50 protein-coding genes, 1 pseudogene and 2 riboswitches (1 of these 53 running past the window's edge) are annotated in these 57,671 nt (G+C 45.3%); of the genes and pseudogenes, 18 read left to right on the forward strand and 33 right to left on the reverse strand.

The window, feature by feature from the left end; translation table 11 throughout:
- The first annotated feature begins 82 nt into the window (after nucleotides 1–82).
- Nucleotides 83–403 carry a dihydrofolate reductase family protein gene (locus QUA03_RS13595; protein ID WP_333212780.1) on the forward strand — a complete coding sequence of 107 codons (321 nt, stop codon included), beginning with the start codon at nucleotides 83–85 and terminating at the stop codon, nucleotides 401–403.
- A 3-nt stretch (nucleotides 404–406) separates the two neighbouring features.
- Here the strand turns inward: QUA03_RS13595 and QUA03_RS13600 are convergent, their stop codons facing one another.
- The 12 genes from QUA03_RS13600 to QUA03_RS13655 form a co-directional block, all read right to left on the reverse strand.
- Nucleotides 407–1,255 (reverse strand): ABC transporter ATP-binding protein, encoded by an 849-nt coding sequence (locus QUA03_RS13600; protein ID WP_333212782.1) that lies wholly within the window; start codon nucleotides 1,253–1,255, stop codon nucleotides 407–409.
- A 128-nt stretch (nucleotides 1,256–1,383) separates the two neighbouring features.
- Entirely contained in the window at nucleotides 1,384–2,250 is an 867-nt protein-coding gene (locus QUA03_RS13605; protein WP_333212784.1) for a methyltransferase domain-containing protein, read from the reverse strand.
- 19 nt (nucleotides 2,251–2,269) lie between these two features.
- Entirely contained in the window at nucleotides 2,270–2,710 is a 441-nt protein-coding gene (locus tag QUA03_RS13610; RefSeq protein ID WP_333212786.1) for a hypothetical protein, read from the reverse strand.
- A gap of 157 nt (nucleotides 2,711–2,867) precedes the next feature.
- A riboswitch (cobalamin riboswitch) is annotated at nucleotides 2,868–3,012 on the reverse strand.
- Nucleotides 3,013–3,050: 38 nt separating this feature from the next.
- On the reverse strand, nucleotides 3,051–3,629 hold the full coding sequence (locus QUA03_RS13615; RefSeq protein ID WP_333212789.1) for a Uma2 family endonuclease: 579 nt from the start codon (nucleotides 3,627–3,629) through the stop codon (nucleotides 3,051–3,053).
- 248 nt (nucleotides 3,630–3,877) lie between these two features.
- Nucleotides 3,878–5,326 (reverse strand): ABC transporter substrate-binding protein, encoded by a 1,449-nt coding sequence (locus tag QUA03_RS13620; protein WP_333212791.1) that lies wholly within the window; start codon nucleotides 5,324–5,326, stop codon nucleotides 3,878–3,880.
- 283 nt (nucleotides 5,327–5,609) lie between these two features.
- A complete protein-coding gene (locus QUA03_RS13625; protein WP_333212793.1) occupies nucleotides 5,610–5,996 on the reverse strand; it encodes a DUF1523 family protein in 387 nt (128 codons plus the stop codon).
- Between the two features lie 105 nt (nucleotides 5,997–6,101).
- Nucleotides 6,102–6,947, reverse strand: coding sequence for a M48 family metalloprotease (locus QUA03_RS13630; protein ID WP_333212795.1), 846 nt, complete (start codon nucleotides 6,945–6,947; stop codon nucleotides 6,102–6,104).
- A gap of 337 nt (nucleotides 6,948–7,284) precedes the next feature.
- Complete coding sequence (locus QUA03_RS13635; protein ID WP_333212797.1) at nucleotides 7,285–9,378, reverse strand: SPFH domain-containing protein; 2,094 nt, start codon at nucleotides 9,376–9,378, stop codon at nucleotides 7,285–7,287.
- Between the two features lie 400 nt (nucleotides 9,379–9,778).
- Nucleotides 9,779–10,849 (reverse strand): DUF2207 domain-containing protein, encoded by a 1,071-nt coding sequence (locus QUA03_RS13640; RefSeq protein WP_333212798.1) that lies wholly within the window; start codon nucleotides 10,847–10,849, stop codon nucleotides 9,779–9,781.
- A gap of 243 nt (nucleotides 10,850–11,092) precedes the next feature.
- Entirely contained in the window at nucleotides 11,093–11,893 is an 801-nt protein-coding gene (gene cbiQ / locus QUA03_RS13645; RefSeq protein WP_333212800.1) for a cobalt ECF transporter T component CbiQ, read from the reverse strand.
- Nucleotides 11,890–12,222, reverse strand: coding sequence for an energy-coupling factor ABC transporter substrate-binding protein (locus tag QUA03_RS13650; protein ID WP_333212802.1), 333 nt, complete (start codon nucleotides 12,220–12,222; stop codon nucleotides 11,890–11,892). The genes cbiQ and QUA03_RS13650 overlap by 4 nt, the downstream gene beginning before the upstream one ends.
- A gap of 6 nt (nucleotides 12,223–12,228) precedes the next feature.
- Nucleotides 12,229–12,945, reverse strand: coding sequence for an energy-coupling factor ABC transporter permease (locus QUA03_RS13655; protein WP_333212870.1), 717 nt, complete (start codon nucleotides 12,943–12,945; stop codon nucleotides 12,229–12,231).
- 61 nt (nucleotides 12,946–13,006) lie between these two features.
- Nucleotides 13,007–13,153: riboswitch (cobalamin riboswitch) on the reverse strand.
- Nucleotides 13,154–13,327: 174 nt separating this feature from the next.
- Between QUA03_RS13655 and QUA03_RS13660 the strand changes: the two genes are divergently transcribed.
- The 3 genes from QUA03_RS13660 to QUA03_RS13670 all read left to right on the forward strand — a co-directional run bounded on the left by QUA03_RS13660 (nucleotide 13,328) and on the right by QUA03_RS13670 (nucleotide 15,912).
- Complete coding sequence (locus QUA03_RS13660) at nucleotides 13,328–14,089, forward strand: Uma2 family endonuclease (protein ID WP_333212804.1); 762 nt, start codon at nucleotides 13,328–13,330, stop codon at nucleotides 14,087–14,089.
- An 89-nt stretch (nucleotides 14,090–14,178) separates the two neighbouring features.
- Entirely contained in the window at nucleotides 14,179–14,328 is a 150-nt protein-coding gene (locus QUA03_RS13665; protein ID WP_333212806.1) for a hypothetical protein, read from the forward strand.
- Nucleotides 14,329–14,331: 3 nt separating this feature from the next.
- Nucleotides 14,332–15,912 (forward strand): FAD-dependent oxidoreductase, encoded by a 1,581-nt coding sequence (locus QUA03_RS13670; RefSeq protein WP_333212808.1) that lies wholly within the window; start codon nucleotides 14,332–14,334, stop codon nucleotides 15,910–15,912.
- A gap of 439 nt (nucleotides 15,913–16,351) precedes the next feature.
- Here the strand turns inward: QUA03_RS13670 and QUA03_RS13675 are convergent, their stop codons facing one another.
- The 3 genes from QUA03_RS13675 to QUA03_RS13685 are packed head-to-tail and all read right to left on the reverse strand — an operon-like array spanning nucleotide 16,352 to nucleotide 19,216.
- Nucleotides 16,352–16,684: a DUF2834 domain-containing protein gene (locus QUA03_RS13675; protein ID WP_333212810.1), complete on the reverse strand. Its 333-nt coding sequence runs from the start codon at nucleotides 16,682–16,684 to the stop codon at nucleotides 16,352–16,354.
- A gap of 57 nt (nucleotides 16,685–16,741) precedes the next feature.
- Nucleotides 16,742–18,874 (reverse strand): pentapeptide repeat-containing protein, encoded by a 2,133-nt coding sequence (locus tag QUA03_RS13680; protein ID WP_333212812.1) that lies wholly within the window; start codon nucleotides 18,872–18,874, stop codon nucleotides 16,742–16,744.
- 15 nt (nucleotides 18,875–18,889) lie between these two features.
- Nucleotides 18,890–19,216 carry a hypothetical protein gene (locus QUA03_RS13685; protein WP_333212814.1) on the reverse strand — a complete coding sequence of 109 codons (327 nt, stop codon included), beginning with the start codon at nucleotides 19,214–19,216 and terminating at the stop codon, nucleotides 18,890–18,892.
- 97 nt (nucleotides 19,217–19,313) lie between these two features.
- Here QUA03_RS13685 and QUA03_RS13690 point away from each other — a divergent pair, with 97 nt between their 5' ends.
- Nucleotides 19,314–19,763 carry a hypothetical protein gene (locus QUA03_RS13690; RefSeq protein ID WP_333085546.1) on the forward strand — a complete coding sequence of 150 codons (450 nt, stop codon included), beginning with the start codon at nucleotides 19,314–19,316 and terminating at the stop codon, nucleotides 19,761–19,763.
- A 102-nt stretch (nucleotides 19,764–19,865) separates the two neighbouring features.
- Here QUA03_RS13690 and QUA03_RS13695 read toward each other — a convergent pair whose 3' ends face one another.
- The 4 genes from QUA03_RS13695 to folK form a co-directional block, all read right to left on the reverse strand.
- Nucleotides 19,866–20,513 (reverse strand): Uma2 family endonuclease, encoded by a 648-nt coding sequence (locus QUA03_RS13695; RefSeq protein ID WP_333212816.1) that lies wholly within the window; start codon nucleotides 20,511–20,513, stop codon nucleotides 19,866–19,868.
- A 114-nt stretch (nucleotides 20,514–20,627) separates the two neighbouring features.
- Nucleotides 20,628–22,079: an FAD-binding domain-containing protein gene (locus QUA03_RS13700; RefSeq protein WP_333212872.1), complete on the reverse strand. Its 1,452-nt coding sequence runs from the start codon at nucleotides 22,077–22,079 to the stop codon at nucleotides 20,628–20,630.
- Between the two features lie 135 nt (nucleotides 22,080–22,214).
- Nucleotides 22,215–22,763 (reverse strand): NUDIX hydrolase, encoded by a 549-nt coding sequence (locus tag QUA03_RS13705; RefSeq protein WP_333136399.1) that lies wholly within the window; start codon nucleotides 22,761–22,763, stop codon nucleotides 22,215–22,217.
- Between the two features lie 163 nt (nucleotides 22,764–22,926).
- Nucleotides 22,927–23,415, reverse strand: coding sequence for a 2-amino-4-hydroxy-6-hydroxymethyldihydropteridine diphosphokinase (gene folK / locus QUA03_RS13710; RefSeq protein WP_333212817.1), 489 nt, complete (start codon nucleotides 23,413–23,415; stop codon nucleotides 22,927–22,929).
- 289 nt (nucleotides 23,416–23,704) lie between these two features.
- Here folK and QUA03_RS13715 point away from each other — a divergent pair, with 289 nt between their 5' ends.
- Together QUA03_RS13715 and QUA03_RS13720 are read left to right on the forward strand one after the other, a co-directional pair.
- Nucleotides 23,705–24,172, forward strand: a complete 468-nt coding sequence (locus QUA03_RS13715) for a hypothetical protein (protein WP_333212818.1) — start codon at nucleotides 23,705–23,707, stop codon at nucleotides 24,170–24,172.
- Nucleotides 24,173–24,347: 175 nt separating this feature from the next.
- A complete protein-coding gene (locus QUA03_RS13720) occupies nucleotides 24,348–26,699 on the forward strand; it encodes a PhoX family phosphatase (protein WP_333212819.1) in 2,352 nt (783 codons plus the stop codon).
- A gap of 363 nt (nucleotides 26,700–27,062) precedes the next feature.
- Here QUA03_RS13720 and larC read toward each other — a convergent pair whose 3' ends face one another.
- A complete protein-coding gene (larC, locus tag QUA03_RS13725) occupies nucleotides 27,063–28,547 on the reverse strand; it encodes a nickel pincer cofactor biosynthesis protein LarC (RefSeq protein ID WP_333212821.1) in 1,485 nt (494 codons plus the stop codon).
- A gap of 75 nt (nucleotides 28,548–28,622) precedes the next feature.
- Between larC and QUA03_RS13730 the strand changes: the two genes are divergently transcribed.
- Entirely contained in the window at nucleotides 28,623–29,288 is a 666-nt protein-coding gene (locus QUA03_RS13730; protein ID WP_333212823.1) for an L-threonylcarbamoyladenylate synthase, read from the forward strand.
- Nucleotides 29,289–29,356: 68 nt separating this feature from the next.
- Here the strand turns inward: QUA03_RS13730 and QUA03_RS13735 are convergent, their stop codons facing one another.
- Nucleotides 29,357–29,641 (reverse strand): DUF427 domain-containing protein, encoded by a 285-nt coding sequence (locus QUA03_RS13735; protein WP_190738299.1) that lies wholly within the window; start codon nucleotides 29,639–29,641, stop codon nucleotides 29,357–29,359.
- 97 nt (nucleotides 29,642–29,738) lie between these two features.
- Here QUA03_RS13735 and recQ point away from each other — a divergent pair, with 97 nt between their 5' ends.
- Nucleotides 29,739–31,934 carry a DNA helicase RecQ gene (recQ, locus tag QUA03_RS13740; protein ID WP_333212825.1) on the forward strand — a complete coding sequence of 732 codons (2,196 nt, stop codon included), beginning with the start codon at nucleotides 29,739–29,741 and terminating at the stop codon, nucleotides 31,932–31,934.
- A gap of 595 nt (nucleotides 31,935–32,529) precedes the next feature.
- Here recQ and QUA03_RS13745 read toward each other — a convergent pair.
- Together QUA03_RS13745 and QUA03_RS13750 are read right to left on the reverse strand one after the other, a co-directional pair.
- Nucleotides 32,530–33,270, reverse strand: coding sequence for a peptidylprolyl isomerase (locus QUA03_RS13745; RefSeq protein ID WP_333212827.1), 741 nt, complete (start codon nucleotides 33,268–33,270; stop codon nucleotides 32,530–32,532).
- 85 nt (nucleotides 33,271–33,355) lie between these two features.
- A complete protein-coding gene (locus tag QUA03_RS13750; RefSeq protein ID WP_333212829.1) occupies nucleotides 33,356–34,498 on the reverse strand; it encodes a hypothetical protein in 1,143 nt (380 codons plus the stop codon).
- Nucleotides 34,499–35,030: 532 nt separating this feature from the next.
- Between QUA03_RS13750 and QUA03_RS13755 the strand changes: the two genes are divergently transcribed.
- Nucleotides 35,031–35,228: a hypothetical protein gene (locus tag QUA03_RS13755; RefSeq protein ID WP_333212830.1), complete on the forward strand. Its 198-nt coding sequence runs from the start codon at nucleotides 35,031–35,033 to the stop codon at nucleotides 35,226–35,228.
- On the opposite strand, the gene QUA03_RS13760 is transcribed toward QUA03_RS13755, so the two are convergent.
- The 6 genes from QUA03_RS13760 to QUA03_RS13785 form a co-directional block, all read right to left on the reverse strand.
- Entirely contained in the window at nucleotides 35,183–35,371 is a 189-nt protein-coding gene (locus tag QUA03_RS13760) for a hypothetical protein (protein WP_333212832.1), read from the reverse strand. The genes QUA03_RS13755 and QUA03_RS13760 overlap by 46 nt on opposite strands.
- A 498-nt stretch (nucleotides 35,372–35,869) precedes the next feature.
- Entirely contained in the window at nucleotides 35,870–36,229 is a 360-nt protein-coding gene (locus QUA03_RS13765; RefSeq protein WP_333212833.1) for a TonB-dependent receptor, read from the reverse strand.
- A 577-nt stretch (nucleotides 36,230–36,806) separates the two neighbouring features.
- The gene (locus QUA03_RS13770) at nucleotides 36,807–37,082 is read right to left on the reverse strand and encodes a hypothetical protein (RefSeq protein ID WP_333212835.1); all 276 of its coding nucleotides are present in this window, start codon (nucleotides 37,080–37,082) and stop codon (nucleotides 36,807–36,809) included.
- 404 nt (nucleotides 37,083–37,486) lie between these two features.
- Nucleotides 37,487–37,951, reverse strand: coding sequence for a HetP family heterocyst commitment protein (locus QUA03_RS13775; RefSeq protein WP_333212837.1), 465 nt, complete (start codon nucleotides 37,949–37,951; stop codon nucleotides 37,487–37,489).
- Between the two features lie 59 nt (nucleotides 37,952–38,010).
- Nucleotides 38,011–39,813, reverse strand: a complete 1,803-nt coding sequence (locus QUA03_RS13780) for an HlyD family efflux transporter periplasmic adaptor subunit (protein ID WP_333212839.1) — start codon at nucleotides 39,811–39,813, stop codon at nucleotides 38,011–38,013.
- Nucleotides 39,814–39,991: 178 nt separating this feature from the next.
- On the reverse strand, nucleotides 39,992–43,135 hold the full coding sequence (locus tag QUA03_RS13785) for a peptidase domain-containing ABC transporter (protein ID WP_333212841.1): 3,144 nt from the start codon (nucleotides 43,133–43,135) through the stop codon (nucleotides 39,992–39,994).
- A gap of 750 nt (nucleotides 43,136–43,885) precedes the next feature.
- Between QUA03_RS13785 and QUA03_RS13790 the strand changes: the two are divergent.
- From QUA03_RS13790 to QUA03_RS13810, 5 genes and pseudogenes are all read left to right on the forward strand, one after another.
- Nucleotides 43,886–44,065: pseudogene (locus tag QUA03_RS13790) on the forward strand (DEAD/DEAH box helicase); the annotation flags it as partial.
- A gap of 210 nt (nucleotides 44,066–44,275) precedes the next feature.
- Nucleotides 44,276–45,238, forward strand: a complete 963-nt coding sequence (locus QUA03_RS13795) for a hypothetical protein (protein ID WP_333212845.1) — start codon at nucleotides 44,276–44,278, stop codon at nucleotides 45,236–45,238.
- A 154-nt stretch (nucleotides 45,239–45,392) separates the two neighbouring features.
- A complete protein-coding gene (locus QUA03_RS13800) occupies nucleotides 45,393–45,638 on the forward strand; it encodes a hypothetical protein (RefSeq protein ID WP_333212847.1) in 246 nt (81 codons plus the stop codon).
- Nucleotides 45,639–45,677: 39 nt separating this feature from the next.
- Nucleotides 45,678–45,980, forward strand: coding sequence for a UPF0175 family protein (locus QUA03_RS13805; protein WP_333212849.1), 303 nt, complete (start codon nucleotides 45,678–45,680; stop codon nucleotides 45,978–45,980).
- Nucleotides 45,973–46,317: a type II toxin-antitoxin system RelE/ParE family toxin gene (locus QUA03_RS13810; RefSeq protein ID WP_333212850.1), complete on the forward strand. Its 345-nt coding sequence runs from the start codon at nucleotides 45,973–45,975 to the stop codon at nucleotides 46,315–46,317. The genes QUA03_RS13805 and QUA03_RS13810 overlap by 8 nt, the downstream gene beginning before the upstream one ends.
- A 172-nt stretch (nucleotides 46,318–46,489) precedes the next feature.
- Here the strand turns inward: QUA03_RS13810 and QUA03_RS13815 are convergent, their stop codons facing one another.
- Nucleotides 46,490–47,767 carry a leucine-rich repeat domain-containing protein gene (locus QUA03_RS13815; protein WP_333212852.1) on the reverse strand — a complete coding sequence of 426 codons (1,278 nt, stop codon included), beginning with the start codon at nucleotides 47,765–47,767 and terminating at the stop codon, nucleotides 46,490–46,492.
- 123 nt (nucleotides 47,768–47,890) lie between these two features.
- On the opposite strand from QUA03_RS13815, the gene QUA03_RS13820 reads away from it, so the two are divergent.
- From QUA03_RS13820 to QUA03_RS13830, 3 genes are all read left to right on the forward strand, one after another.
- Nucleotides 47,891–49,840 (forward strand): long-chain fatty acid--CoA ligase, encoded by a 1,950-nt coding sequence (locus QUA03_RS13820; RefSeq protein ID WP_333212853.1) that lies wholly within the window; start codon nucleotides 47,891–47,893, stop codon nucleotides 49,838–49,840.
- A 151-nt stretch (nucleotides 49,841–49,991) separates the two neighbouring features.
- Nucleotides 49,992–50,432, forward strand: coding sequence for a YlqD family protein (locus QUA03_RS13825; protein WP_242722909.1), 441 nt, complete (start codon nucleotides 49,992–49,994; stop codon nucleotides 50,430–50,432).
- Nucleotides 50,433–50,612: 180 nt separating this feature from the next.
- Nucleotides 50,613–51,902, forward strand: coding sequence for a dihydrolipoamide acetyltransferase family protein (locus QUA03_RS13830; RefSeq protein ID WP_333212855.1), 1,290 nt, complete (start codon nucleotides 50,613–50,615; stop codon nucleotides 51,900–51,902).
- Nucleotides 51,903–52,001: 99 nt separating this feature from the next.
- On the opposite strand, the gene QUA03_RS13835 is transcribed toward QUA03_RS13830, so the two are convergent.
- From QUA03_RS13835 to QUA03_RS13845, 3 genes are all read right to left on the reverse strand, one after another.
- Nucleotides 52,002–52,562 carry a Uma2 family endonuclease gene (locus QUA03_RS13835; protein WP_333212857.1) on the reverse strand — a complete coding sequence of 187 codons (561 nt, stop codon included), beginning with the start codon at nucleotides 52,560–52,562 and terminating at the stop codon, nucleotides 52,002–52,004.
- Nucleotides 52,563–52,674: 112 nt separating this feature from the next.
- Nucleotides 52,675–54,105, reverse strand: a complete 1,431-nt coding sequence (locus tag QUA03_RS13840) for a DUF3370 domain-containing protein (protein WP_445304852.1) — start codon at nucleotides 54,103–54,105, stop codon at nucleotides 52,675–52,677.
- A 262-nt stretch (nucleotides 54,106–54,367) separates the two neighbouring features.
- Nucleotides 54,368–57,671: the 3' portion of an AAA family ATPase gene (locus tag QUA03_RS13845; RefSeq protein WP_333212860.1), read on the reverse strand. 1,988 nt of this gene lie beyond the right edge of the window; the window shows 3,304 of its 5,292 coding nt (coding positions 1,989–5,292); its start codon lies off the right edge, out of view; the stop codon is at nucleotides 54,368–54,370.

Below are 57,671 nucleotides of genomic sequence, written 5' to 3' on the forward strand. Positions count from 1 at the left end.
CTGACCAGTTTTTTTTCAACAATTCTCTAAAAGCCTCTTGACAAAAGACTTACAGTCTTAACTTGTCACCAATGCTCGGACTATGCCTGCGATCGAGGGTGCAGATATTCGATTTGTGCAAGGGGATGTCTTACCTGTCCATCAAGAGATGATCGCGGCGGCAGGAAATAAGAATATTTGGCTTGTAGGAGGTGGCGATCTGGTCGGTCAATTTTACGATCGTGGGTTGCTTGATGAGGTAATTGTGTCAATTGCATCGGTGACACTTGGTAGCGGAGCACCGTTGCTACCGCGCACGATCACAACACCCCCGCTAAGACTTTTATCCGCGAAGGTTCATGGAGAAGCCTTTGCGGAGTTGCGCTATGAAGTTCCTGTGCGGGCGGATGACACAACTGCTTAATCTTTAAAGCAGCCGACGCGCTTGTAAAATCTGTTGTTGCCACTGCTCAAAAGTAAAGACTTTTGAGCTACCATCTCTCTCAACGATCGCCTTTATTTGCTCCATTAGCTCGATCGCCAGCGGTACGCCAAGCTGCAATTGTTCCAACACATCCCGCTGAGCAAAAACGGTTTCCGGTGTTCCTTCTAAAATCAATTTTCCTCGATCCATTACAAACACCCAATCAGCCCAGCGGTAGATGAAATCGAGGTCGTGACTTGCTAAAAGGATAGTAGTTCCAGCGCTGTGAATTTGTTGAAGTAAACCGATCAGTTGTCGGGTGTGACGCGGATCGAGATAGGCGGTAGGTTCATCTAGCAGCAGCAGTTTCGGCTCCAGAACCATGATATCGGCGATGGAAACCCGCTTTTTCTGGCCCAAACTGAGATTGTGAATAGGTTCGCGGGCGAGTTCGCTTAGATCGAATTGCTCGATCGCCTGCTGTACCTGTTGAGCAATTTCGGATTCTCTTAAGCCTAAATTGTACAATCCATAGGAAATATCTTCTTCTACCGTCGAAGCTACTAATTGATGTTCGGGATTTTGAAAGACGAGTCCGATTTGTTGGCGCAGTTGCATCAAAGATTTGCGATCGTAGCGAAAGGGTTCACCTTGCCAGCTAATGATTCCCTGTTGCGGTTGATACAAGCCATTTGCTAACAGAAAAAAGGTGGTTTTGCCACAGCCATTTTGACCGATCAGCCCACACCGTTTGCCAGCGGGGACTTTTAGATTTAAACCCTGAATTGCCACTCGCGAACCGCAGGGATAGGAGTAGGAAGTGCGATCGAATTCGAGAATCCATTCAGACATATTCGTTATTTTTTATTTTTTATAGCCTTGTTCCCAGGCTCTGCCTGGGAATAAATACCCGGAGGCTGTGCCTCCAATTACCGATTACCGATTACCGATTACCGAGACCAATCTCCATTGTATTTGTGTCACCCTTCATCAGATTTTGACAACTGCCAAAGTTGAATTTCATAACAGAGATGCTGCTCAAAAAGTTGACCCGCCTCCAATCCTTCAACCACCAGCTTCTTGAACCAGCGACGAAATATCCAGCGCAGGAATTTGTGGAGGGGTGGAACTGTTATCGCAATTAAATCTGCAACATAGATCATTGTATTCAGTCCATATCTGCGGAAAGTATCGACATACAAATCGATTGTTGGCAAAATATGAGCGGAAATATCCTCAGTTTTTACTAAAGTGAATCCAGCCTGCTTTAATGCTGCATGAAGTTCCGTAACCACATGACAATTAGAGAACATTCCCTCTTTATAATTAGCATCAGATCGCAGCATATCAGCCAGCAAAACGTAACCACCCTGATTGAGGATTTTGGCGGCACCGTTAGCAATATCAACAGCCGACATATACTGGCTACTTTCGCTAAAGAGAATAAGATCATAGAAATGGGTTGCTTTGAAGTCTTCAAACCTCGTGAGGTGGAAGATTGCCCGATCGCCCGTACACTTAAGAAAGCGCTGTTGTTGGAATGGATCGGGTGCGAGCCCTTCCACTGCAAAACCTCGATCAAGCAAATAAGCCGCATTGCCACCAATCCCGCAGCCCACATCCAGTATCGTATGAGTGCCGTTGGGGATAGCATCTAACAGTTTTACAGTATAAGCTTGCTGAGCGAGGCGCAATCGTGCGATCGTTAGTTCGTCAGCGGGCACAGGTAGGGTTTCCCAATAGCCGTAGTGAAGGTAGGGCGAATCTGTCAGACCCAAATAGTAATTAAGCGCTGCATTTTGGTAGCGAGTTACTTTGGAAATTTCGATTGATTTTGGCTGCGGCATTCGGAAAATTTAGTAAGTTTTAGGATTTAGGGCAGAGTTGAAATTCTTCCCAGCGCTTGCATACTTGTTCATAGCACTCAACAGGAGAAATTGCCAACTTTTGCAACAAATTGATATCAATGTGACCGCTGGCGATCGACAAAAAAATAATTGCTTCCTTGGGCTCATAACTAGCAATGATTTGCAGCAGATTGGAAACAGTATTTTCGTCTATTTCTAGTTGCTGTAAATAAACGGTTGCCTCCAAGTCGGAAATAAATTGCAAATCGTACTTTATAGTATCTACGCTCCAATCCACCGCGCCATTAATGGGAGTATTGATTTTGCAAGCAACCAAGCCTCGTCCTCGATGCAAAAAACCATTCCAAGCAGTATGCCCGATCGGCAAAATATTTTGGTGAATAAACAAGTTTTGCCAGTAGCCAAAGCTACCCTGCCAAACACTATCTTCAATTCGCATTTGTTTTCCATTAAAATAATATACGCTTCAGAACACAGATCCAATTACATCAGCGTTCATCTGTGTTCATCTGCTTATATCTGCGGTAAAAAAAAACCAATCCAATAATAAAAAAAATAATAAACTCACCATCATCCATACCTCGCAGATGAAAAACATGATTGTAAACAAATCGGCGGGCATCCTGACTCAGAGATGCAATGATCTCATTACAGTTGCGGGACAGCGCCGGATTCGCACCGAACTTTCCCCCTTACGTCTGATGGGTGTTCTCCATCAGAGCCGATCGATATAGGGGGATATTACCACTATTTGGGATATTTGACAAAAAACCGTCCGCCTATTCACCAAACTCAATATTTTCATACAAATCTGCCAGCGAAATTTCCACAGCAACAGATGTTAAACTCAGCCGATCGCCCATACAGCTATATTCCGAAAATATCCACTTATTCGCATCAGTTTTAGAATATTGCTCGACCTGTAGCCGAGATTGGTCGATTAATAAATACTCCTGAAAACTAGGAATACTGCGATAAGCAGCAAACTTTTCATCGCGGTCATAAGCTTTGGTACCTTTAGACAGCACCTCAGCAATTAGCAGCGGATTGGTAATTGTATCCGTCCGTCCAGATTGCAACTCGATCGGGCGCGCTACCACCATCACATCCGGGTAAGTATAATTATTAAGCTGCGGAACCCAAAGCCGCTGATCCGAACTAAAAGTCCGATATGGTTTCCCTTTTAATGCCGGTTTCAGCGCAACAACTAAATTAGTGGTAATTTCATTGTGATCCGGTGTGCCGCCAGCCATCAGAACAATCTCCCCATTGATAAATTCATGCCGATCCTGAGAATTGATTTCTAATTCTAGATATTCCTCAGCGGTGTAGGTTTTGGTTTCAACTGGCGCGATCATACACAACGCTCTCCTTTAATCTACTCATTTCAGTTTATCTTGAAAATTCTGCTAATTCAACATAAAAGGAGAATTTAATCATGCTAAGAAACAGGCAAGATGCCTGTTCCACAAAGAGGAAATTTTCTGTTGGGGCGTTAGTTTGGCATCAAGAACAGGCAAGATGCCTGTTCCACAAAGATTGAATTTTCTTGTGGGGAGTAGGGGTTGGGCCGAAGAGCCCGCCCGTGCGATCGCACTTAACAAACTTACCGCAGCGGGACAAAGTTATAGCCAGTGCTTCCTCCTTGTTTAACTTGCACTAAAATCGGCTTACCAGCCCGATCGCCCGTGGGCAAAAACCTCACTTCTTCGCTTGCTCCCGGTGTCGAAAAACTCGGATTTCTGAGTGCTTGTTGCAACCCTTCCCGCGTATTGCTTTGCCGCAAGCCTGCGATGACAGTTTGAGTCGCATCAAAACTCATTGCGGTTCGCCAATTTACTACTCCTCCCCAACGGCGGCTGGCATTTTGTGGAAAAGTGCTACCGGGATTAGTTTCAGGATGCCATGGAACAGGCAAAACAAGCCCGTCAACGTCCTTTTGCCCATCTTTTAAACTTTGAAAGGTGTACATTGTTGTGCTGCCGTAGAGTGGCAATTTGCCTTGATTGATGCGTGCCAGAGAGATGGCACGGTCAATGCGATCGACGTGGGGGGCTACCATCAATCCTTGTGCTCCTTTGCTGACAGCATCGGCGATCGCAATGTTGGGATTAAAAGATGGTATTGAAAAGTCGCAAACAGTGGGAACTAATTTGCCGCCAGCAGCAGTAAGAGCTGCCACAAATTCATCTTTAAATGATATATTATCCGGTGCTTGGGAGTCGTAACAAATAGCAATATTAGTTTTGCCTGCTGTTTTGACTGCATATTCTGCTAGGGGAGCAGCCATGACGCTAATATTGGGTACTGTCCGAAAGATGTAGCTACCAAATCCTGATAGATTATTGGCAAAGCTCGTCGGTGTCACCATTACCAGTTTTTCTTGCTGATATATCGGAGCAGCTTCGAGAGATGCGTTACTAGCATTGTGTCCAATTACTGCTAGTATACTTGCATCGTTTGTTAATGCTTTTGCAACATCTCTGACCACCTCTGGACTGTTGTCATCGTTGACAATTTCTACTTGCAGTTTTGCACCGTTGATGCCACCGCTATTATTGACTTCATCCTGAGCTTGGGCGACACCTCGGAGGATTTCTTGCGCGACATTGGGGTTGCTACCAATGGGGACGCTGACAGCAATTTTTACGGCAGAACTATTGCTGGCTGTGGCATTATTCAAATAGATAAGGGTTTCCGGGTCGTTGCGATTTTGTTTCAGCGAAGCCTGAAAATTCTGAATCGCAATTGAGTAATCTCCGTTCTTAAAAGCTTCAACGCCTGCTTGTTTATCTGGTGTGGTTTGGGATGTCACCAATATCTGATTTCCTAAACTGATACGATTGGCGATCGTTCCGGGTGCGATCGTTCCCGATGGACTCGCACCCGATGGGCTTGCACCAGATGTAGGTGTAAAAGTAGAAGTAGATATATCTGAACTTTTGGATGCCAATAAACCGGGAAGGAACTTGTACCCGCCAAACGCAATTAAGCCGAGAGCAACAATAAAAAAGATGGGCGGGGGGCTTTTTCTTTGGTTAGTCTCTTGGGACATAACTTTTTCTCCTGATATAATTTATACAGACTCTACAGAAAAGCTGTTAACAACAATCAGTATTCAAGATATTTTTGTTAAAGTCAATTCATTAAATTCACTAATTAAGTTCATAAAAGTCATATTTTTATTTTTAGGGCGGGCAGGATGCCCAGCCCACAAGAGTTTCATCGCGCGTTAGCTGTAAAATTTAGAGGCGGGACAATCTGAACCTAAATTTCTGAAACAGTCAGTAGTTAGTATGTCGGGTTGAAAATGAGTGTTACCAGACAATCCGAACAGTTCAATAAATTTCCAATATATTCGGATATTGGGAAAACAAAGGGATGCGGGTACCAACAGTTTTGATCCGCACTTTTTTACCAGATTGTTTTGCTTGAATGAGCTTACTTTTAACGTCGGAACTGTTGAATTTGAACCACCAAAACGTGTCTGAATTCCTAAACACGCCGGAGTTGGTGTGAATTAGTCGGAGTTGGCTGGACTCGCCGGAGCGCAGACTTTCCAAATCAATCACTTGAACCTCTTGTTCTTGCACGTTGGTGTAGTTTAACACTGCCACAGGAAGGTTGCAGACAACAACCCACATTAACAATGAGTTGTGAAAAAACAAATTAGACAGAAAATTTGCTCTAGTGTTACTGCGTTGAAAATAATTGTTGCGGTTCATAAAATACCCTCATAAATTCAAAATGAGATTTGATTGCATGACAAGCTTGAATTTGTGCTGTCAGTCAATGATATTCTCCAGAACGTCCCCTTCAAAATTTGGCAATTATTGTTCTAACTTCAACAAATTTTTAATTCGCGCCTGTGTGGAAGGGTGAGTAGAAAATAGACTTCTATACCAATCTCCACCCGAAAAATTTACAATTAACAGCGGTGCAAAAGCGGGATTGCTTTGAATTGGTATTTGTCGTGCGCTGGTTTCTAAGCGTTGCAAAGCATTAGCTAAAGCGCGCGGGTTTCCAGTTAATTTTGCTGCACTTGTATCGGCAGAAAATTCCCGCGTGCGCGAAATTGCTAACTGAATTGCTGTAGCAGCAATGGGAGCCAAGATGACAGTTAAAATCAACCCGAAAGGATTGCGATCGCTGCGATCATCTCCTCCCACTCCAAACCACATAGCATTGCTAGCCATCCGCGCTAACAGCGAAATTGCACCTGCAACCGTAGCTGCTACCGCTTGCGTCAGGGTGTCGCGCTTCTGGATGTGGCTGAGTTCGTGCGCGATCACCCCTTCGAGTTCGTCGTCTGACAGCAGATTCAGAATGCCATCAGTAAAAGCGATCGCTGCGTGTTCCGGGTCGCGACCAGTCGCAAAAGCATTGGCAGCCGGAGTCGCGATCGCGTACACTGCTGGCACGGGCAAACCCGCGCGTTGGCAGAGTCTTTCCACCATGCTGTAAATTTTCGGCGATCGGCTAGCAGTTACAGGTCGAGCACCGTAAGTTGCTAGCGCAATTTTATCTGAGTAATACCACACACTGAAATTCATCGCAGCGGTCAAGACAATACCTATAATCGCACCACCTGTACCGCCGATTACTCCATAGCTAATGGTAGTTAACAGAGCGCTCAGCAGAGCTAACAAAGCAACTGTTTTAATTTGATTCAGCATCTCAGATACTCCTAAGTTTTCTACTTTTTTAACTCCCAAAATACCCGACTTATCGCAGAAATAGCGTGTTTAATGTCTGTTTCGTGATTTGATATTTACTCATTTTTAAGTGAATAATGTTAACATAATCAAACAACCGGTGAAAGTCAATTCATATAATTCATTAATTTATTTCATAAAACTCATGAACTTCGAGTTCATAAAAGTCATATTTTGAAAATTTGTTGCAATATCGAGAAAAGCAAATATAGGACTTACGCAGTCAAAGGACAAAGAGTCCTTATTGACAAAAAGCTTTCAGAGAGGACAGTCGTCCTCTCTACAAATTGCACTCAGCTCAAATATCTAACAATTCACCAAACGCCGAATCAATATCAATCTCAGCAACAGCCACAGACTGAGCAACTGGTGAATGATTAGGAGACTCCGGCGACTCCAGCGAATGCACATTTACTACTGGTGATTCGGCCACAGGTTCCACAACAACAGACTTAGATTTTTTGACATTAATTACAGGTGATTGTGCTCCATTTTCTCCATTTTTACTGTTTTCGTTCCGCAGCAACATTGCCATCAAACCGTCCAACAAACCCCCACTACCGCCATTACCATTGACTGTGACATCGGGAACAACGCGAACGCTACCATCCGAAACCGCTTGCATCAATTGCAGCAGCGTGTAACTTTGCGTACCCAAAGCGTTGACACCAACTTGATAAGCATCCGCTTTTGCTTGTCCCATCAGCCGAATTCCTTCTGCTTCACCGCTTGCGTGTTCGATCGCAGCAGTTGCACTCAGTTGGGCAATTTTCACCCCTTGTTCTGCCGCCACCACCTGATTTTGAATGTTGGCGATCGCAGTTGCGCGCACCAATTCTTGACGCTGCGACTCTGAAATGCGCTGTACGTCGTAAGTTTTTTCTTGTTCTTGAGCAATTTTGCGATCGGTCAATGTTTGCATCAACTCTGGTGGTGGCGAAATCAAACCGATCAGCGTGTCCACAGCTTGCACGTCGTAGGCCCGCAGGGCTTGACGAACGTGTTCTGCCGCCTCTGCTTGGCGCTGGCTGCGCGCGATCAGGAAATCGAGTATTGTATATTCTTGAGAGGAGTTGCGAAAATAATTGCCCACAATTGGACGCAGCACTTGGTCGATCAGATTCTGCATCGAACCTTGCCGCGAAATCACTCTCGGTGCATCCAAAGTACCGACATGAATGATTTGAAAAACTTCTAACTCAAACGTAAATCCGTCAAAAGAAAGCAATTTCAAAGCACTTAACTTGGAGTCGTAGCCGTGTTCTCCGCTGAACCGCGATGTGAAGTTTAAAACAACATCGGTAGTAGGAACAAGTTCTACTTTCATCACTTTTGTATTGATCGGATGTTTGCCTGGATAAAGCGGTTCGATCCACACACCTTTATCGCCTTTATTAACAAGATTGCCGTGGGTAAAAGCCACACCGCTTACGTCTTGCTGCGATTTTCCTACATAGGAAATTACTACACCTACATAGCCGATCGGCACTTCGGTCATTTTTACCTGTTCAACTTGCACAAACCAAGGATTCAAATTCCAAGAACCCGATAAAATCACCTGTTCTTGCAAGCCCCTGCGCCCGCCACCTTTGATGAAAGATTGCGCTTTTTGGAAATTGTCGTGACCGGGAATTATCGGCCCGGCAATTTCACCTTCATCAATCGGAATCCCGTCTAGCACGTTCGCAATTCCCACGCGATCGGGAGCAAGTTTGTATAGTTGAAGTTCCGCAGGTTCCATACCCTTTGCAGCGGCATTAGCTGAAGTAATCACCTCAAATACAGCCGTATTGATCCGATAAGTACCAGTGGTGATGATGGCTAGTTGCCGTCCTTTTTCTCCACCGTCGGTGAGGAATTTGCGGGCATTTTGAAAATTGTCGCAATCGACGACTTTGCCTAAAATGCGATCGGAAGGAATGGTGGCTCCGTCATTGGCAATAATTAAACCAATTTCATCTTGAGGAACGACAACAACTGGTTCTTTGCGAATGCTATATTGCCAGGGAAAATAACCAAAATGCCAGCCGGGAGGAAGGGTATCTGCTTGCAAACCTCCTTCGCCATCGAGAGCAATTAATCTATTGGAGGGCAAATTTTTGCGGGAGAATTTCTTAGTAACAATTCCCACTTCTCGTTCGCCGATCGCAATTAATCCCAAAGTCCAGCCAATCTTGGGTATAAAGATGAAAACTAGGAACATTGCTCCTACGGGATAGATCCAAATCGGAATGCTAAATCCTTCTGCTTGGGCTGGTTGAACTTCCTGGGCTGGCGGCGGCGGATTGGTTTGAGCGGAAGTTGGTGGGGCAAAAGCGGATGCTGCTGCGATCGCGGTTGCGAAAGATACTGCTAGGGGTAGAAGTTTGGGAAGCCAACGTAATTTAGTCATAGTTTTTAACCTGTTTTAAGCTCAAATGTACTGAAAAGTTGTTAACTACAATTACTATTCAATAGATTTCTTTGAACGTCAATTCATTAAATTCATTAATTATGTTCATAAAAGTCATATTTGGAATATGATTGGGCAGGAAGTGCGATTGGTTCATCTCAAAATGAGTGACTAGAATTTCCATCCAATATTTACAAGCGATCGTACAATCTGTAAGAAAGTGCGATCGCCCTTATTCAATTCCTGCCCGCTAAACTAACGAGAATACGAAAATTATCAACAATAGTCCTGGTCGCGCGGGTAGTCAGAAACCGGGTTTTTGGCGAGAATACTTGGTTATAACCCGCAGATTCAGTAAAAACCCGGTTTCTTTGCTTGTGATGCGTAAGCCCCGTTGATATTAACCACCGCCACCGCCACCACCGCCACCACCGCCACCACCGCCACCACCGCCACCACCGCCACCACCGCCACCACCACCGCCACCGCCATCACTGTCATTGCTCAAGATTGGCATTACTACTTCATACTTGTGATGGTAAGAGCAGTTTCGACATTTGCAGGTAACTTCCTGCTTTCCTGCACGGGTATATGTAGGCTTAAACAAAACTTTATAAGTCCGTTTGAGTTTGAGTGTTTGGCACTCAGGGCAGCTTCGATTCTTGATTTCATTTGTGGTCATTAATAAAATCACTAAAATAGGAACAGACACCCAAAGAAGGCACATAAATAAAAATTCAAAAGGCTCAGAGTCAAAAAAGACTTGTTCTTCCGAAGAAGATTGAGATTGATTGCCAGCTTGTTGCCAGCGAGGTTGAGGTACATTGAGAATTTGCTGGGGAAATGCAATCTGCACTTCTAATTCTTGCAGCGGTTGAACAGGCTGACTTGCCACAAATTCCAATGTTTTAGCATCTACTTTGCGAGGAATAGCTGGCGTACCAAAATTCCTAAAAAACAGAACTTTACCTGACAAAGTTTCTGGTAATTTTACTCTAACTTTTGCGGCATTAATTGGGGCTTTGCGACCTGATGAAATGGCTTTCCAATAAACTTGAGTATCCTGACCATCTAGCTGCAATCCACCTACTACTCGATATTTTATAACAAAAGTATGTGATTCTGGCGCTTTTAATTGATGTTGCCAGCGAATCCAAAGTTGATTGTTTTCAATCCCGGTCGTACTGGCGATTTTTTGATTATTTTCGGTAACGGTCACATCTTTAATTTCATCGACTTTATCTAAAGGAATATAGCGATATCGTTCATTGGTGTAGTCTGCTGTGAATACATATTTTTGCGTTTCGGTAACTAACATATCTCCGTTGGTCTGAACGTCGATGATGACGTTGATGTTATCCCAGTAGAAGGGTAGTTGTTGGGCGGCTGCATGAGTCACTGTTACCAACAAGAGGCTTAATGAAGCCATTAACAAAAAAACTATTTTTTTGATGAGTCGTTGATTTATCATAGGATTTCCACAAGATAAGTGTTGACTACAATAATTCAACAGGTTTCTTTTGAAGTCAATTCATTAAATTCATTAATTATGTTCATAAAAGTCATATATTAAGTCCGGCGGCAGGGAATTTGACTGGTTCCTAAGCTCTGCCTGGGAACCAATTTCCAGAGGCTCTACCTCACGTGGCGAAAGGGAAATTGGAGGCAGAGCCTCCGGTTCTGCATTACCAGGCAGAGCCTGGGAACGAGTAGTTTAATGTTGTAATAGCACGTTTAACCAAGTTAAAACTGTACACCCAAACAAAGCTTCAAATATATATCTTCGCGAAGGCTTGTAAGGGTAAGAATTCCAAACGCGCAGTTCTCCATTAAAGCCTCGCGAGGCTAAACTCAAGGAAACTTGACGGTAGTTTTCCAAAGTTCGCTGAAGCAATTGCCCGATTAAAATGCTTAAACTCTGCATTCCCCGCTTCCAAGTGCGGTAGCCACAGCGCGAGTTTTGTGCTATCCAAAGTTCATCGGCGATCGCCAATAAGCTAAAAATAAACCGATACATTAGTAATAGCAGTTCTGTGACTAACTCTGGACAGCGTAGTTGTCTAAGAATCTGCAAGATTTCGGTAAAGGGAACCGTCAAGAGGATGAAATACATACAACTTGTGGATGCGAAGGCGCGGGCAAATAGCAAGCTCACTTGGTATATTCCAGTGCGGCTCACATACAGATAAAAAGTGCCGACGCTAATCCCCCAACCTTGCCAAATATCCCACCCAATTGCAGGGATACGATCGCCCGCAACCGCACCCATAGCCAAAGCAGGCAAACTTGTCAGCAAAAACATCAACGGTAGCGACAGCAACCGCAAATACAGTTTCCCCGGAATACCCGCATAGACGACGATCCAGACTGCCAACCAAAGGCTGATCGACAATTGGACCATCGCCCCAGAAACTAGAGACAGAATTAAAAGGGCGATCGCAAAGGATAACTTGTGAGATGGCGGCAACCCCCGCAAGCGATTTGTATAAGCCAGACTATCAATCTGATGGTTCATTCCGACGATTTATGATCAGACTGCTGCCGAGATTGCGATCGGCCTTTATACAACCCAATGACGTACCCAACTACGCCAGCCCCGATCGCCGCTTGAGACGCAAACAATAGACTTGAAATTTCGCTGCTAGCGGGTTCAAACAAGTGATTGAACCAAGGTTTATAACCCGGTTTAATTTCGGTGATTGCTTTCTTAGCTTGGTCATCGGCACCGCCATATTCACCCCGCACAAAAACGAGAGGAAACGCTGCCAGAACAATCACAGCGCCAGCCAAAAGCCAATTTTGTCGCGAAGTAGATTGGTGATTTTTTGTAGTTTTTTGACTCACGGCGCCTCACTCCTGTCTCAATAATTTCAAAGTTTCTAACTCCGGCTTGCCGTAAGAATGCAGCCAGTTCCAGACCAATAGAGTCAGCAATCCCTCACTGATAGCCAGAGGTACTTGAGTGATAGCAAAGATGCCAGCAAACTTGAGAAACGAAGCCATAAAACCGCCACTAGCTGCTGGGAAAGCTAATGCTAATTGAATCGAAGTCGTCACATAAGTCAGTAAATCTGCCAAAGCCGCAGCACAAAAAATTGCCGCCCGCTGGCTACCAGTTCGCAACAGCAATTGATAGATAAAATACGCAGCGAAAGGGCCGACAATCGCCATCGAAAACATATTCGCTCCCAGCGTTGTCAAGCCACCATGCGCTAACAGTAACGTTTGAAAAAGCAGAACTAAAGCCCCCAGTACCGCCATCACCGAAGGGCCGAACAAAATTGCACCCAAACCGGTACCCGTTGGGTGAGAACAACTGCCCGTTACCGAGGGAATTTTTAAAGCAGAAAGCACAAAAGTAAACGCACCCGCCAAAGCCAACAATAGTTTAAGTTCGGGGTGTTCTTTTGTAATACGAGTAATCGATCGCAAACCTACTGCAAAAAAAGGCAACGCCACCATCCACCAAAATGCAGCCCATTGCACCGGCAAAAAACCTTCCGAAATGTGCATAGCTGCGGCGGGCGTTGCTAAACCCAAGACAATATAACAACTCAAGCCAGCCATCAATCCCAAGCTGACCAATTTCCGATTTCTGGCCTTCACGCTGAACCTCGCAGATGAGACTATGTAAATTAACACATCGGCGGGCATCCTGACTTAGAAAGCGACAAGACTCTCATTACAGTTGCGGGACAGCGCCGGACTTGCACCGAACTTTCCCCGTTTCCTCTAACGGCTGCTCCCCATTAGAACCGACTGGTTAGACATAGTTTAGTCGATCGCGTAAGTCTCAGCAAATCTTTTACAAAAATTCATTCAGATTAAATAAGTCAAAATTACCTATCATCTTCTCTTCTCTTCCTTGGCGTCTTCGCGGTTCGTTCAATAAATACTATTGCCAAACAAATCAACGGTATAATATTAGTGAGTTTTGAGGAAAGCCGCCATGTTAGATTACAAATTTCCGAGGCACTGGCCCTCAGCCGATGAACTACCAGACTCAGATGAAACGCCTGTGGATAACGAACTACAAGAACTAATACCAGGGTTGTTAAAAGCAATATTGCTCATACTTTGGGCAGAACGCATGGACTGGTTTTTTGGCATAGATATGGGTATTTATCATCACCCTGACGAACCGCCCATTGTCCCAGATGCTTTCTTAAGTTTAGGAGTAGAACGATTTTACGACGAAGAATTGCGTCCTAGTTACGTGCTGTGGGATGAAAATGTCATGCCACTTTTCGTCCTAGAAGTTGTTTCCCCAACTTATCGCAAGGAATACAGCACAAAATTAGACACTTATCAAGCTTTAGGCGTACTTTATTACGTCATTTATTCTTCCCGCCGCCGTCGTAAACCTCATTTGGAAGTACACAAGTTAGTCAATGGGAAGTACGAGTTACAGCCAGGACATCCAGTTTGGATGCCTGAAATTGGTTTGGGAATTGGTTGTGAAAGGGGAAGTTATTCTGGAGTGACAAGAGAGTGGTTGTATTGGTATGATGCCGATGGAAAACGTTATCTGACTCCTGAAGAACAGGTGAAAGAATCAGTCCAGCGCGCCCAACAGGAATCGCAGCGCGCCCAACAGGAATCGCAGCGCGCCCAACAGGAATCGCAGCGCGCCGATCGATTGGCCCAACGTTCCGATCGACTAGCTCAGCGATTGCGGGAGTTGGGGATAGATCCTGATAATCTGACCTGATGGCAATCAAGAGTACCAGACTGACCGACTCTAGACGCTCAGAAACCGGGTTTTTCAACAGAGTTCGATCGTCCTCAACCGAGGATTTTTTGGAAAAAACCCGGTTGCTGCCTCCAGAAAAGTGTGAATATTTATCGCAAAAATCAGGAAATATCGAGCTAGATTTTGGAAAAACAGAGAGTTGGACGGCAAACATTGCGATCGAGCTCGAAAACATGAAAATCAACAGAGGTTATTAAATAATGGTCATGAATCTGCGTTCTTACGATATCATCTGTTTTGGTGATGAAGTTCCAGGAGTTCTAGCTGTTATCTCTGCCTCCAGAGAATATCTTCGCCGAACAAAGCGTTATCCGCGAATTCTACTGATGTCGAAAGCAAGCTTGCAAGAAGGAATTGGCGGGCATTTGGTAAGAGGCGGTCTTGCTTATTTAGATAGAAGTCAGATTAGTGAAGAACTTCAACAATCTTTAAAGTTAGATACCTTTGGTTCACCAGCGACAATCTATAAAGAATTCTTACAAAAATCCGGCGTTAAAGCAATTGCACTCGACCCCCGCAAAGCCAGTGCAGCGCTGAAAGAAATGCTGGTAAAAGCTGGGGCTGATCTCCTCAGCAAAGTAGAAATTAAATCAGTCAGTAAAGAAGGTCAAAAAATTGTCAGTATAACCACCTCTCAAGGCCTAGTTTATGCCGGCAAGCAATTTATTGATGCCACTGTCAATGCCGAATTAGCTCAAGCTGCCGGTGTGAGAAAGCTGAAGGGATTTGAAACATTTGGTCTGCCTAACTCAGAACTTCCTGTCACCCTCGTTTTTGAAACTCAAGGACTCAGTGCAAGAGCACTGAAAGAATTCGATTATATTTATCTAAAACGCTTCACAAACCTGGCAGATTCAGAGGGTCAAAAATTTTTGCTGCACGCTGCCGCCAAGGATGCCAAACTAGCAGGAGAACTCCGCCTGGAAATGACCGACACTAGAGGCAATCTCAAAACTCTGTGGGCGGGAAACGATCACATCGATGTTCGCTCCCCGGCTCTGTCTGTAGCTTACCACTCCTTTAGAGGAATAAAACTATCTTTTCCTGAAACTGGCGTAATTTTAGATGAGGGAAATATAGCAATACTTCCCAATGATAGACTTTCGTGGAATGCGCTGTTATTTGCAGTCACCGCCAGCGAAGCAGAAGCCTTAGCGAGAAGCGGGAGCAAACCCACGGCTAATATGCAAAGAGAGATGTTATTTATTACAAGTTGGCTGAGGAGTTTGGGGGCTACTTCTGTTACTTATGCCTCAGAACTTTATATCAGACACGCCGGCAATGTGACGGGAGTTGTAGAACCTTTAACTGGCACACAAATGCTGTTAGGTGGCGTACCTGCTAATGAAGCCCTGGCAACATTTAGCTATCATTTTGATGTCCGCGGAGGCATTCCGGGTATTCGCGACAAAGCAACTAGCGTAGGATGGTTGAAAAGTCTGAGTTTTAAACAGCCTATCTTGAATATTGGCATCCGCCACGCATTAATTAAAAACGTTCCTAACTTGGCAGTGGTCAGTCCGTGTTCTGGATTTGAAGGGTTTGCTTGTTCTGTCGGCAGAATTGTGGAATTCAACGCAGCAGTGGGTCAAGGTGTGGGTATCGCTGCGGTTAATGCCATTCTAAATAACAAGAATCTAGCTGATGTATCTAATCGAGAAGTGAGACAAGTTCTCGCTGAAACAGGCCAGTTACCTAAAATTTTTGGAGTTCCAAATAATGGTGAGGCAATGCTATTGGCGCAATTTGAGAATCTTGCCAGTTCGGATGCTATTGCGTAATATAAATTCCGGTTGCACTCCTCATGACTGTTGGCTGTTGACTGTTGACTGTTGACTGTTGACTGTTAGCTGTTGGCTGTTGACTAAAATTATGCTTTCGGGATAACGGACTGTTTGGAAATTGGAACAAATACCGATGCAACCGGGAACGATTTAATAGCAACTTCAATAAACAATTCAGTAGTAGGTTGGGCAGGTGGAACGAAACTCAACCCAAAATTTTTTAGCAAGAAATGAGTGAAATTGCTATTAATATTATGTCCCTTCGATCGACAACAATCACGTTGGTTTGTAGTGAGGAATTTAATCCGCATAAAATTCTGAGCACTTCCGTCGTCACTACAAACCTATAACGGTGATTTTACCGGAAATTATATAATAGCTCGATCGCCTGCACCGAATTATTGTGCTGCGCGGCACTAACCGGTGAAACCACTTTTCAACTTGAGACTTCGCTTGATTTTTCCAGCTTGGTTTCCCGCACAAACAAGAAAAGCGGGAAAGCACAGGAAAACGAAACAAGCACACCTAGAAGTAGGTACAGCCCTACAAAACTTATATCCAATCGTTTTGACTCAGCGTACATCCAAGTGCTTCCTGCTACAGTTGCGATAAACAAATCTAAACTTACCGATTTCGCAGCCAGATTAGCCGAACTCTCCTTTACAAAGTCCAGCAAGCCAGCATTGCTAAAAAACTGCAAGTTATAGTACCAAGGCAGCACCAGCCCCAAAATTGCTAAGATGAGATAAATGGTTCGCTTAACGCTCATAATTACCCTACCTGTTCTTTGAGCGACTGTATTACCCTACTCGCTAACAACCAATCCTTACTTCTTCTGCGGGCACTTCGGATGAATTCCCCCCTGCAAACAAATGTAAGCAATTTGAGTTTTATCTAAATTTTTAGCTTCCGCAAAATCAACTCCTAGGAATCGACCGGATTTACTACCAGTCGGATTTTGAATAAATTGATCCGAAGCTGCCTTACCCAGAAACACAGCGCCTTTAAAATCTGCTCTAGCTAAATTCGCGCCCCTAAAATCAACCGAACTCACCTCCGCATTCCGAAAATTCGCATCTTGCAACTGAGCATCTTTTAAATTCACGTTGGCGAGTTTAGTCGAAGTCAAATCTGCCTTTTGTAAGTTGGCGCCGCTCAAATCAGCACCGGACAAATCAGCACCTTGCCATTCCGATTTAGACAAATTTGTCAAGGACAACTGAGCACCTTGAGCCTTCACTTTTGCCAAACGCGCGCCTGACAAATCCGCTCGCGACAAATTCGCGCTTCCTATATCTGCCCCGGTAAAACTTGCATTTTTTAACAGTGCTTCCTGTAAATTTGCTCCAATTAAAATAGCACTGCTGAAATTAGCTGAATTCAAATTGCCGTTTGACAAATTAGCTTTGTTCATGACAGCGCGCACAAAAGTAGTGCGGTTCATTACAGCACTGTTCAAAGATGCCCCGACCAAATTTACTCCTTCCAAATTAGCGCCACTCAAGTCAGAAATCCAATCGTCAAATGTACCCGGACGCCTGTCTTCGCCGGTGCCGTAAAAGCGAGCTCCCTGCAAGCTGGCATTGGTTAAATTGGCATTTCTCAACTTAATTCCCGACAAGTCAACTTTGTTTAAAACTAAAGTAAACTGAGACGGGCCGGCAGGACTTTGAGCTAAATCGGTGCGGCTGAGATCCGCGCCGTTGAGCTGGCTGCTATACACTGTGAGAATTTTGCCGATCGCCCTTTGTACTGTTCGCTGGCGGGCGGCCGCTAACTCGCGTTCCGGGGCCTTGCCGCCAAAGCGCAGGGAATCGAGATCGTTACTCAGGGCTTGATTCAACCGTTGCAACTCAGGCAAAGCTTTCGGCCCGCTACTGACTAAAGCTTGCTGGATCGCGTCCAGCATGGCGCGGTTGTCTTCTTGAGCTAGCAAATCCGCTAGCAGGGGTACGGCGCGGGAGTCTTCCACGGCCCCCAAAGCCAAAATAGCCGATCGCCTGCCGGATGCCCCGCTAGCCGATGTGGGAGACAATTTGCTGACTAAAGCTACAAATAATTCGTCGTTCCGCTGCCGGGAATCCCGCAAATTTGCTTGACTTTGAGTGTAGATGAGAGTGCCGACAAACAAAGTTAAAATCAATCCCGCGCTGCCGACGGTAACTATCACTAAAGTTGTGCCTGGGTGTTGGCGCATCCAATTCCACAAACTGGCATTTGTTTTCAGGCCGCTTTGTGGAGTCACCACCAAAGCCGCAATCTGCGCGTCTTCCTCCGTCCAATCTGGACTCTTGACAGGATCGGCAGACAGTTGATTTGATCGAGCATTGACCACCAAAGTATTCGCGAGGCGATCGTGTCCCGCTTGCCGTTTGTAACGCCATGCAACCGCCCCGTCTGCGAGCACTGCCAAGCCGCTCAGCCCCCCTAAAATCAGCAAATCAGGAAACGCACCGCTCAAGCGCCAAATGGCGTAAGCGACGCCCAGAGGCACTCCCCAGCGCCCCAAACTTTCGCGAATTAGCACGGGTCCAAAACCCGGAGGAGTACCCGACGCTGTGACAACTTTGACGCCGAACCAGCGTTTGGGGAGAGTTTGACCTGTTCTGGCGAGCAAAAACAGTTGCCACCCCGCTAAAACTGCCGGTGCCAGCAGTGCCCCTGACCAGAATAGATTAGTTAGGGGTGCGACTCTGGGGCTGCGATCGCGCACGGGTATGCCCAAGGTACGGGCGACGGTTTCGGATGCTGCTGCTATGGAGGAATTGAGCGGCACGGTTTGAGATTCATTGTTGACTAATGCCCCGATACTGAAGGGAACGAGGGCGCTGGCCGCAATTAACGAAATTTCCACTGCCCAAGCGCCGCACCTGCGAACCAGCAGTGGCATTTGCTTGGATTGTGTTTGCCAAGACGGATCGGGTTGATTGATGCCGCTGGGCGCGGTGGGGTTAGCCATATTTAGAAATTCCTATTATTTGTCGTTAGTATTTGAGGACTGGGGGGAAATTGCCAATTTATACGCTATGTAGATTAGCACTCCGAGAACGGCAAGAGTCATCAGCGCTGAAATTAGCTGTACGATGCTATTGAAGACTGTCAGGACAATTATCGCTCCGACGGCAAAGGCTGCCACCTGCCCAGGTTTGGGGAGTCTTTGAAAATTGTCCAGTAATTGATTGTAGAAGGTTCCGACGGCTTGATAGCTGTCTGGATTTTGTGTGATGAGTGGCGATCGTTCTACTTTAGCTTTTAGTTCTCCCAACGCTTGCTGCCAATTGAAATTATTTTGAGGATTCATAAAAAAATTCCGAAGTTATTTTAGATTAATGTGTTTGGAACCGCCATTATCCCCTACCGTCAAAGAACTAGAACCAAATGCCATTGTGTGAGGAAACATGAAGATCCATTACCTGGGCGATCGCGGCAAACTGTGGTTTAGCTCGATCGTGACCCTAGCCTTGGCAATGATTTTAGCGGATGCGGGTGCTGTTCGGAGCCAACCGCTACAAATTGCTCCCGGATTTCCCGAACCGCTGGGAGTTTCTGGAGTTTCCGGCGGCCCGAACAATAGCGGCGACTGCGGTTTTGTCTCTCAAGGGCCGAACCACGTCATTGAAGTAACGCAGGATTTGCCTTACTGGCGGATTGCAGTACAAACCGCTGGAGCTCCGAGTTTGATGATTCAGGGGCCGAGGGGGCGTTTCTGCGTCCTGCCGGCGAATGCTGCGGCGGGGAATGTAGAATTTTCCGGTTATGGGGACAAGGGGACTTATGTTATTTTTGTGGGCGATCGAGCTCAAGGTCAACACCCTTACTCTCTCTCTATTTCCCAAAAGCGAAATTAAAAATACAACGGAATTAGGACGCTTGCTGTGAGAAAATGGCTTTTTGGCGATCGTAAATAAGCCGGATTTCTAACAGCCCGTGCGTGGAATAGCCATTTCATATCAATTTTGTATTTGTTCTCTAACCCACTTCCGAAACAATCTGAGAGTTGGACTCGTGCCCACTGTTTGGCTTTGTTCGCAATATTGAGAAATAGCTTCAATAATTGGCAGATTGGGAAAAGTTGGACTAATTTCCGATTCAACATATTTCCCATCTTGAAGCACATTAATCTGAAGCTTGTTATTTTCATAGCGCCAGATTTCAGGTACTCCCAAAGCTTCGTAAGCATCGAGTTGAGTTTTGGAAGTTAGATCGACTTCAATTGCTAAGTCAGGTGGCGGATCGACAGTTAAGTCTATCCGCTTTTTGCCAATCATTAGAGCGTGATTCTGAATGTAAAAACATTCATCAGGCTCAATTCCTTGTAACATACTTTTTCGCTGGAAAGTCGTCGAACCAAATGGTTCAAAGTCGATTTCTAGTTCCTCAAACAGAATTTTAACTAAATAGCTAATAATGATTTTAGCTTTCTCATGTTCTGGTAGTGGCATCCTAATCTCCAAAGTTCCTTGACTGTAAGCTATTCTAGACCCACGGTGTTCTCCCAACTCTTCTAAAATTGCTTCAAATTCCTGCCAGTTGACATCATTGAACAGCACTCTATGTCCTGGGGGTACACTGATTTGTCTTAATTGCAGCGTTACCATTTCAACCTCCGATTTATTTAAGTTTATTATAACTGATACCATCTTTTAACTTGAGGGGTTGACAGCGCTATCTCAACTTAATTTACTGTTAACTATAGCCAAAAATCGAGCTGTCTAATCTGCGTTTTTTTGCTGCGTGTACAGTTCCTTAAACTTGCGCTGCTGCTCGTTGTGATCTACGATCGGAGAGGGATAATGAAGAAGTCTGCGTTCTAAAGACGAAATATTTCCTGTTAGCAAAACTTTAGTATCAACACGGCGCAATTCTGGAACCCAGTGCCGAATATATTCCCCCTCCGGGTCAAATTTCTGAGCTTGACTCGCGGGATTAAATATTCGCAAAGGTTTCGGGTCCATACCGCTCGATGCGCTCCACTGCCAGCCGCCGTTATTAGCAGAAAGGTCGGCATCTATTAATTTTTGCATGAAGTATTTTTCACCCCACTGCCAGTTAATAATTAAATCTTTGGTCAGGAAACTGGCGACTATCATGCGGCAGCGATTGTGCATCCAACCTGTCTGGTTTAACTGTCGCATTGCTGCATCGATAATAGGATACCCTGTTTTGCCTTTACACCAAGCTTGAAAAAGTGTTTCATCATTCTCCCAAGGAAAGTCTTTGAATGCTTGACGGTAGGGGCCGTCTGCTACTTCTGGGAAATTATACATGGCGTGTTGATAAAATTCCCGCCACGCTATTTCCTGTTGCCAAGTGCGGATGCTTGTACACGCTTCTTCGCTGCGGCAAGTGTCCATTACTATCTGGGTAGCTTGCCAAACAGTGCGGATGCCAATTGCACCAAATTTGAGGGCTGCGCTGAGTTGGGATGTGCCGTTAATGGCGGGGAAATTGCGCTGTTCTTGATATTGGTAAATTGCCCGATCGCAAAATTCTTCTAATTTTTGTTGCGCTGCATCTTCTCCGGGTTCTATTACTAATGGATTTTCCCAAATAAATCCCAAACTCAACGCTGTTGGCACTGTTTCCATTGCACCTGCTTGGTTGGCGATTGCTTGTTCTTCGGCGGTTAAGCCGGTCATTAATTCCAGATAAGTTATCGGCAGTGTCTCTACTGGTTGAGCTTTAGGTTTACTGTTCCATTTTTTCCAAAATGGTGTATAAACTGTGTAGGGAGTCCCTGTACCGCTGCGAATTTCATCTGGGGCGTGCAGCAGTTGATCCCAGAAATTTTGAACTTGAATTCCTGCTTGTTGGAGGGCGTTTGATACGGACTGATCGCGCTGTTTTGCGTAGGGTTCTACATCCCAGTTCCAAAATACTGCTTGAGCATTTATAGCTGTTGCTAATCTTGGTATTCCTAGGATCGGATCATCTTGAATTATCAGCAATTGGCTGCCTGCTTCCCTGTAACGCGAGGAGAGTTTTTGCAAGCAGCCGATCATGTAGGTGACTCTAGCTGGCGCTACGTCATCGCGATTTAGGATATTGCGATCGAGACAAAAAATTCCGACAACTTTCGGGCTTTGCTGGCGCGCTGCTGCCAGTCCGATGTTGTCAGAAATACGCAAGTCGCGGCGGTGCCAAAATAAAATGAGATTGGATATATCGGACATTCGATTTTAGATTTTAGATTTTACAGTCCTGGACACAAGAGGGTTCAACAACCCGGTTTCTAAGTTAACTTTTATCGGTTTGACGCAGGATTTTTATAAGAAACCGGGTTTGTCTGTCAGTCCTATTTAAGTCAAAAATGGACGGGCTAAGAAAAAGCTAGAAATGGATTTTGCGTCAATTGGTTCCCCAGCTAAAATAGCTTTTTCTAATTCTTCAGGGGTGAATAAAACTGTTTCAATGTCTTCATCATCGTCTTGTGCTGGCGGCTTTTCCAGTTTTTCCAAATCTTGGGCTAAGAAAGCATAAATGATTTCGTCAGAATAACCGGGGGCGAGAAAAAATTGCCCTAAGTTCTGCCATTTTCCAGCGCGATATCCGGTTTCTTCTTCGATTTCGCGTTTGATAGTTTCGGCGGGGCTTTCATTGATTTCTACCGTACCAGCGGGAAATTCTAAAATTCGCCCTTTTGTGGCAAAGCGGTATTGTCGCACCAAGACGAGTTTACCTTCGGGTGTGACGGGAACTGCCAGTGCTCCGCCTGGGTGGCGAATACATTCCCACTCGCCTTCGGAACCGTTGGGAAGACGGAGGGTAGCCACGTCAAAATTAAATTTGCGCCCTTGGTAAAATAGGCGTTGTTTGAGGAGTTGGGGTAGTTCTTGACCGATCGACATAAGCGACAAGCGAATAATGTTTGAGTGCACCGATTTAAGACATCATAGGCGATATCATAGGATTTTAGATTTTAGATGGGGAATGACTGATAATTATCACAGTTGGGAGCTTACCTACGGTTGCATTTTTTTACTGGTACGATCCGTGAATTTTGCTCCATTTTTACAAAGGAAATTTTTGCACTCCGGAACAGTCTGCGGTTTGCAGGAGTTGGACGATCGCATTTTTCGTCACCGGATGCACCCAATCCGGAGCAATTTCTGCTAAAGGTACTAATACAAAAGCTCTTTCGGTCATCCGGGGATGAGGTAGAGTCAGTGTCGGAGTTTCTAGGACTAAATTGTCGTACAGCAGCAAATCTAGGTCTAGGGTTCTTGGCCCCCATTTTTCTCGGCGAATTCGATTAAATTTTATTTCAATTTCTAATAATTTTGCTAGCAATTGTTCGGGTTCTAAAGCAACTTCTAGGATGGCGCAAGCGTTGATGTAATCGGGTTGCGGCGGGCCAACGGGGGCGGTTTGATACCAGCTTGAATGAGATTTTACTGCTATTCCTGGGGTGTTGTTGAGGGTTACGATCGCGCTTTTGAGTGTGGCGAGGGAGTCGCCTAAGTTGCTACCAAGGGCGATCGCACATTTTGTTGATTTCATAAAGAAGAAGGTTCGGCAACGGATTGTGTAACGGATGTAACGGATGTCAGGAAGAAGGAAGAAGGAAGAAGAGTAATGCGGGGGCTGCTTGAGCGATATCCTTTACTACCGACAAATATTTCGAGTAAAACCAGACCCTAAAAGCCTAATTTTTGGTGGTAAATTGAGCCTACAGGACATTTTTTTAGGGAAATGTGAGGACACAAAATATTATTTTAATCAAATATTAACCAAGTGTTAAATTTTATTAACTATCATTGACAAGTGTTAGTATTTAGTTTCAAACATAATGAATTTGTACCTACGCTTATTGTCGGCTGTCATTCTAGCAATTATCAGTTTAACAGCAAGTATATCAATAGGTTTGGCTCAAACAAAAGAGCGCTACCTTACCCTAGATTCGGACGGCAGTCAATCTTTTGCGAGTTTAGTGCAGCAGGCGGAAGATTTAGCGAAAGAGTCGATCGCCCGCGAGTTTCAAGAAAATCCGGCATTAACAGAAGTTACAATCATCATTACAGCCGATCGCAGCCGACAAAGAGTTCCAGTTTTGCGATCGAGAGTATCCCGCCACGACTGGCAACAAGATGCGAGAATTGAACAGTGGACTAGATATTTTGCCGATGCTCAATTGCTGCTGGGATTCCGAAACGGCAATATTTCGTCCCCAAATTCTGGGTATTCGCAAGTGATGAATGCACCTGCGCCTAGTCGATCGACATTCCGAGAAAATGATCCGGGTTTTCGAGATGATTGAAATCGGGCATCGGGCATGGGGCATTGGGCATTGGTAGCAAACAACAAATAACCAATTATTAACCCAAATATAATTCCACTTTAATTAACCTTCAGGTTAACTTCCCTTAATTGAACAGTGATAGAGTTTCATACGGAATCATCAGATTAGGGAAGTTGGGTTGAATAAGGAATTTATGTCTAAAATAACTCGCCGACAACTGTTAATTTTCTTCGGCAGCAGTGCAGCTACCACTGTGCTTGCCCCTCAACTAACTCAAACACTGTTTGGCATCAATTCCACCTCGACCGAAGCTGTGGTAGGGCCGCTCTCTTTCACTCCGTTAAGACTTCCCCACCCGCTGCCGGTTTATCAAGAATTGTCTAGCTTTATGCCGACGGGCTTAAACGGACAGGGAACCGTGATGGCGGCCTCGCAGAATACTAAATTAACCAGCTACAACGTTGTTGACGATGTGGTTGTACCGCCGGAATACGAACGGTATGTGATTCTCCGCTGGGGCGATCGAGTTTTCCCCAATCCAGCAGACTATTTCGGCTACAACAACGACTACACTGGCTTCGTAGGCCTTCGCGGCAGCAGTGACGACGGTTATCTTTGGGTTAACCACGAGTATGTAGGCTTTCCGATGTCGAAAGTGACGCCGGAAGCGCCGTCTGATCTGGCACCATTTCCCACCACCGATCGCGCCGTCCTCGGTATAGACTTATCGGTAAAAAATCGCGATACCCTCGGCGAATTTCTGTACAATCTTGGTGGTTCGATCGTTCGCATCACCAAACAGTCTAACGGTAGATTTGGGGCGATCGCCGGCGACCCCCTCAACCGACGCATTCACGGACTTTCAGGGCTAGGAATCAACAGCCAGCGTACCGACAAATACAAAGATGTCACCTCCTGGGGAACCAGACAAGGGGATAACGAGTACCTCACGGGCACGGGCCCCGCAGCCACCCAAGTCTTCGCGCAAGTCAACACCGACGGACTCGGCAACCGCATCATCGGTACAGCTTACAACTGTTCCGGCGCCACAACCCCTTGGGGAACAATCCTCTCCGCCGAAGAAAACTTCCAAGGTAGCGAACTATTCTTCGTCGGAGTTCAGGAAAACATCAAACCCAACGGTGGCCAAACGGGCTACGCCAAGGGCACTATCGGTGAGGAATTCGGCTTAGTCGGCGAAAAATACGGCTGGATGGTAGAAGTCGATCCCCAAGATCCGAGTTTCCGCCCCCGGAAGCACACATGGTTGGGCCGTTTCCGCCACGAAAACGTCGGGATTCGCGCTGAAGCAGGCCGCAAGTTAATAGGGTACATGGGGGACGATCGGCGCGGCGGACACACCTGGAAATTTGTCAGCAACGGTACTGTCACCAATCCCGCAGATAAAACCAACAGCCGATTGTTTGAAGACGGCGTTTTGTACGTTGCCCAATATAACCGCAACGGTACTGGAAGATGGCTGCCACTGGCATTAAATACCCCGACCAATCCGGTGCGTCCTTCTAAAGTTGGCGAGGCGGAATTAGCAAGTTTTGGCAAAGCTCAAAGAGATGCAAATACTCGCTTACCCAAACGCGCCGGAATTGCTGGTCAAACCGAAGACGGCGGTTCTTTTGTAGTAGATACAACCAATGAAGCAAATGCAATTCCGGGCTACCAAAATAAAACTCTGGCTAATTTCTACAGCAGCCAAGGTGCGGTGTTAGTTGATGCTTTCTTAGCTGCTAATTTGATTGGTGGCACTCCGACGGCGCGGCCGGAAGATTTGGAAGTTAATCCTACTACTAAGGAAGTTTTTATTGCTTATACGGACGCCGCACCCGGAAGCGACGGCTATCCAGATTCTCGCATTTTTACTGTTGCTAAATACGGTAGCGCCGTCAACAGCACCCAGCAGTCGGGAGGACTTTACAAAATAATTGAAGACAGTCCAGACGGTGCAGGTTTGACTTTCCGCTGGCAGCGTTTGGCCCAAGGTGGAGAAGCGGGTTCGGTAGCTGGGGCGGGATTTGCTAGTGTAGATAATTTGGCTTTTGACCTTCAAGGCAATGTTTGGGGTGTAACTGATATGTCTACGAGCACGCATAACGGTTTTGATGTGGGTGCGGCTGGAAAGCCAACGACGATCGACCACAAGAAGACTGGAAATGTGTCAGATTTTACTGGAGTTTTCGGCAACAATTGGCTGTTTTATATTCCTAGTTCTGGGCCGAATGCAGGAACAGTAATTCCGTTTGCTTACGGCCCGAATCGGTGCGAAATGACGGGGCCGACTTTTGTGGGAGATACGCTATTGCTTGCGGTGCAGCATCCGGGGGAAGATTGCCCGATCGATGATGGTACTGTACTCAGTCGGCAAATTGAAATGTTGGATTTGAACGGTGCTGTTTTCAATCAGACTCGTAGTGTTTCTCGCGGGAGTTTGTGGCCGAGTAATATTGAGAATGATCGGCGTCGTTCGCCTATGCCGTCGGTGATTGGAATTCGTCGGGTGCGATCGACTCCAACGGGTCAGTTTGTTTAAATCTCACATCTTGCACCATTCTCGCTTAACAGGCAAGATGCCTGTTCCACAAGACAATTCACTCTTTGTGGAACAGGCATCTTGCCTGTTCATAAAAGCTTATTGAGATGTTGCTGCGGTTGCCCCAAGTGATGGGGACGGGTACTCTTGGGGGTTGCGTACTTAGTGTGCTTAAATATTAGTTTAAGTAGCCAAAAACTAAACTACGTCTGAATTGACGGAAAAGCTGAATTTACCTCGCCATCTTAAAGCCGATATCAGAGGTTTGGATTCCTCTGATTTAGATATTCCTCAAGCCTGCTGAGTCTGACGGGTTGTCAGCCTGTCAGGGACTAAATTCCTCTTGTAAGCCACTGTAATTGATTAAGTGCGATCGTACCAACTTTGCAGCGCCAAGCGGTGAACTTCCCGCCAGCTAATATTTTTAAGTCGGGCAATTTCCGCGCAATCTTCGTATTCCGGCTGTACATTAACAATCGTTTCTCCAGACTTCGCAACTTTTATCTTAACTTCGCCGTATTCTGTTTGAACTGTCTGGATTTCTCGGTGCAAAATCGTTCTTTGTTGAGTCGATCGCCTAATCCCCAGAGTAGTAGTCTCGCGAAAGATCACAGCTTCGCAAGCATCCTCAAATTCTGGATGACAAATCGCAGTTAACAAAACCCCCAGCCGCGACTTTTTCATCACAATTGGGGCAGTGAAAACATCCAGAGCTCCGGCGGCAAACAAAGCATCAAAAACATAGCCGATCGCCTGCGGACTCAAATCATCAATTTGCGTTTCCAACACCGTAATAGTTTCTATGGAATTGGGCATTGGGAATTGGGCATTGGGCATCGGGAATGGGGAATTGTTTAAAAACTTCTCTCTTCCTTCTTCCCTATTTCTTCTATCAGTTACAGAATCCGTTGCCGAACTTCCTTCTTCCCTATTTCTTCTATCCGTTACATCCGTTACAGAATCCGTTGCCGAACTTCTTTCTGACTTCTCCCCAATCCAGAGGCGCAAAATATTAGGAATTGCCAGATTTCGAGAACCTGCACCCAAACCGATCGCCTGAATTTGCATCGGCGGTGGCGGGCCGAAAGCAGAGGCGAGAGTACAGGCGATCGCAGTTCCCGTAGGAGTACACAATTCGCGATCGATCCCGTTGCTGTAAACCGGCACTCGGTGCGTTTCCCACAACCGCATCACCGCCGGCGTCGGCACCGCTAATCTGCCGTGTGCAGCCTTCACCGTACCGCCACCAGTCGGCATCGCCGAAAAGTAAAACTCCTGAATATCCAACCAATCCAAACCCAAACAAGTAGCGACAATATCAATAATTGCATCGGTTGCCCCCACCTCGTGAAAGTGAACCTCGCTTGCGGGGATACCGTGTACGGCACCTTCTGCCTCTGCTAATTTGCCAAATACGGCCAAACTCCAAGCTTCCACGCGCGGAGGCAATTTTGCAGAGACGATGATTTGCTCAATTTCGGGTAAATTGCGGTGATGAGTGTGACTAATTTCTGCATCTGCTTCGCCGTGACTGTGAGAATGTTCTTCCCCGTGATGATGGTGGTGGCGGGCGTCAAAAGTCGGGGATTCGGTTTCCGAGGGATCGAGTTCGGTAGCGGGATTTTTGGGTTTTAACGACAAATCCGCAGCTAAATCGACATAAAATTTAGTGGCTTGTTGAGTATTCCGGTGGACTAATTCCGTCCGCAACTGGTACTCTGTCGAAATGCCGAGCAAATTGAGTTTTTCGATTAGGTAGTCTAAAGGAACGCCAGCGTGGATGAGAGCTCCAATGCACATATCGCCAGCAATGCCGGTTGGACAGTCAAAATAAGCTATTTTATTCATTGTTAACAATTAATTTTCAACATTGATTGTTTCACTCGATATTTCGAGCGCCCACTTAGCCTGCAATATCTTAACATGGCAACTATTTACGAAGTGCATCCAGTTGCACCCCAAAGAGACCGGATAGAGAAAATTAACAAAGCTCTGAAAGATGGGGCAGTGATGCTTTATCCGACAGATACAGTTTATGCGATCGGCTGCGATATCAACTCCAAGTCTGCGGTAGAACGAGTCCGGCAAATCAAGCAACTATCCAATGATAAGCCTTTAACATTCCTCTGTTCCTCTCTGTCAAATATCACCGACTATGCTGCCGTCAGCGATGAAGCATACAGAATTATCAAGCGGTTAATACCGGGGCCTTATACATTTTTGCTGCCAGCTACCAAGTTAGTGCCACGGTTGGTAATGAACCCAAAACGGAAAACTACTGGAATTCGCGTGCCCGACCAGCGGCTTTGTTTTACACTGTTGGAAGCCTTGGGAAATCCAATTATTTCAACATCCGCTCACATTACCACGGATGATGAAGGTGCAGCACCCGTGCCCGCAGGAAAAGCAGAAAGTTTTGGCAAAGCTGAACTTTTTGACTGTTTTTCAAAGTTAGTAGATGTCATTGTCGATGACGGTTCCGATCCGGGATATCAAGTTTCCACCATTCTCGATTTGACCGCAAGCGAACCGATTGTTGTTCGCCGTGGTTTGGGTTCGGAAGCTGTCGCCGTTTGGGAAAAAGATTAAAATTTTAAGGGGCCGGTTAAGCGCCTAATTCGCCCACAACCAGCCCCATTTTTTATTTCAAAGTAGCTTTAAGCTTCTACCTTAACTCCTTTCCAAAAAGCAATATATCCGGCAATATTTTTAGCAGCATCTTTTGGAGTAGGATAGTACCACGCAGCATCTTTATTAACTTGTCCGCCGACTTCGACACTGTAGTAACTAGCAACACCTTTCCAACCACAAGTAGTGTGAGTGCTGCTATCCTTGAAATACTCACGGTTAATGGCATCGGCGGGGAAATAATAGTTGTTGTCTACAATTTCGCACTTGTCGCTCTCGGCCAAAACGGCACCATTCCAAATTGCTTTCGGCATCAGTTTTTCTGCTTAAATTGAGATTCTCAATTATTGTAACTGTATTTGTGCTCAAAAGGCATAGAATAGTTGAGAAGCCAACAACCAACTACTGCAAATGCCAGCGTCTCATCCGCCAATATCTTCTGTGCCACTGTCCCTGGAACAAGCTCTTAAACATTTTTTTGGCTATGACTCTTTCCGTCCGGGACAGCAGGAAATTGTCGAAGCTGCTTTACAAAAACGGGATATGATGATTGTCATGCCGACGGGTGGTGGCAAGTCTTTGTGTTTTCAATTACCGGCACTGTTGAAACCGGGATTGACAGTGGTTGTTTCACCGTTAATTGCTCTGATGCAAGACCAGGTGGAAGCTTTGCAGGATAATGGAATTGGGGCGACTTTTCTCAACAGCACTTTGAGCAGTCAGGAAACCCGATCGCGCGAAACTGCGATTCTCGAAGGTAAGATTAAATTGCTTTATGTTGCACCCGAACGCTTGCTGGGTGAGAGATTTTTACCATTTTTAGATATAGTAGCAAATAAGTTAGGAATTTCGGCATTTGCGATCGACGAAGCCCACTGCGTTTCGGAATGGGGGCACGACTTTCGACCAGAATACAGGCAAATGCAGCGAGTGCGCGATCGATATCCCGACATTCCCATTATGGGACTAACCGCCACCGCCACCGAGCGCGTCCGCCAAGACATTATCCAGCAGCTAACTCTGCGAAATCCCTACATCCACGTCGCCAGTTTCAACCGTCCCAATTTATACTACGAAGTTCGCCCCAAAACTAAGCACAGTTTTGCCGAAGTTTTGCAAATTATCCAAAAAAAAGGCGGTTCGGGAATTATCTATTGCCTCAGCCGCAAAAAAGTTGACGAAGTTGCCTATAAATTGCAACAAAGCGGCATCCAAGCCTTACCCTACCACGCCGGCATGAACGATGTCGATCGCGCAACCAATCAAACCCGCTTCATTCGCGACGACGTGCAAGTAATGGTAGCCACAGTTGCTTTCGGTATGGGCATTAACAAACCCGACGTGCGGTTTGTAATTCATTACGACTTACCCAAGAATCTCGAAGGATACTATCAAGAATCCGGCCGCGCAGGCCGAGACAACGAACCGGCCCATTGCAGCTTATTTTTCGGCTACGGCGATGTCAAAACCATCGAATACATCATCGAGCAAAAACCAGATCCGCAAGAACAACGAATTGCCCGCCAACAGTTGCGTCGAGTCATCAACTATGCAGAATCCACCGAGTGCCGTCGTACAATCCAGTTAAGTTATTTTGGCGATTCATTCCCCGGAAACTGCGGTACTTGCGATAACTGTTGCAACCAAAAACCCGTAGAAGATTGGACGATTGAGGCAATGAAATTTCTTTCTTGCGTTGCGAGATGCCAAGAAAAATTCGGCATGAATCATATTATTGACGTACTGCGCGGTTCAAAAAATCAAAAAATATTGCAATACCAGCACCACCAACTTTCTACTTACGGAATTGGCAAAGATAGAAGTGCTGAGGAATGGAAAAAGTTGAGTCGTTCGCTGTTAAATCAAGGTTTTTTAGAGGAAAGAACAGACGGGTTTCCCATTTTGAAACTGAATGAAAAAAGTTGGGAAATCATGAAACGTCAGCGCACAGTTGAAATCGCCATTGAACCCCAGCGAGAAGTACAGGGTAAAGTTCGGTCTTTGGCAGTAGAAGTAGAAGGTTTATTTGCCATACTGCGGACACTACGCAAACAAATTGCCGACGAACAATTTGTACCACCTTACGTAGTTTTTGCCGATAAAAGCTTGCGAGATATGGCAGAAAAACGCCCACAAAATCTCACCGAGTTCGAGGAAGTTTACGGCGTTGGTAGCAACAAGCGAAATAAGTACGGTAAAGTTTTCTTGGAGGCAATTCGCAATTTTTGCCAAGAACAAGGATTGTCAAGTAGTGCTGCATCTTCTGAGGTCGCTAATCTTCCCAATCTTTCCAACGTTGCGTCTTATTCGCAGATGCAAACCTGGGAATTATACCGACAAGGTTTGACAGTTCAAGGAATAGCGAATGCGCGGGGGATGAGTCCTAATACTATTTCTGGGCATCTGATAGAATTGATGGAAATGGGCAGGGAAGTTGATATAAATTTGTTGGTTGAATCGGAACGCCAGCAGGCGATAGTGTACGCTATTGAAGTTATGGGAGATGAAAAACTGAGAGCAATTTATGATTTTTTGGAAGAACGTTATACTTTTGAGGAGATTAAGTTTGTGCGGGCTTGGTGGCGGCAAAATTATGTAGGTTTTTAACCGCCGATGTAGGCTGATGAACGCTGGTGGGCGCAGATAATTAATAGATAGGAGGGACAAATGATAATAAATAAATTAGCTTTTGGGGATAATATATTAAAGTAGCGTTTTTAACCGATATATTTTTTCCATTTGGCTGTGCTAGCTGGCAGATGTGGGGTTGGCAAAACTCAAATTTCAAAAGTAATTTTTAAATTGCTATAAGTCAGTAAGCTTGAGTTGGCTAACCGTCTCATTGTTCGCTATGGTTCGTGCCGTTGCGAGGGTAAGAAGCAATCGCCGAGACTTTCTTCTGTTCTCAATTTTAGTGAGTGAGGAGGGCGAGAAATTACCTTTTTAACTGAACCTTATTGAGGTATAACTACCTAGTCAAACCACTTTTTATATAAGTAGTAGAGTGAGAGAGATTAATCTTTAAATCCACACGCAGGAGACTCTTTACACTTACGCCCCGCTCCAATGATTGAATTATATTGATGCAGCCGGAAACGATATTAAGTGTCTCTGTGCAGCCATAAACACCCTAAATTTTAGCATGGTATTTGGTGTTGGGAAAATTATATAGATGGGTTTTTGAGGGCGAGAAAGTAAGTTTCTACACTTTAGCAGTGTACAATAAATAGTTGACTTCGTTAGCTAACCATTCGTTAAACAGATTGTGCAATATTTCTTGATACCGTTCAGGGGTTAATTCCGCCGGGAGAAACTTTTCAACCAGGAACAAGTGATATCCTAGCTCTGTTTCAATTGGACGAATTACTTCTCCGGGTTTAGCGCTAAATACGGCGACGGCTATGTCTGGTTTTAAACCCCAACGATAAACCTTGCCTTTGCAACCGCATAAATGCCGGCTATTTTCGTCAATGTCGTAAAGATGAGCAGCATCAAAAAAGCTGATTTCTCCTTCTTGAATTTGATAAAACAGTTCCTGAGCAAGCTGGGGGTTTGCAACAACTATTTGATAAAGAATTATTTGGTCGAATTGCAATTTGTTTTGAATAAAAATCTTTTCTACTTCTTTGCTGAACAAGTGTTCGGCTAGTTTTTGGCTGAGGAGCCGATCGCAAATTCCGGCTTCTAAATCTTCTACCGAAATCATCTGATCGACCAGCCAAGCAATCGTATCCGCCGCTTTCTCCAAACGCTTCTCGCGGCGGAGTTGGTCGCCCACAGCTTGAATTTCGTCGGGAGTCACAGTTAACCCCCGTTCCAGGGCTGCTTTCTCAATAACTTTTTTCTGCAAAACCTTTTGACTAAATGTCTTTATTTGCTGCTCTTGTCTGAGTAGTTCAATGATTTCACTTGCTTCAATCAATGGCCCGTAAAAGTCCTTCATCTTTCTCTCTCCACCTATATGACTTTATTAAGCTCATCCCCCGACGCTGCCTGCGGGGTAGTTGGGGTTAACGGTTAACGGTTAGCTACAAGATGTCATTTGGCAAACTAATAAAATCAGCATTGCTCAAAGTTGTTGCACCCGCTGCGTTAACTGTTCCCAAAACAACAGCTAAAATTCGATCGCCATTATTGGAACTAAACTTGAGCAGAGTGGCGTCTATCGTACCGTCACCATCAGTATCAAACGCGACGAGTGTCAAGTCTGTTACCGAAAGTCCCCCTATTAGCCCAATTTGATCGCCTTGAGCGGGATTGAAATCAACGACTCGATCGGCTAAAAATGGATTAGCTGCTGCACTCGCTGTTTCGGGTTGAAATGCAAAGGTATCAGCGCCGCTACCTCCAATCAATGTATCGGTGCCGAAGTCGCCACAAAGAAAATCGTCGCCGTTGCCACCAATCAGCAAATCTTGACCTTTCCCTCCCCGCAAAGTGTCGTTTCCATCGCCTCCATCGATCGCATCATCACCTCTGTTAGCTTGGACAATATCGTCGCCACTTCCTGCGAAAATTTGATCACTCCCGCTACCGCAAGTAATGACATCTCTATCGCTGGTGCCCCGCCAATATCCGTCGCCGTTACTGTCGTAGGTGACAGTTAATACCGCAGGATTATTGTCTGGGGCGGTAATTTCAGGAGGCGGCGTTGTCTCAGCATTGCTGTTGGCATTGTTACCGGGAAGTGCGATCGAATTATTGCTGTTACTGTTATTTGTGGGATCAGAAATTGTCGTACTCTCGTCGCCAGTACCCGTACCGTCTAGAGAGAAATTGGAAGGACTTGAATTGCTAGAAGTGCCGCCAGTTAGCGGGGTGAGCATTGCACCGTCATTATTTGACAGTATGGGTGTGGGCGTAGGTGCTGGCGCTGTGGCGTTAGTAGTTGGGGGCGCCACTGTGGAAGCACTCGCTGTCGCGCTGCCACTGCTAGATGTAGCCCCCACAGCGTAAGCAGTCTCACTACTTGTACTACTTCCCGTCGGGGAAGTTGCTCTCGCGCTGCTGGTACTGCCTGCACCGCTGCTATCTACAAAGGAACTAGACTTGTTGGAACTGCTGCTGCCACCACCAGGGTTATTCGCCAACGAATACAAGGTGTTTAAACTATTGCTGTTTCCAACAATATTATTTAAGGGATCAGGAGCTAATAAATCTAATGGAGGCATCGCGATTTATCTCCTTTGACCTATCAACACGAAAAGCACTTGCACGATCGCCGACACTCCGCATTTCAATGAATGCAAATGTATAATTTTAAAAAGTGTGAAGCAATTGCTCTTGACTTCACACTAAAGACCGAAATGTTTTTCATAAATGAACCTTGGTCTATTCCGAAAGTAGGACGGGACAACACTGTTACCAACACCAATCTGGGCGATCGGTACTGATTGCCAATGGCATTTGATTTAGCCATCACCATCACTCTCAAAAGGCTTGTATAAATTTAAACTGCACCTTCCTTGCACTCGCCCGTACTGAAAAAATATTAGGGCGGACTGCTAAAGATGAGCAAAAACCGTGTTTTATTTCGATTTGCCTAAATATATCTGGACTAATTAGAGGTATGTTGCCAATTTGGCAGATTTGTTTGAAATTATCAGACTTACGCCTGTTTTCAATTTTTATACTCTTTGTATCCGGGCGCGCGCTTGCTGGTGTTGAGAACCGATGACACACCGCTGCTCCCGTTCCTGAATTGTGATTAACAGAGCGGGGTTTGGCAACAGTTTGATGACTGTGGTTGAGCGGATGGGAGGGGACTTGGAACGGCGGTTGGAGGGGCTTGCATCAGCCTGGAAGGCGACGGATTTGGCCGATTTGAATATGATCGCGATCAAAGGGATGCGGACTCATGGCAGGTGCAGGGCGATCGCCCTGGTATTGACACCGACGTAGTTTTGCAGATATTGATCCCAGTCATCTGGTAATGAAACATAAGAAGCAAGATAAATATCGGGTTCTTCTTCATTCACACTTTGAATGCGGAGTTGACTGAGTTCAAAACTATCGGCAGAAAAATTACTCAAGAAGAGAGACATCCGTGTATCTGTACTAACTTTTGCTGGATGTAAGCAGCAAAAGCAGGAATTACCTCTTCTTCATAACCAGGCAGGCAAATAAGTCCTGTGTAATCTGCTATAATATTTCCTGCCATGGAGATTTCAGTTTCAAAGCCCCCTCCATCCTGGTGGGCTAATAAAGTTTTTAGAGGGAAAAAAGCAACATAGGATGAATCTTTTTTGGTATCTGGTTTTGCAGCTAATAGGAACCACGGCTCATGAACCCTCTGCAACCATCCAGATAACCAAATCCAGGATAAGAAGAAGTGAGCCTGATGATCTGCGGCGTATACAGAATCTCAATTTTCTCTGATTTTCTTAAATGTTTCAAAATTATCAATTTTCTCACTCTGCATATAATTTTTTCCTCACCAATTATACTCCCATATTTGTCGGTTAAGACTAGATATTCCTAATCCTCCTGAGAGGATTTCTGAAACCCAGTATTATCGATCATCTTCCTATCGGGTGAGACTATTAACGCCCAAAAAATGAAATAGAAGTACTGCGAAGTGTAGATGAAGCACTTTGGTTTCCAGTCCTTGCATAGGCTCTGGCTGTTGAATTGGCTCTACTATACTCAAGACTACCCAAGTCTTTAACCGTTGTGTTGGTTACAGCATTTGTATAAGTTTCATTACCAATAGCTAGTCCACCTGCAACAGCTATCGCATATCCAGGCTCGGCTGTTGTTGTGGCGAATGTATCAGCGTAAACATTGCTACCACCTTGTACAACTGTGCTTTCGCTTTCGTTAATGGGTTCTAAATAACTTAAGTCAGAGATGATTAAGCAATATTTCATGGCAGGATCACGAGAAGTTTTTAGCAGACTCAATTCATTTTAAATTGAAGATATACTAGAGCAACTAGATGTTGATGAAGTGCTGCTAAAACTCGATGAAGAAGACCTACTATAACTCGATTTGGCGTAACCACTGGAGCTATTAGCAGATGAAACCTTTACAGAAATGCTTTGACTAATTTCACCTCGATCATCGCCAGATGCTTCGATTACGCTTTTCGCCTCAGCAATAACTTTACCATCGGGTGAGACTATGCGTTTGACAACAAGTTTAGAGTCAGCCATGGGTTGAACACCGATTTTTATTGATTATAAAAAAATTGGATAAATCCTAAATCTGTAAGTCGTAAATGGTAATCACTTACGGCTCTATTTGAAAATAGATCTCGTCAGTTGATTACTTGTTTAAAAGCAAATTAATCAACTACGTAAATTACCTAAGTAAGGCGGTCAGAATCAACCCAACTCTGTAATAAAACCTCAAGTCTATGTATTAAGTTATTAGTAGGGCTTGAGCAATGAAGCCCTACTAGAAACCACATAGTTAGAATTGTTCCTGCCCACCTACTTATTCCAATTGCCAAGTGACTTGATGAATTGGAGTTATATGCTAGCTAGCTGCAGAAAATCCAGTGGAAGCAGAATACTCACCTTCTACAACAGTAGTAAAGATTTGGGTCGAGGTGTTTTTCCCAAAAGCTTCAGATTGAGCTGTCGCTAGATTGTTCTTGATGTCAACAAATTGCGTGTAAATCTTGTCAACGTCAAAACGTTCCTTAACATCGAGTTCGGCTTTGACACGGGAGTTGAGGCGGCCGAAAAAGATACCACCAACTACATCAGAAGTTTCAGCAGTTTCCAAGTAGTTCAGATCGGAAATAATCATGGCTTTTCTCCTTTTTCCTTGTGAGTTTTTTGCTAGAAGCAACCTTTGGTTGTTCTGTATTTAATATAGCTAGGCTAATCAGACCTGTGTTGCCATTTTGGCAGATTAATTTTGACAGGTACTGAAAACGTAAAAGGTAGGCTACTCAATCAACTTGAGTAGGACGGGCATTGCCGAAATAGAGGAATAACTGTATTAGACTCGATCGCAAAGCAGGATAAATTCACAATAGCTAAAATCGGGTTTCTGAGTATAAAGTAATTAATTTGGCTAAGGTTGCCATTTTGGCAGATTTATCGAAAGCGCGGATGTTAGATACTCAAAAACCCGATCGCCCGCGGTGAGTCAACCAAAAAATTGGTACACCCAACGCCCGCAATCGGGTTGTCGGTCAATCGACTAAATTACTTACCCGCCCAATTAAACCAGCGCGTCTTACATCCAGCCCAAAATCCTTGATTGTGAACATCAACCCCCGGCGCCGAGATATGTGAACCTGCGCCTGCGACTTCAGCTACAAAACCTGCGGTATCTGAGTGCAACTCGCTACCCATCGGAATTGCATCACCCCCTCGAACTCCGGCTCGTTTTTCCCTCACCACTTCCACATAATCTAAATCCGCAATTTTCCCCAATGCAGGCTTAGTTTCGGATTTACTCGACTTGCTGATTTGACTGTTTTCCTTAAGCAAGCGGTTGGAAGTACGGTAAGGGATATAGTCCAGAGGATTGTAACCCGTGCACCGCAAAAGTAAAAAACAAGCCCAAGAATACTTTCCTGCCAGGATGGCTGAAATTATCTCATCCAATTGTTCTGGTTTGATTCCAATTTGAGAATGATTGGCAGAATGGTGAAATTGGGAATTCATTATTTTATCCTGTTTTGTGTATATAGAGTGACAAAGGACAACAACCACTTAACTATGTTCTACAAACTCATGCCGCCCTTTTGTAGCTGCTTGAGAGGGTCAAGCAAAATGTCGGCTATGCTGCGCTGGCGAATGACAATTTCTGCAGTAGCTGTTTGGCCAGCTTTGAGTTTCCAGGTTTGGTTTTTGGCTTTCACTGAGTCTCGATCGATACTCACTTCCACCCGGTAAAAAACACCCAATCGCTCGTCTGTTTTGGCATCCGGCGAAATAGATAAAACTTTTCCCGGAATCACGCCGTAATTTTGATAAGGAAAAGCATCGAATTTGACTTGCACCGGCATTCCGGTTTTGACAAATCCCGCTTCTCGGTTCGGCAAACTGACTTCCAGCACCAGAGGAGCCTGATTCGGAGTCATTTCTGCAATAGTTTGACCCGGTTGAACTACTTCGCCAGTGTTGTGAATGTTGAGTGCGGAAATCACTCCGCTGACGGGTGCGTAGAGAAATCTTTGTTTGAGCTTATTTTTTGCTTGATCGAGCAGGGTTTGGGTTTCGGCAATTTTGGATTTGACTTGATTTAATTGCATTTCCAACTGCTGAATTTTTTGCTCTTTTTCTAACTGCATTTGGCGCGCTGCAGCTTGTTTGCTGGCGGCTTCGGCTTGCAGTCGATCGACTTCTGCGAGTTGTTGGGCTAATTCACCTTGGGCTCTAGAAATGGCGCTAGTTCGATCGCGCAAATTTTGCTCGACTTCAAACAACCTTTCCTTAACCCCAGTTGCATCAGACAGTTGACTCCTGATCGCAGCACTTTGCCTGTCGCGAACGGTTTGCTCGACTTCAAAGGCGCGATCGTCAGCCTGAGTTGTCTCCCCCAACTGGCTTCTAATCACCGCATTTTCACTTTCTCGCAGAGCTTCCTCAGCTTGAAACAATACGTCTTTTGACAACGCTCCTTCATCTACCAAAGGTTTGAGACGCGCGATCCGCTCTTTGTGAGCAGTCACTTTTGCTTCCAACCCGGCCAGCAATTCTTGAGTCTTGCGTTGCAATGGTTTCACCTGATCGCGCCGCCCTTGCTGGGAGTTAATATCTGTTTTCAGTTGCGAGAGCAAGTCTTGTACATTCTTTTCCAGAGGTTTGAGCTGTTGTTGCCGCGCTTTCTGAGACACTACATCTGCTTGCAATTGCTCGATTTGAGACTGCGTGGTGGCCGCTGAAGCGCGAGCACGGGCGATCGCAGCTTGGGCCCCCCGCTGGTCTGCAGCAGCAATAGCTTGGCTCGCTTCTACTTCCAGTCGAGTTCTCTCGATCGAACTCATCTCTTGCATCAATTGAATTCGATCAGCGTCCAGAATTTTCTCAAGACGCTCCACCTCGCTCTGGGCATTCGACGGGTCTAATTCCGCCAATAATTGTCCAGCTTTGATTTTTTGACCTTCTTTGATAGCGAGGTTAATAATTTTTCCCGTCTCCGTCGGGTGAATTTTGTAAACAGCGCCTTTGGGAACTAATTTGCCCTGAGCATGACCAACCTCGTCAATTTTTCCCAAAGTTGCCCACGCTCCAAAAGCTACGGAAAAAACCATTCCTCCTAATATCAACCGCTGCGGAAAAGATACTGGTGGCTGGTCGAGTACCGAGTGCAAAGAAGTAGACCAATTATTGGCATCAGGCTGCCGTAACTTGGCAATATTGATACTGTCATTAGTTTGAGAAGAGCGATTTTGAGATTCGACAACTTCTAAAGAGCGGTCTTTTTTTCTGGCTTCGTTTTCTTGCCTTGAAGCGACGCCCCCATAAACTTCAGCTATTTCATCAGGAGCAGCGCCTAATTCTTGCTCATCTTGTGAAACCATGATCCTTACTCCCCACTTGTAATTTTAAAAAATTGGTAATTAGAAATTGGTAAGTGGCAATCGGTAATTGGGACTCGGTAATTAGTAAATTCGATGTGAGATTTGAGATTAGAAAATCAAAAAATCCGTTACCTCGATTAAATCTCGTACATTACTCGTTGCCGAACTTCCTGCTTCCTTAAATATCGAGTTGTTGCTGAGCGAGGTGATAGTAAAGTCCGCGTTCAGCCATCAATTCGTCGTGGTTGCCTTGTTCGGCTAAAATGCCTTTGTCTAGAACCAAAATTCGATCGGCATTACGCACCGTAGACAACCGATGAGCGATAATAAACGCAGTGCGATCGCGACTAATGCGGGCGAGATTTTGCTGAAACCTGCGTTCAGATTCGGTATCCAGCGAAGAAGTTGCTTCGTCCAAAACCAAAATTCGGGGATCGCCCAAAAGAGCGCGGGCGATCGCAATTCGTTGTCGCTGGCCCCCAGACAAACTCGTTCCCCTTTCCCCCACAGGAGTTTGATAACCCAGCGGCATATCTTGAATAAAAGCGTGAGCTTCTGCTAGCTTCGCCACTTCTATCGCCTGTTCCAAGCTTGCAGAATCCGCATCATTTCCGTTTTTATACAGCGTAATATTTTCCAAAATCGTTCCCGAAAACAAGAAACAATCTTGAGGAACAACACCCAACTGAACTCGCAGCGACTGCAAAGAAATGTGCCGAATATCGTGGCCGTCAATTGTCAGCCGCCCCTTTTCTGGATAATAGAAACCTTGCAGCAACTTTACCAAAGTGCTCTTACCGGAACCGCTGCGGCCAACAATTGCCACAGTTTCTCCAGCTTGCACCTCAAAGGAAAGATTTTGCAGCGTATTGCGTTCCTCATCCTGAGCATAACGGAAAGAAACATTGTCAAACTTGACGTTTCCCTGAATGCGAGGCAGCACCAGCATTGGCTTGTAAGGGCTTTCTTCAGGTTGGGCAGAGAATACATCATCCAAACGCTCGATCGAAACGAGCACTTCTTGAAACTCATCCCAAAGTCCTACTACAGACAGCACAGGAGAAATCACGCTCCCAATCATCATATTAAAAGCAACAAATTGACCGATCGTCAACTCATCTTGAATCACCAGCATTGCCCCGTACCAAAGCAAAGCCGTGCTCCCCAAAGTATTAATCCCACCCCCGATCACCTGCAAAGAATTAGCCAACTTCTGCCCGCGAAATTTAGCATTAATCATGCAGGTTAATTGATCTTCCCAGCGCCAGCGCATTTCTCGCTCAGCAGCAGTTGCCTTAACCGTCGCTACCCCAGTAATCATTTCCACCAAAGATGAATTTTGCTTGGCACTTTCGGTAAAAATCTCCCGCGACACTTTTCGCAGAAATGGAGTTGCCACTAAAGTCAAAATCACGATCGGTGGAATCAAAGCCAGCACCAACAAAGCCAGACGCCAGTTATAGTAAACCATCAGTCCGATGTAAACTACAGCCATCAAAGCATCCAACCAAGCCGTAATAGCTTGGCGAGTCAAAAATGCCTGAATTTTTTGATTTTCCTGAACCCGCGTCAAGATATCGCCCACCTGACGAGATTCAAAAAACTTGATTGGCAAACTGAGAGTATGACTGATAAAGCCACTAATTAAAGTCAGGTCAATGCGGTTCGACAAATAATCCAGCAAATACTGTCTCGTTGCACCCAACAGCGTTCGCCAAACACTAAATAACAGCAGTCCGAGCGCAAAAACGTGCAGAGTTACTATGCTTTTGCTGACAACCACTTGGTCGAGAATTACCTGGGTAAATAGGGGAGTAACTAAACCAAATACTTGGAGCAACAAAGAGAGGAGCAGAATTTGGGCGATCGCAGCGCGGTATGGCCAGACTATGCCAACAAAATCTTTAATTTTAATGCCTTGATGTTCGGCAGCGTGATTGCGGTAGAGTTCCGCTGTCGGGTCTAAAATTAGGGCGTACCCAGTCCAATTTTCGGTAAAACTTTTAATGCTCATCCACCGCTTGCCCGCAGCCGGATCAGCCACTAAAACCTGTTGATTTTTAAAGCGGTAAACTGCCACGTAGTGATTGCCTTGCCAGTGAGCAATCCAGGGATTTTGATTTCGCAGGGGAGTTAAAGAAGCTCGCACGGGACGGGTTTGAAATCCCATCCTTTCCGCTGCTTTTGCCAGACTCTTGAGCGACGCGCCGCTGCGGCCGATTTCTGCCAATTCGCGCAAGTAATTTAGGCTGAATTTTTTACCCCAATATTCGCTAATCATCGCTAAGCAAGTAGCTCCACAGTCTGCTGCACTCTGTTGTTGAATGAATGGGTGTCTGCTGCTCAACCAGCGCCGCTGCTTTGGTTTGGGAAAGCTGATGATTCCGGCTGCGGGTTTTTGCTGAGCAACTGCGGTTAATTTTGATGGCTCGGTTTGTGAGGTAGATCTGGCATCCTGGGGCGACGTTACTAAGCTTAAAATGGGAGGTTTGCGGATGATTTTAGGGCGGGAATTGCTTTCGGAACTAATTCGCGCTTTGGCGATTTCCCACTGTTCGCTGCTAAGCTGGTAAATTAGCAGATCTGTTACCGCTATCCAGTCGCTCTTTATGTCTGAATATTCCCAGTTCCTGCCGATAATTGGCGCTGCTTGACCTTGAATTTGACCGCTGCGGAGCCAAAAATTATTGTTGGAGTTTTGGCAATGTTCAGCGAGGGAAACTCCTGCGGGAACTCGACTTTCTTCTATGTAAGGAAGTAAGTGCGGCCACAGAAGCTGTTGTTGGTGGGGAGGGCGCGATCGCAAATCAGTTTGTGTCTTGAAAAATATTAACCGGTGTCGCTCTTGAAATTCTTGCTGCAAGTGCTGTTGCAGTTGCGGGAATTCTTCTAAAATAAGCTGCATTGTGGTGGCCGCAATTCGACCGATTTGGCAAGTGCCAGCCGCAATTGCCCTGTAAGGCAGTCCGCTTTCAATAAATCGGTTATCTGTCCCAAATATTGCTCCGACTTCCAGTACCACCGCCGAAATTTCCTGCTGTTGAGACGCTTCTACCGCTAGCAGTCTGACTCTTCCCTCGCAAACTAAATAAAAATTGCGATCGCTCTGTTCTTTTTCAAGAAAATTGTTGCTATCTGATGTTTGATATTGAGTGATTTCATCTCCGAGCTGAAACTCGCAAATTTCACACGCTGTATTTAATTTCGCCACTAATGTCGGTTCTGCACCGACTTCCTCGAAAATTTTCTGAATAGCCGGGAAATTTTCCAAGGCTTCTGGGGTTTTAAAAATGTGATTTTTAACCCCTAATTTTTTTTTCATAACTCACCCTGTCAAAAATTTGAAACAAATTTTTTGAATGACAACTAACCCGGTTATGAGCAATTTTTATTGGTTTAGTTGCAATTTAGTTGGCTTAAAAACTGTTGGTCGATATGTCCGACTAACACCCCTTAGTTACGGCATCCCTTCAACGCCTTTAGGATATATAAAATTGCGTTTTTTCAGGATTGTGTGGTGATTGCGTAAGTGTGGTTTTGGCTGGCTCTCAGTTTAACTTACAGAACCGTGATTTGGGCTACCTTTAAGGGCAATCTTTACCAAATCTTTATAAACTTACCGTAATTATACGGATATTTGTGAAGATTGTGTGAAGCTGGGGCAGGCAAATGTTGAGCCTGGCATACGTATATATACACAGAAATTGACATTCAGGATTCAAAAACCATCAATTTTTGATGCTTGTTTGTGAAGTCCAGATTCCGAACATTGTAAAGAAATATTGATTGCTGTTAGTTTGTAGCAGCCATTTAAGCAATTAATTCACCATCTAATCTGGGTATGTAACGAATTAAAGTAAAGTGGAAAATTCTGCTGTTGATAACGGCTTTCCATTTGGGGGTGACTTCTGTGATGGGCCAAACCCATCACTATCGATACCCATCACTATCCGTCTAAACCCTGATTAAAAGTATCGGTTTCTCTGCGTAACGAATTTTGTGCGATCGCACTCAGTGTATTTGTTCTCCAAAAGCATGGAATAGCGTAAAATCCAACAACCAACTACTGGAAATATCAGCGTCTAATCCGCCAACATCTTCTGTGCCGCTGTCCCTGGAACAAGTTCTCAAACATTTTTTTTGCTATGACTCTTTGATCCCGGGGCAGCAGGAAATTGTCGAAGCTGCTTTACAAAAACGGGATATGATGATTATCATGCCGACGGGCAGTGGCAAGTCTTTGTATTTTCAATAGTAGAGACTATTTATGGGAGGAAGGCTACTCTTTGGCACATCTTAGCCGTATCATCTGTTATTTAGTTCACCCTACTTCATGCCGTTTCACCTAAGTTCTGCTCAATCAACGCCAGTGCTAGTAATTGAGCAGCCTGCACGTTACTCATTGCGACTTCCCAAATGCCTTTTGCACAATAGCTGTAAAAGTTACGAACAGGCAGAAACAATGAAAGCTACTGGTAAGGTGTATACAATTGATTTGGCTGGGAATCAGTATCAAAGCCCTCGCTACTTGCAAAGTCGAGCGAGGATTAACTCCCTCATCGACCATTATATGTCATTGGAAGTTTTGAGCGATCGACTTTCCGCTCTCCCCCAGCAATTTTCCACCCCGCATCCCCGCCCTTGGGAACCCATAGATTGGCAAGGAATCAATCGCAACCAAATTATTGGTGTCAAGCCAGAAATCTTTTTACAAATTTTGGCAAGTGCCGCAGAAATTGAAGCTCCCATCCGCAGCTACGGTAGAGAAAGTTGGTGCTACTTACAGCATATTTACCCGCAAATGGCAAGGTTTATGGGAGGAATCTTTGATGACAACGGCAAGATTTTAGAGATTGGTGTTTGGGAAAAAGAAGAACGCCAACATTGCCCGACATTTAGGAAAATTTACCAGCAACTTACAGGGGAAAAACTGCAAGTTAAACCGAACTCTGTGAATGGCTGTCAATCCACAGGTGACGCTTGGCAAGATACCTACAAACACGTGATTAGTCGCCTGAGTACCGAGTGGGGAGCTACTTCTGTTTATTTATGGTTGATGGTACACTCAACAGGAGCGTTGCAACAGGCAATTTCCCAGCCTTTACAGGATGAGATCAATCATTTAGCTAAGTTTTGGGGTTTCAGCCGCTGGGCATTCTCCCAGAGTTACTTCAATCAACTAAAAGGCTCTACCAAAAACCTGATTGCTTTGCTGAAACACCATCAGATTGAACGCACCCACGGCAACGATGTGTTTAATACTTCGCTCAGTCTCAAACAGCTTTCTTTGGTGTTGGAATTGACTTTTACATTCACACGAGTGATGGTGCGGCTGCGGCGCTGGAACCGGGAGCTCAGTCGCAGTTATCTCAGACATTTGTTTGGTACTGCGCCGATGGTTGATGCACCGCGCCATGTCGCTTAAACTAAGTTACCCCCTCGCTCGGCGGTTGAAACAAGGGCAACCACGGGGGGATTGCCCCTACTACATAAAATTTAGCCCCAGCAGAGAGGGACTAAGAAATAAGGGGCATTTAAGCCGGACTTGGTATTAGCAATCAGAGCGGAGGCTAGAAGTTATGAAGCATAAAATCTACGCTGTTGTCAATCTAAATCACAAAAAACTATTCGTTGGTGAAGCCGCTCATTTGACTATCAATTGGCCGCCTTTATTAGCTCGACTCAACAGCGGGAGGTATTCAGATACCGAATTTCAAGCTGTATGGAATCAGGAAGCAGACAAGCGCTTCTTTTCCTTTCACACTTGGCAAGATTTGGCGGATCTAGCTAATAGTTGTGACCTGGTAGGGTTGCCAAATTGTTAGACTTAAAGAGCCAATCAAAATTAAAAGGTAGTATAAATCATGCAAATTACGATCGACCTTCCCGACAATCTCCCCCTGACTGAAGCCGATGTGCGGATAGAACTCGCGATCGTACTTTATCAGCAGCACAGCCTCAGTCTCGATCGATCCGCTCAACTCGCTGTAATGTCTGTGGACGACTTTTACCAACTATTAATCAGTCGCCATATTGTCACCCCGCCCGCAGATCCCGATGACGAACCCGCCGAACTCGTCCTAGCCAGCCTCCGCACTTCCCTCCAGCAAATTAAAGAAGGCAAATTACATCCTATTTCTGAACTGTGGGAAGGGATTGATGACTGACGAGACACCCCAAATCCAGATTGTCTTTTCCGATGAGTTCAAAACACGACTTCGCACTTTAATTAAACGCTACCGCAGTATCCGCACCGACCTAAAACCGCTACTTGATGAGCTACAGTCTGGCAACTTAATTGGCGACCAAATCCCCGGCACTGGCTACACCGTATTCAAAGTCCGCCTCAAAAACAGCGACATCCAAAAAGGCAAAAGTGGTGGCTACCGAGTTATCTATCAACTCAGAGGCGATACCTACATCTTACTCGTCGTTATCTACTCCAAGTCAGACCAAGATGACATCCCAGCAAATCAAATTCGAGACATTATCGATCGCACTTAAAAGCCAATAAAAACCTAAAAGTACCATAAATCATGCAAATTACGATCGACCTTCCCGACAATTTCCCCCTGACTGAAGCCGATGTGAGGATAGAATTGGCGATCGTACTTTATCAGCAGCACAGCTATCGCGACTGAAGTATTGAAGTGCGATCGGGCGTCATTTTCAAGTTTTAGGGTTTAGGTTCTGGTTCCCACTTACAGATAGACTCTGGCTTGAGAGGACAAGTCTTGGGTGCGCTCGGATTTCCGCTGAGGTAGAGATCGGTCAGTTTAGTCAAGGATGCTAGCGGTTTGATGTCGTTGATTTGATTGTTGTTGAGGCCGAGCCCAGTCAGGTTAGTCAAGGATGCTAGCGGTTTTATGTCACTGATTTGATTGTTGTCAAGTCCGAGCCCAGTCAGGTTAGCCAAGGATGCTAGCGGTTTGATGTCGTTGATTTGATTGTTGTTGAGGAAGAGAGCAGTCAGGTGAGTCAAAGATGCTAGCGGTTTGATGTCCCTGATTTGATTATTATCGAGGAAGAGAGTAGTCAGGTTAGTCAAAGATGCTAGCGGTTTGATGTCCCTGATTTGATTGTTAAGGAGGTCGAGAAGAATTAGGTTAGTCAAGGATGCTAGCAGTTTAATGTCGTTGATTTGATTTTCGCCGAGGCCGAGCCCAGTCAGGTTAGTCAAGGATGCTAGCGGTTTGATGTCGCTGATTTGATTTTTGGTGAGCCAGAGCCAATTTAGTTTAGTCAAGGATGCTAACGGTTTGATATCGCTGATTTGATTTTTGGTGAGCCCCAGTTCAGTCAGTTTAGTCAAAGATTCTAGCGGTTTGATATCGCTGATTTGATTTTTGGTGAGGCCGAGATCAGTCAGGTGAGTCAAGGATGCTAGCGGTTGGATGTCCCTGATTTGATTGTTTTCGAGTTTGAGCCTACTCAGGTGAGTCAAAGATGCTAGGGGTTGGATGTCCTTGATTTGATTGTTGTAGAGGAAGAGATCGGTCAGGTGAGTCAAGGATGCTAGCGGTTTGATGTCCTTGATTTGATTGTTGTGGAGGTAGAGCCGAGTCAATGTAGTCAAGGATGCTAAGGGTTGGAGATCGCTAATTTGATTGTTCCAGAGTTCGATCGCAGTCAGTTTAGTCAAAGATGCTAGCGGTTTGATGTCACTGATTTGATTTTTGTAGAGCTTTAGTTCCGTGAGAAGAGAAAGTTTCCGATCGGCCGCCTCGCACTCAGTAGTTCCCGCTTTCTGCAACAGCACCTCAACAGTATGTTTAGCTTCAGGACTCAAATTAGCTTTTTGGCGACACCAATCCGCAAATGTTCTGTTTCCCGATCGCGTTTCTTCAGCCTTCGCTCCAAGTGCATTTCCCGATAATGCTACGATCGCACTAAAAGCAACTACTATCAACCTTGATAAATTAATGTGTTTCTCTGCAACTATAAATTTCATCATCTTGTAAGTCTAATTTTTTGAATAGACAATGGCAGGTGGGCAAACTGTCACGAGACTGCCAGATAGTTCTAAAATAGCTCTCATATTAAACTTGTAGCCAATAACTTTATCTGCACAAACCCTATGAACAGCACAGCATCTTACGCATCATCTCAAATCACCGATCGCGATCGCGCGAACCTCAGCAAGCTAATCGATTACAGTTCCATTCGATCGATACCCGAAATTTGGGCGATCGTCAAACAACAATTCGGTCAAACCGTCGCCCTCCACGACCCCCACAGCCAGCCCGAAATCAAACTCACCTACACCGACCTCTACCAACAAATCCAGCAATTCGCGGCCGGCCTCCAAGCCCTCGGCATTGAACCACATCCAGGAGAAGCCGTCCCTCCCCGCGTCGCCCTCTTCGCCGACAACAGCCCCCGCTGGCTGATAGCCGACCAAGGCATCATGATGGCCGGGGCGGCCAACGCGGTTCGAGGCGCCACCGCCGACCCCGAAGAACTTTTGTACATCATCCAAGACAGTGGCAGCACCGCCTTGGTAGTAGAAAACCTGGCATTACTGAAAAAACTGCAACACCGCCTCCCCGATTTACCCATTCAACTCATCGTCCTCCTCTCCGACGAAGAACCGGAAACCAGCCAAACCCTAAGTACAGTCAAATTTTCCCAAGTCATGACCACAGGGGCAAACCGTCCCCTCAAACCCACCAACCACAAGCCTCAAACCCTCGCCACCCTCCTCTACACCAGCGGCACCACCGGCAAACCCAAAGGCGTTATGCTGACTCACGGGAATCTGCTGCACCAAGTCACCACCTTCGGCACAATTCTCCAGCCCGAAGCCGGCGAATCTGCCCTCAGCATCCTGCCCAGTTGGCACGCCTACGAACGCAGCGTCGAATACTTCCTGCTTTCCCAAGGATGCACCCAAATTTACACCAATATTCGCTATTTCAAACAAGATTTTAAAGCCTACAAACCCCATTACATGATTAGCGTTCCGCGCATCTGGGAATCGATTTACGAGGCAGTACAAAAGCAGTTTCGGGAACAGCCAGCCAACAAACAAAAATTGGTTAACTTCCTGTTATCTGCCAGCCAGCAATACATCGAGGCGCGCCGCATTTTCCAAGGATTAACTCTTAGTTTGAAACCGGCTTCTGCTTCCGAAAAACTAATCGCCCGCACCAAAAGCATTCTGCTGTCGCCCGTACACGCCCTTGCCGAAAAATTGGTTTACAAAAAAGTCAGGGAAGCTACAGGGGGACGCTTAAAATGGGCGATTAGCGGCGGCGGTTCTTTGGCCACGCATTTAGACAATTTCTTTGAAATAGCGAATATCGGCTTGTTAGTGGGATACGGTTTAACCGAAACTTCGCCAGTTTTAACTGTGCGCCGCCCTTGGCACAATCTTAAAGGTTCCGCGGGACAGCCTCTAGCCCATACGGAAATTAAAATAGTAGACCCAGAAACCAGACAGCAACTGCCAACAGGCCAGCGCGGCTTGGTATTGGGCCGCGGGCCGCAAATTATGGCAGGTTATTATCTTAATCCCCAAGCGACTGCCAAGGCGATCGACTCCGAAGGCTGGTTCGACACCGGCGACTTGGGCTGGCTGACACCGGGAAACGACTTAATCTTGACCGGGCGGGCCAAAGATACGATCGTCCTCAGCAACGGTGAAAACATCGAACCCCAGCCCATAGAAGACGCCTGCGTCCGCAGCCCCTACATCGACCAAATTATGCTAGTAGGTCAAGACCAGAAATCCGTCGGCGCCTTAATTGTCCCCAATGCAGAAGCTGTGCAGAAATGGGCAGAAACTCAGAATCCCCCTTTACACGAAATTGACTGGAATAGCAAGACAATTCAAAATTTATTCCGCAAAGAATTGAACCGAGAGGTGCAAAATCGCCCTGGATACCGCGCGGACGATCGCATCGGCCCGTTCCGGTTGATTCAGGAGCCATTTTCGATCGAAAATGGAATGTTGACCCAGACCCTGAAAATTAAGCGCCCGGTTGTGACGCAACACTACCGCGATATGATTGACGGGATGTTTTGAAATATTCGCAGGACTTGGGGAATGGAAAAGAAAAAATTATCCCAACACCCGAGTCCTGAGTCCGAGTCCTCAGTCCTGGGCCATTAGTTCATATTTACCAACTAATGGCCCAAGACTAATGCCTAATTCCTAATTGACAAGCAACAACTTTATGGAACCACAATTACTCTTGAAGCGATCGATTAACGTTAAAGTCGTCGTTACTCCCCGCTGGAAAGAAGAAGCTCAACAGCAACTCCAAGCCCAAATCAACCAAATAGACTCTCAGCTACAACAGTTAGAAATGCAAGGGCAGCGGATGGTTTCAGAAATCAAACAGCAAAATCTACAGCCCCCAGGCCCGCAAGTACAGCAGCAAATAGAAAACATTCAAGTGCAGGTGAATCAAAGAAAAAGCGAACTGCTAGAACAGAAAAACCAAAACCTGCAACAGCTTCAGCAAGTGCAGGTGCTAGACCTCGAGCAAGAAGTGAGTCAAGGTCAAATTGACGGCACATTCACTGTCGGGCTGGGAGAAAACTTGATTCAAAAAATGCAAGTAGAAATTCTCCTCCGCGACGGCATAGTCGAAGAAATTCGAGGTGATATTTAGAAATTGGTAAGTGGTAATTGGCGATCGGTAATTGGCAATTGATTTTGAGTCAACAGTCACACATCAAGAATTCGAGAGACTGGCATAATAATAAGTATTGCCGGTGGCCGGTCGCCAATTATCAATTGCCAAATACCGATTACCTATTACCTATTACCAACACACAAGGACTTTTTACAGATGATTCGCGAAGTTTTCATGCCAGCCCTGAGTTCGACAATGACAGAGGGCAAAATTGTTTCCTGGGTCAAATCCGCCGGAGACAAAGTAGAAAAAGGCGAAACGGTGGTAGTCGTTGAATCCGACAAAGCCGACATGGACGTGGAGTCTTTCTACGAAGGCTATTTAGCAATAATTATCGTACCTGCGGGCGAAGTTGCTCCGGTGGGCGCAGCAATCGCCCTCGTAGCAGAAACAGAAGCCGAAATCGCCACAGCTCAGCAGCAAGGAGCCACCGCCCCAACCGCCGCCCCGGCTCCCAGCCCCGCTCCTGTCAGCGCAGCTACATCGTCAGCAGGTTTGCAACAAAATGTTAGTCGCCAAAACGGCCGCAGCGTCGTTTCTCCCCGCGCTCGCAAATTAGCCAAAGAGTTTAAAGTAGATTTGAATTCTATCAAAGGCAGCGGGCCCAACGGTCGCATTGTCGCAGAGGATGTGGAAGCAGCAGCCGGCAAAGCCCAACCCGCACCGGTTCAGCAAGCGGTAACAGTCCCCGCAGCACCCGCACCGGCACCCGCAGCACCCGCCCCCGCAGCAGCCAAACCCGCACCCGCACCAGTCCCGGCGATCGCACTTTCGGGCCAAAAAGTACCGATGAACGCGCTGCAAAATGCGGTGGTGCGGAATATGGAAGCAAGTTTGAGCGTGCCGTCTTTCCGCGTGGGTTACACAATTACTACTGATAATCTCGACAAACTCTACAAACAAATTAAGTCGAAGGGCGTCACGATGACGGCTATGCTGGCGAAGGCTGTAGCAGTAACTTTACAGAAACATCCTCTGCTGAATGCTTCTTATGTGGAGTCCGGGATTCAATACCGTGCTGATATTAATGTGGCGGTAGCTGTGGCGATGGACGGCGGTGGTTTGATTACGCCGGTGTTGCAAAATGCCGATCGCCTCGATATTTATTCGCTCTCGCGCACTTGGAAGGATTTAGTCGATCGCGCCCGCACCAAGCAGTTGAAGCCTGATGAATACACCACGGGAACTTTCACTCTTTCCAATTTGGGAATGTTTGGAGTAGACAAGTTTGACGCGATTTTGCCCCCGAATCAAGGCTCGATTTTGGCGATCGGTTCTTCGCGGCCGCAAGTAGTAGCAAACGAGGATGGTTTGATGGGAGTGAAGCGCCAAATGCAGGTGAATATTACTTGCGATCACCGGATTATTTACGGTGCTGACGCTGCATCTTTCTTGCAAGATTTAGCGAAATTAATTGAGACAAATCCTCAATCTTTGACCCTTTAACCAGTTGACTGTCAACAGTTAACTGTCAACAGTTAACTGTTGACAGTTGACTGTCAATCAGCTAAGAGTTTATAATATTCAATCTACTTTTATATCGCTCTAACCCAAAATAAAATCAACGCTTACTTCAAACTCAGTAAAAGCTAGCGGCGCCACCATTTCTCCCCGCTCAAACTTTTGCATTGAAGTATAGCCATTTGCCGTCGGAAAACGGTAAACTTCTAAACAATTAATCTCAAGATCCCACAACCATACTTCTTGAATACCAGCACGAGCATAGTTAGGTACTTTCACATCGCGATCGAAATCAACAGTGCTATCAGAAACCTCAACTAACAACAAAACTTCAGATGGTACTGGATGTGCAGTAGCATAGTAGTCAGCGCGAGGTTGCAGCAATACAATATCCGGTTGAGGTTCGGTGCGTTCAGTTAACTGGATCGGGTCTTGGGCGCCTATAATCGCACGTCTTCTCTCCAAATCGGAGAACACAGCGATCAGGCGCTTTACACAACTTGCATGACGAGTACCAATTGCAGCCATTTGAACAATTTCTCCTTCTATCAATTCTACTCGGTCATCTTCGCTCAAAATGCCAGCCTCACCCATTAGGTGATATTCTTGTACTGTAAATAGCCGTCTTTGCATCTGAACAGACATAACTATTCTCCTTATTCAACAGTTGTCTAAACTTTATCATTGTTGCCAGTAAGATTCAACCTACTGGCTCTATGTTCTGTGCAGCTTCATATTAAATTGGTATAACCACCAACTAATTACTCGATCGCACTGTCAAAACTTGCGGCGGCGTCGCATCCGGCGGATACAAGAAATCCACCTGCACCAAACGGCGTTCCCCCGGCTTCATATTCACATTCACCAAAGGTTCCCCCTGCTGTCCCCGCCGTTGCACAATGTGAATGTAGCGCGTCAAAGTCTTGCCCGTATCATCCTTAAACATCACCCGCACCGTACCTCGGAAAAATATCCGATTTTCAGGAGGGTCATAAAACATCAATCCCCCCGATTCTGTATTTGCTTTAATCGGTGTTTGCATTTTAATGCTAACAGATTGAGACTCGCGAGATTTGTTATAAAGCGGAAAAGTTAAGTTGTATTGAATCCCGTAATTACCGTGAGCAAAATAAGCAGTATCGGGATAACGAGCTAACATTTTAGCGCTTTGAACTTGGCCAGTCCCAAAAGTACCCGTGTCCGTTGTGCTCAAAGCATAGGAAAATGACTCGCCGCGCTTGGGAATCGTTAAATAATCAGTTCTCGAATTGTCCGTAATTTTAGCTTGCCACTGGGAACCTTCCGCTACTCCTGCCACGCGGCCATAAATTTTTTGCACCGGATTTTCGCCTCTGGGAGTTGGTGCTAAATCTCTTGGCCCGGCTAAACCTTTGGTATTTAAAATATTTTCCCACTCTTCTAATGTGGGATATTGTTCGACTCCTTCTGGAGTTGTAGGAGCAAACATCGCTAAACTAGCGACATAAACCGAATTGCTGCTCGACATTCGCATCAAGGTCGATCGACCATTGGAAGAAGGCGTCACATTCCCCACGGGTATCGGCAAATTCATCAGCATTCGGCTCTGATTGGCCGGAATCTCGATCGCAGCGGGCAAAATGGCTTGTCTGAACCCCCGCAATACATCGCTCGTGATGCGGCTTCCAGGCCCCGCAAACACAGTACCGAATCGATTCTCTAAATACGACGGCAAATCGACAAACAAAGCATCCGGCCGAGTTAAATAGGTCGCTCCTTGCAATACTTTTAAAGTAACAGGTTCGGAGTTGGGATTGTGGACAATTATTCCTTGAAATAAGGTGCGAGTTTCGGCGCGATTTTTAGCTTTGGCGATGTGGTGGGCAAAGATGTCAAATCGACCTTTGAAGGGAAAGTTTAAGTGTGCAGAAGGTATTTGTTTTCCTTCCTGTGGAAATGTGGAGAGCAAAATGCCTTCGGTTTGCACAACTTCGGGGCTGTTGCTATTGAAAACCGGGATGCTGTCGAGTTTTCCCGGTAAAACGCGCACTTGCTGAGGCACCGTCAGGGTTTTCAGCGGGCTCCTGCTTGGCTGTGGCGGCAAATCCAGTTCGTTTTCGGGTGCGGGGGCTTCTGGGTCGATGATCAGTTGTTGTTGGGCGGGAGGTGCGGCGATTGTTTGAGCTAGGGGGAAAATTGGCAAAAACATTGCTGTGAGCGCGTTTAACTGAACTTGCATTGATATTTGACCGATCCTCTGGGAGGACTCCGCTAACGGGCGATCGACACAAAACTTTACCACAAGTTGGTTGATGTGTTTGAGGAATTTTGGATTTTAGCACAGAAGTGGCGCTCAGCTTTCGATCGCACTTTCCTGAGTCCGCGCACAATTTCCAAAATTGTTGGGCGTGAAGTCGGTTTCGATCGTCGGACGCTCAAACAATTTACCAATTACCAATTACCAACTTGCGTTATTTCTGTTTTATAACTACCAACGTAATGTCGTCAAAAACTTTATGTTTGTCAATATGTTGCCGCAGATGATCAATTACTGCTTGTCGAATTTCTTCAGCCGTTTTGTGGCGATTTTCTTTGGTCACTTGGCACAATCTTTCTATGCCGTAATACACTTTATTTATATTTACAGCTTCGGTAATTCCATCTGTGTAAAGCACTACTACATCCCCTAGATTAAGATGCACTTGAACTTGGGAAACAAAATCAGCAATATCTTCCTCTAATCCCAGAGGAAAGCCGAGTTCCGTTGTATCGATCCGTTCAATGTTACCATCAGTACGGACTACAATTATTTCTTCATGTTGACCGCTGAGGGTAAGGTTACTATCTTGATAATCTAACAAAGTCAATGTCATGTTTTTAGACGAGTCGATGCGCTCGATATTGGCATAAAGGGTGCGGTTTAACACATCAAGAAACTTCACCGGATCGGTTTCGTTCATTTGTTGAAGAGTGCGGACGGCGGTTTGCGCCATAATCATCAATACGCCACTTTCTAAACCATGTCCCGTAACATCGCCGATGCTAATTTTTACCTGATCATTTTGGGCTAGCACGTCGTAGTAGTCGCCACCAACTTCATCGGCAGGTTGCATATATCCAGCTATTTCTAATCCTTTGATTTTATCCAGTTCTGATTGTTTGGGCAAGATCATTTGTTGCAGTCGTTTCGTGACTTCTAACTCAGCACTGAGGCGGATGTTTTCGGCTTTAAGTTTGTTATTGAGGCTGCTAATTTCCTGGTTTGCTTGGGCGAGTTGGGCGGTGCGTTGTTGCACTTTTTCTTCTAAAGTTTGATAGAGACGGGCATTTTCGATGGAGATCGCAGCTTGGGCGGAAATGATGTTGAGGACTTCTAAGCGATCGCGCGTAAAAGCCCCCGCTGTTAAATTATTTTCTAGATATAAGATGCCCACCAATTTACCTTGATTGATCAGGGGGCTACACAAGATAGATTTAGGTCGCTGCTGAATAATATAGGGGTCAGATGCAAACCTGCTTTTATTCGTTGCATCATCGATCGCAACAGTTTCTTGCGTGCGTTCTACATAATTAACCAGCGAGATAGGAATCTCTTGACTTTCAGTCGCTGACTTGGAGATTAATTGACATCGTTCACCCGTACATTGAGCTTCAATTTTCCACTTACCTGCTGGGTCAGGTATGAGGAAATAAAACTTTTCTGCTCCGGCGTTTTCCAGCAAGACTTGCATCAAATTCGAGAGTAACTTATCTAAATGAACTTCCCCTGAGAGCGCTTGGGAGGCTTTGATAATTGTTGATAAATCCAGCTCGTTTCCAGAACCTGAACTGGTAGAAGTGACAGTGGTTCTGGTCTGAACAATCATTTCGTCACTTCCACTCGTCAGGCTCTTTTTCCTACCGACGACTGGTGCGAGTAATTCAGCATGGCGCTCTTCTAAATCCTTAACTTTTGCCTTTGCTCCCCAGCGAATATAAGCATAGTAAGCGTCTATCATGTAGGTACGCGCTATTTTCTGACGACCTAAAGTTAAATAAAATTCTGCTGCTAGTTCATTGGCGAGGGCTTCGTGCTGGACGTATCCATTTTCCTTGGCTCCATCAATCGCCCGGTCGTAATATTCCATTGCTGAGAAAGATTGCCCTAACACGCGGGCTTTTTCTGCTTCTACTAAGTCATACTCATGCTGGTAATTCATTGGGCAATGTTGCGCCCAATATTTCATTTTTTGCTGATTTTCTTCTACTTGTTTCAGGTATTGTTGCTGCTTTTCCTCAGTTTCCTGAAAATACTGAGCTAAAAGAGCCAGAGAATAGTAATAAACATGGTTATTAAAGCTAATGTTAGCTTGAACAAGCATTGAATTATCTAACGCTGTTTTAGCATAAAGTATAGCATTTTGATAATCTTTAAATAAATAGCAAAGTAGGGTTTTTGCAAAAAGCACTCTAAATAAAGACATTAAATTATTAATTTTTGTCAAATAAGCAATAGCTTCTCCCTCATGCAAAAATTCACCCGTTAAAATCAGGCTATTATCTGTTATGCCTCGTAAATTTGCGACTAATTGACCAATTATTTTGAGCAGATAAAACTGATATTCTTGGGAAAAATTATCGGCAAAATCAATATAATGTTTTTGTTGTTCTTGCACGTAGTCTAGATGCTCGCCATTAAAAAACAGATGAGCGCAGTAGTAATCAGCAGCATGACAAGCATATTCTATATCTCCAAATTCTAATCCGCTATTAATTGCTTGACGAAGGGGTTCTATAGTTTCCCTAGTATGCTTTTTGAAGTGCGTAATACAGATGGAAACATTAACCAATATTTTAGAACGAAACTCTTTGGCATCTAACTGCTCTAATACTTGTAAAGAAAGTTTACCAAGTTGATAGGCAAAATCTATATCTGGTATGAGCCAAGACACCAGTGCTCCGTAAATAGAATAGGCAAAAGTACACTGTGGCGAATTCCCATACTGACGAGAAAGTTCGATCATAGTATATAGAATTGGTAGCGATAGCGGGCTTTCTGCGAAGCAAGCTGGTGGGAAAATCAGAACTAAAAGCTCCATAGCCGCCATCTTGTAGGGATCGGTCATTTTTGGCAGCGTAGCTAACTCCTCAATATTAAGTTCTTGCGGGGCTAATTGAGATATTGTCACTCCCAGTATTTCTAGGATTTGTAGCCCAGTATCTAAAGCAGATTTAATCTGGTTTTTAGCCAGTTCAAGCCTAATTTTCAGCACATATAAGTTGACTTGTTCGAGGATTGTTTTGGCTTTTTTGAGAGTGCTATCGCACAAAATTACTGCTCGTTCTAAATTGGCATTGAGATATTCGGCTTCCGCCACTTCCAGATAAAAATTAAATGTCAGATCGTATCTACTTTCCCAGCTATCTTGACTCAGGAGTTCTATACCTACATTCAAATAATTAACAGCGGCTTCATATGCAGTAGCTGCCTTCGCTTTCTGTCCAGCAATCAGGTTTAATTCAGCCAACTCATCTTTTTCTGACTGATTAGTTAGCAAATCTGTGCCAAAATTCAGTTGGTTAACCAGAGCAAAAATATTATCTTTTCGCTCTTGCTCTGTTGTATTATTCAGCAGCAGTTGACCAATTTTCAGGTGAGTGGCTTTTTTGTCTGACTCTGGAATCAAAGAATAAGCTGCTTGTTGCACGCGGTCATGCAAAAATTTGTAGTCAACTTTGATATCGCGTATAGATGCCAACTCTTCCTGGGCAAAGAGTAGAGGAATTTTGTAATTT

Source organism: Microcoleus sp. S36b_A4 (assembly GCF_036700645.1).
GTDB lineage: Bacteria > Cyanobacteriota > Cyanobacteriia > Cyanobacteriales > Microcoleaceae > Microcoleus.

Excerpts from the sequence above, each read along its gene's own strand:
- QUA03_RS13595 (WP_333212780.1), top strand. The coding sequence starts at position 83 with ATGCCTGCGATCGAGGGTGCAGATATTCGATTTGTGCAAGGGGATGTC.
- QUA03_RS13600 (WP_333212782.1), bottom strand. The coding sequence starts at position 1,255 with ATGTCTGAATGGATTCTCGAATTCGATCGCACTTCCTACTCCTATCCC.
- QUA03_RS13605 (WP_333212784.1), bottom strand. The coding sequence starts at position 2,250 with ATGCCGCAGCCAAAATCAATCGAAATTTCCAAAGTAACTCGCTACCAA.
- QUA03_RS13610 (WP_333212786.1), bottom strand. The coding sequence starts at position 2,710 with ATGCGAATTGAAGATAGTGTTTGGCAGGGTAGCTTTGGCTACTGGCAA.
- QUA03_RS13615 (WP_333212789.1), bottom strand. The coding sequence starts at position 3,629 with ATGATCGCGCCAGTTGAAACCAAAACCTACACCGCTGAGGAATATCTA.
- QUA03_RS13620 (WP_333212791.1), bottom strand. The coding sequence starts at position 5,326 with ATGTCCCAAGAGACTAACCAAAGAAAAAGCCCCCCGCCCATCTTTTTT.
- QUA03_RS13625 (WP_333212793.1), bottom strand. The coding sequence starts at position 5,996 with ATGAACCGCAACAATTATTTTCAACGCAGTAACACTAGAGCAAATTTT.
- QUA03_RS13630 (WP_333212795.1), bottom strand. The coding sequence starts at position 6,947 with ATGCTGAATCAAATTAAAACAGTTGCTTTGTTAGCTCTGCTGAGCGCT.
- QUA03_RS13635 (WP_333212797.1), bottom strand. The coding sequence starts at position 9,378 with ATGACTAAATTACGTTGGCTTCCCAAACTTCTACCCCTAGCAGTATCT.
- QUA03_RS13640 (WP_333212798.1), bottom strand. The coding sequence starts at position 10,849 with ATGATAAATCAACGACTCATCAAAAAAATAGTTTTTTTGTTAATGGCT.
- cbiQ (WP_333212800.1), bottom strand. The coding sequence starts at position 11,893 with ATGAACCATCAGATTGATAGTCTGGCTTATACAAATCGCTTGCGGGGG.
- QUA03_RS13655 (WP_333212870.1), bottom strand. The coding sequence starts at position 12,945 with ATGGCTGGCTTGAGTTGTTATATTGTCTTGGGTTTAGCAACGCCCGCC.
- QUA03_RS13660 (WP_333212804.1), top strand. The coding sequence starts at position 13,328 with ATGTTAGATTACAAATTTCCGAGGCACTGGCCCTCAGCCGATGAACTA.
- QUA03_RS13670 (WP_333212808.1), top strand. The coding sequence starts at position 14,332 with ATGGTCATGAATCTGCGTTCTTACGATATCATCTGTTTTGGTGATGAA.
- QUA03_RS13675 (WP_333212810.1), bottom strand. The coding sequence starts at position 16,684 with ATGAGCGTTAAGCGAACCATTTATCTCATCTTAGCAATTTTGGGGCTG.
- QUA03_RS13680 (WP_333212812.1), bottom strand. The coding sequence starts at position 18,874 with ATGGCTAACCCCACCGCGCCCAGCGGCATCAATCAACCCGATCCGTCT.
- QUA03_RS13685 (WP_333212814.1), bottom strand. The coding sequence starts at position 19,216 with ATGAATCCTCAAAATAATTTCAATTGGCAGCAAGCGTTGGGAGAACTA.
- QUA03_RS13690 (WP_333085546.1), top strand. The coding sequence starts at position 19,314 with ATGAAGATCCATTACCTGGGCGATCGCGGCAAACTGTGGTTTAGCTCG.
- QUA03_RS13695 (WP_333212816.1), bottom strand. The coding sequence starts at position 20,513 with ATGGTAACGCTGCAATTAAGACAAATCAGTGTACCCCCAGGACATAGA.
- QUA03_RS13705 (WP_333136399.1), bottom strand. The coding sequence starts at position 22,763 with ATGTCGATCGGTCAAGAACTACCCCAACTCCTCAAACAACGCCTATTT.
- folK (WP_333212817.1), bottom strand. The coding sequence starts at position 23,415 with ATGAAATCAACAAAATGTGCGATCGCCCTTGGTAGCAACTTAGGCGAC.
- QUA03_RS13715 (WP_333212818.1), top strand. The coding sequence starts at position 23,705 with ATGAATTTGTACCTACGCTTATTGTCGGCTGTCATTCTAGCAATTATC.
- QUA03_RS13720 (WP_333212819.1), top strand. The coding sequence starts at position 24,348 with ATGTCTAAAATAACTCGCCGACAACTGTTAATTTTCTTCGGCAGCAGT.
- larC (WP_333212821.1), bottom strand. The coding sequence starts at position 28,547 with ATGAATAAAATAGCTTATTTTGACTGTCCAACCGGCATTGCTGGCGAT.
- QUA03_RS13730 (WP_333212823.1), top strand. The coding sequence starts at position 28,623 with ATGGCAACTATTTACGAAGTGCATCCAGTTGCACCCCAAAGAGACCGG.
- QUA03_RS13735 (WP_190738299.1), bottom strand. The coding sequence starts at position 29,641 with ATGCCGAAAGCAATTTGGAATGGTGCCGTTTTGGCCGAGAGCGACAAG.
- recQ (WP_333212825.1), top strand. The coding sequence starts at position 29,739 with ATGCCAGCGTCTCATCCGCCAATATCTTCTGTGCCACTGTCCCTGGAA.
- QUA03_RS13745 (WP_333212827.1), bottom strand. The coding sequence starts at position 33,270 with ATGAAGGACTTTTACGGGCCATTGATTGAAGCAAGTGAAATCATTGAA.
- QUA03_RS13750 (WP_333212829.1), bottom strand. The coding sequence starts at position 34,498 with ATGCCTCCATTAGATTTATTAGCTCCTGATCCCTTAAATAATATTGTT.
- QUA03_RS13760 (WP_333212832.1), bottom strand. The coding sequence starts at position 35,371 with ATGTCTCTCTTCTTGAGTAATTTTTCTGCCGATAGTTTTGAACTCAGT.
- QUA03_RS13770 (WP_333212835.1), bottom strand. The coding sequence starts at position 37,082 with ATGATTATTTCCGATCTGAACTACTTGGAAACTGCTGAAACTTCTGAT.
- QUA03_RS13775 (WP_333212837.1), bottom strand. The coding sequence starts at position 37,951 with ATGAATTCCCAATTTCACCATTCTGCCAATCATTCTCAAATTGGAATC.
- QUA03_RS13780 (WP_333212839.1), bottom strand. The coding sequence starts at position 39,813 with ATGGTTTCACAAGATGAGCAAGAATTAGGCGCTGCTCCTGATGAAATA.
- QUA03_RS13785 (WP_333212841.1), bottom strand. The coding sequence starts at position 43,135 with ATGAAAAAAAAATTAGGGGTTAAAAATCACATTTTTAAAACCCCAGAA.
- QUA03_RS13795 (WP_333212845.1), top strand. The coding sequence starts at position 44,276 with ATGAAAGCTACTGGTAAGGTGTATACAATTGATTTGGCTGGGAATCAG.
- QUA03_RS13800 (WP_333212847.1), top strand. The coding sequence starts at position 45,393 with ATGAAGCATAAAATCTACGCTGTTGTCAATCTAAATCACAAAAAACTA.
- QUA03_RS13805 (WP_333212849.1), top strand. The coding sequence starts at position 45,678 with ATGCAAATTACGATCGACCTTCCCGACAATCTCCCCCTGACTGAAGCC.
- QUA03_RS13810 (WP_333212850.1), top strand. The coding sequence starts at position 45,973 with ATGACTGACGAGACACCCCAAATCCAGATTGTCTTTTCCGATGAGTTC.
- QUA03_RS13815 (WP_333212852.1), bottom strand. The coding sequence starts at position 47,767 with ATGATGAAATTTATAGTTGCAGAGAAACACATTAATTTATCAAGGTTG.
- QUA03_RS13820 (WP_333212853.1), top strand. The coding sequence starts at position 47,891 with ATGAACAGCACAGCATCTTACGCATCATCTCAAATCACCGATCGCGAT.
- QUA03_RS13825 (WP_242722909.1), top strand. The coding sequence starts at position 49,992 with ATGGAACCACAATTACTCTTGAAGCGATCGATTAACGTTAAAGTCGTC.
- QUA03_RS13830 (WP_333212855.1), top strand. The coding sequence starts at position 50,613 with ATGATTCGCGAAGTTTTCATGCCAGCCCTGAGTTCGACAATGACAGAG.
- QUA03_RS13835 (WP_333212857.1), bottom strand. The coding sequence starts at position 52,562 with ATGTCTGTTCAGATGCAAAGACGGCTATTTACAGTACAAGAATATCAC.
- QUA03_RS13840 (WP_445304852.1), bottom strand. The coding sequence starts at position 54,105 with ATGTTTTTGCCAATTTTCCCCCTAGCTCAAACAATCGCCGCACCTCCC.